This is a genomic window from Trichococcus palustris (assembly GCF_900114465.1).
Taxonomy (GTDB): Bacteria; Bacillota; Bacilli; order Lactobacillales; family Aerococcaceae; genus Trichococcus; species Trichococcus palustris.
The window spans coordinates 173014-230684 of record NZ_FOTD01000001.1; the positions used below are offsets into that span (position 1 = coordinate 173014).

Here is a 57671-nt window from a genome sequence, read left to right on the forward strand (position 1 = left end):
CAAATTCCTTCCATTCGTTTTGAAGGTTTTATTGACGCTTGGGAACAGCGTCAGTTAGGTGAGGCATTGGTGGAAATGAAGAGTGGACTATCACGATTGCTTTCAAATGAAGATATAGGTCTTCCTGTTATTAGAGCAAATAACATAAATAATGGGAACCTTGATTTAGTTAATGATATAAAGTACTGGTATGTTAATGATCCTCAAGGAGCAAATACTAGAAATTATTTAGTTCATAAAAGTGACATATTAGTTAATTTTATTAATAGTGAAGCAAAGATGGGAACAGCGACAATTGTTACTATAGAGCCTATTAGAGATACTATTTATACTACTAATGTTTTAAAACTTAAAACTAATGAAAACAATAATCCATATTTTATTTTCTCTTTAACCATGACAGGTAGTTATGATAAATATGTAAAAATCATTACAAAACCAGCGGTAAATCAAGCAAGCTTTACCACGGTAGATTTTAAAAAATATGAATTTTTTGCTCCTAAATTAGAGGAACAAACCAGAATCGGGAATTTATTTAAGCAACTGGATGATACTATCGCTCTTCATCAGCGTCAACTGGATAACTACAAACAACTAAAGAAATCCATGATACAAAAGATCTTCGACCAAGAGCTTAGGTTCAAAGACGTAGATGGAAATGATTATCCCAAATGGAAAAGAGGTACCCTTGGAGAAATTTCAGAAATAATCATGGGACAATCTCCAGATAGTGCTAACTATACATCCAATGAGCAAGATACAGTTTTAATTCAGGGAAATGCAGATTTAAATGGAGGCAAAATCACTCCTAGGATTTACACTACTCAAATAACCAAAACATGTGAAGCAGGAGACATTATATTAACCGTTCGTGCTCCAGTGGGGGATCTGGCCATTGCTAATACAAGGGCATGCATTGGGCGTGGCGTGTGTGCTATAAAAGGAGACCCGTATATTTTTCACTATTTAGAAATGATACGTGATACTGATGGATGGCGTAAAATAATACAAGGGAGTACCTTTGAGTCAATTAATTCTAATGATGTTAAAGATCTACTCATAGATGTTCCAAGTAGCGAAGAGCGAAAAAAAATTGCTATCTTTCTTTCTGCGTTAAACAAGAAAGTCGAAAATCAAGAAAATATGATTACCTTACTGAAAGAACAAAAAAAAGGATTTATGCATCAACTGTTTATATAGATATGAATACATATTCACATAAAAATTATTGGCGTTTCCAATGATAAATTAATATAGGAATTATTCTATTTGACTAAATGCTTAGTGGGTCAGATAATACTGGATAAATACAGTGGAAGGTGATTTCATATGAATGGACATAAAACTATAAACGAGCTATATTACCCAACTGTTGAAGTATATGATAATGATGAGTGGATTAATCTATCATTACTTTATAAGGATAGCATAACCTTTATCTTGCCCGAGGGCACTAGGAATCATTTATCCGATATTGCATTGAAGATACAGAGTTCTGGAATAATAGATTATTATGAACCAAAAAAAAGTGATATTAACAGGATTTCGACTGACTTTAAAGAGACTGTTGATAATATTTTAGAGTATTGTGAAAACAGTTGGTTGAAGAATGAAATATTATGTGGAGAAAAGAATAATTTAATTTTAAAAGGTAAAATTAATGGTGATATATATGAGTATTTGTGCAGTAAGAATCTTGTAATCCCAACCCATTCAGGTTTAATGACCTCTAAATGTTTAGGAGCAATTTTCATGGAATTTTTAGCTGAAAATATTGCGGAAAGGTCATATGTAGGCAAAGAAAGTGAGCAAAAAAAATATATTTTAACAACAGATGATACAAATTTTAAATATATTAATAGTATTTTTGAGGAGTTAGAATCCTATTCCAAAACTACAAGAGATTGTGCGATGGAAAATGCGAACTTTGAATATGTTAAAACGTTCCTATTAAAGCGTTGGCTGCCTGATAGAGAAGTAGATTTAGATAAATTGATAGATTTGAGAAGAAATAACAGGACTTTTGAATTATCTAGAAAAGCGTTTAATGATGGTATAACCAATTTGCCAGAAGAGTTAATAAATGGAAATGAATTAAAAGCACGAACTATTACGAGCGAATTAATAGATATTCAAAGTGAAATAAAAAGTTTAATTGAAGGACTAGGAGCAGGATCAAGACAAGAATTTGTGAGCTATTGTTTGGATGCAGTAGCAGAAAGCGTTATACCGGGGTACCCTTTGATTAGAAATATTAGTAATGTTGTTTGTGGGAAATATGAGAACAGAAATGAGGGCGCTAAAAAAATATATTATGCTACAGAGAATTATAAAAATAAAAGAAAAATCAAGAAATATATCGAATTTGTCAAGCGGGTGTAAAAGTTTCAAAAAATATCATTAACAAATGATACGCACATGCATATCTCTTATGCGGTCATTTTTCGTAATTGTATTAAAAAAGCAAAAATCCTAATTTTGAGGATTTTCGCTTTTTTATTTACCCTTAAACCCAATGTTTCACCATCCCCTTATGGTAAAATGGTCTTATTGATTCAAAGGAACAGGAGGGGATCCGATGGGGTTACAGTTTACATTAGGCAAGGAATCAGCGGATAAGAAGCAGGCGATCTACCAGAAGATTTCACGGATAATGGCGGAGGAGCCGGATGCAAATATATTTGTGCTGGTGCCGGAGCATGCGAAGTTTGAGGCGGAGATGTCCATCCTGGACAAGCTTTGGGAACTGAATGGTTTCAAAGGCCAGGACATGATGGGTTCGATGAATCTGCAGACGTTCAGTTTCAGCCGGTTGGCATGGTATCTACTGAAGAAATCGCCGATTTTCCAGCAGCAGCAATTGACCGAAGCAGGTTTGAGCATGCTGGTCCGGAAGATCCTTTTGGAGAAGGAGAACGACCTGGTCTTATTCCGGCGCGAGGCCAACAAGGAAGGCTTCATCCAACAGCTGACGGACTTGTTCCTTGAGCTGAGGAGCGGCCGGATCGAAGAGGAGGACCTGAAGGGCATCCTGGCGAAACAGGACGACTCTTCCAACGGAACGGATTTCCAGCTCAAGCTGGAGGAATTGACGGCCCTTTACCATGCCTTCAACGCGGCGCTCTTGGACAAGTATCTGGAGAAGGAATCGATCCTCGAGGCGCTGGCCGGCGTCATCGCAACGATGGATATGCAGGACACCTATATCTTCATCGACGGCTATTACCGCTTCACGGCCCGCGAACTGCAGATCGTCACGACCCTTCTGCGTGCAGCGAAGCAGGTGACGATCACATTGGCGCTGGATAAGGCGTACGTCAGCGAACCGCCGGCCATGCACCAGCTGTTCTACACGGCCGGCTCGACCTACCATATGCTGTACCATCTGGCGCGCGGCATGGGTGTGCACGTCATGAAGGACGAATGGATCGCGAAGGATACGGACGGCTACGGCGCCGGCATCCTCCGCTTGGAGGAATATTGGATTGCATCTTCCGACGTGAACGGCAACAAGCTTCAGGATTCGTTTGCATTGACGGAGGAGCAGCAAGAAAACATCCAGATCTGGGGATGCGAAACGAAGCAGGCGGAAGTCTTCCATGTGGCGAACCACATCAAGAAACTGGTCGCCGAGGAAGGATACCGCTACAAAGACATCCTGATTCTGGCACGGACGGTCGAGGAATACGAGACAATCGTGAAGCCGATCTTCGACCAGTCCGGGATGGACGTCTTCTACGACAAAGCCGACGCCATGAAGCACCACCCGTTCATGGATTTCATCGATGCATTGTTCCGCATCCGCCAAAATTATTGGCGCTATCCGGACATCATGCGCTTGCTGCGGACGGAATTGCTGACGCCGGCAGCGCACGGCAATCCGGAAGCGCTGGAGGCGACGCTGAAGGAAATCCTGCAGTTCCGCGAAAAGGTCGATGTGACGGAGAATGTGCTGCTCGCTTACGGTTATGAAGGCAACAGCTGGATGTCGAAACAGGACTGGTACTTCGCGACCTTCGCCGACGAAAACGGCAACGCCAACCAAAGTGCGGAGGACAAGAAGATGCAGGAGACCGCAAACGAGGTCCGCAACTTCCTGAAAGATCTGCTGATCCCGTTCTACCAGAAGATGGTGAAGGCCAAGACCGGCCGCGAAGCCGCGACGGTGCTGTACCATTTCCTCATTGCGGCCAAAGTCGACAAGCAGATGATTTTCTGGCGTGATGAGGCGCTGGCGCAGGAGGATTTGACGCTGGCGCGCCAGCAGGAGCAGATCTGGAAAGTGTTCCTGAATCTGCTGGACGAATACGTCGAACTGCTGGGGGACAGCCCCTTCAACGCGGCGGCCTTCCATGAAATCCTGTTGACGGGATTCCAGAACGCGACGTTCAGCCTAGTGCCGCCGAGCATCGACCAAGTCGTCTTCTCGAGCATCGAGGGGGCGCGTTTCGAGCCGTCGAAGGTGGTCTTTTTGATGGGGATGACCCAGGACCACCTGCCGGCCCAGAAGGAGACCAAATCCCTCCTGACGCAAGAGGACCGGGAGCAGCTCAGCGGCTCCTTGAGCGAGGAGAAGTATCTGCATCCGACGACCGCCGAATCGATGGCAGCCGAACCCTACGTCGCCTATCAGGCGTTCCTGTCGGGCACGGAGAAGGTCATCTTCAGCTATCCGATGAGTTCGGAGGACAGCAAAAAGTCGCCGAAGCTATCGCCCTATGTTTCGCGCATCGCCAACGCCCTGAACATCCCGGTCGTGGTGAAGCCGCAGGACATCGCAGACGCGGGCGACACGACCGCATTCCTGGGCACGAAGGAACAGAACGTCAGCCAGCTTGTCCATCTGCTGCGCAAACAGCGTTCCACGAACGAAACAATCCCGACGCTGTGGAAATACATTCTGGCGTACATTGCCAAGGATCCGGAAACGAAGGCAATCATGCAGCAGGTCTTCGCCAGCCTCTGGCACAAGAATGTGCCGAGCAAGCTAACGGCGCCGGTCGCCGAACAGCTATACGGGAAAGACCTCTATCTGTCGGTCTCGCAGCTGGAACGCTATTTCGAAGATCCGTACAGCCACTTCCTACAATACGGATTGAAGCTGAAGGAACGGGCCAAATACGAACTGTCCGCGGCCGGTACGGGCGAATTCTTCCATGAAGCCTTGGAACAAATCGTCAACCAGCTGAAGAGCAAACTGATAGATACCGATAACCTGACCGAGGAGACGGTGCAGCACATCGCCGATGAAGTCCTGAAGATCCTCTACGGGAAGGAGAAATACACAATCCTGTCCACCTCGAACCGGATGGCCTTCATCCGCGACCAACTAGGGGAAACAATCCAGAAGATGGCGTGGGTCATCAACCAGCACGGCAAACGGACGGCCCTGAAGAATGTCAGGACCGAAGCGGTATTCGGCCAGATGGGCGGCGAAGCGATGCTGGAAGGCCTGCATATGCCGCTCAAAAACGGCGGCACGCTGCACATCCGCGGCAAAATCGACCGGATCGACTTGGTCAATGCCGGCAACGAGAACTACCTGACCATCCTCGACTACAAATCGAGTGCGCACAGCTTCAATTTCTCCGATGCCTACTACGGCTTGGCGATGCAGATGATCACCTATCTGGATGTGGCGCTGTCGAACGCGGACAAGCTGCTGGCCGGGAAAACTTTGCCGGCGGGGGCGTTCTATCTGCACGTCAAGAATCCGTTCATCAAGCAAAATTCCTTCCTGACGCTCGAGGAATACCAGCAGACGATCATTTCCGACTACAAGCTGAAAGGTCTGCTGTTGAGCGACCCGGCCGTCTTGGATACGATCGACCCGGCCGTGGAAAGCGGCCAGTCGTCGGAAGTGTTCCCGTTCAACAAATTGAAGGGCGGCAACCTGGGCAAGAAGAACGAATTGATCACGCTGGATGAATTCAATCGCCTGATCGGCAAAAACCGGGCGAATATGGTGGAAGCCGGCGAGAAGATCCTGTCCGGCGACCTGAAGCTCGATCCGATCAAGGACCGGCCGTATACGCCGTCCGTCAGCGGGCCGTACCGTGCCATTTCGCAGTTCGACAACACCCTGCCGGAGAACCGCTACCGCAAGTACATCAAGCTGTCGAAGGAAGAAGTGCTGGCGAAGATCAAAGAAGAGCAGGATAAAGAGCAGGATAAAAATCAAGATGAACAACACGAACCGAACGGCGCGAATCATTTGAACGAAGAAACCAAGCAGGAAGGGGATGAGCGATGATGACGGGCATTCCGGCACGCACACCGAACGAAAAATTTACGGAAACGCAATGGCAATCGATCTACCAGACCGGCGACAACATCCTCGTTTCCGCATCGGCGGGGTCAGGCAAGACGACCGTGCTGATACAGCGGATCATCGAAAAAGTGAAGGGCGGGACGAACGTCGACGAGTTGTTGGTCGTGACCTTCACCGAATCGGCCGCGAAGGAAATGAAGGAGCGGATGACGAGCGCCATCCAGTCCGCCATCAACCAGGCGGAGACGCAGGAACAGTATCTGCACCTGATCAAGCAGCTGTCGTTGATGCCGCAGGCGAACATCTCGACGATCCACGCCTTCTGCCTGAAGGTCATCCAGCGCTATTTCTACCTGATCGATCTGGACCCGGTCTTCCGCTTGCTGGCGGACACGATCGAAGTGGAGTTGCTGAAGGAGGACGTCTGGGAAGAGGTGAAGGAGGAACTTTACGGCGAACCGGACACCTTCTTCAAGAAATTGGCGAAGGCCTATTCGAAGGACCGCAGCGACGAAGACCTGATGAAGCTGGTCTTCTCGCTCTACGAGTTCTCCCGGGCGAATCCGAACCCTTACCGTTGGCTGGATTCCTTGCCTATGCTGTACAACACAGACGAAGGACTGGTGAACAGCCTGCTCTACAGGGAGCTGCTGAAGCCGCAGATGCTGAGCCTGATCGAAGGCATCCGATACGATGCCGAACAGGCCCTGCACCTGGCCGGTGAAGACAGCGAAACGGCACCGCAGCGGGAACTGTTGGAAACGGAGTGCGGCTATGCCGTCCAACTGCTGGAAGCGATCCAACAGGACGACTACGAAAAGGGCTACCGCATCGTGACGGAGCAGCTGAACTTCGCGCGCTGGACCGGCAGCAAGAAGGCCGACGACGATGAACTGAAGGAGCGCAAAGGCCAGCTGAAGGACCTGCGCGACAAGTACAAGGAAGATTTCGGCGCTTTGACGAAGCAATACTTCAACCGTCCGCTGGCGGAACAGGAGCAGGTACTGCAGGGCATCCGCCCTTACGCCGAAGAAATGGCACGCGTCACGAAGCGCTTCTCCGAAGCCTATTGGGAACGCAAACTGGCGGACAATGTGCTAGACTTCAACGACCTGGAGCATCTGACGCTGCAGATTTTGGCGCCCTTTGCCCCCAACGGCGAACGCCAGATGAGCGATGCCAGCGCTTATTACCGCAACAAATTCCAGGAAGTGCTGATCGACGAATACCAGGACGTGAACCAGCTGCAAGAAAGCATCCTCTATTGGGTCACGCGGCACCAGCCCGAAACCGAGAACTTGTTCATGGTGGGTGACGTCAAACAGTCCATCTATGCGTTCCGCTTGGCGGATCCGAGCTTGTTCCTACGCAAATACGCGGCCTTCGCCGACAAGAACGGCGGGGAACGGATCATCCTGGCGGAAAACTTCCGTTCGCGCACAGAGGTCATCGGCTTCACGAATTTCATCTTCGAACAGCTGATGGACGAGCGGGTGGGGCAGATGGCCTATGACGAAGCCGCGAAGCTGCAGGCCGGCAACAAGTCCTTTCCGGAAAGCGAACGCAACCAGACGGAGCTGCTGATCTACCTGTCGGAGAATGCGGACAGCGATGAAGAAGTCCTCACCGAAGAGAACGATCTGGAGGCAGACATGACGATCGACGACAAGACCGCCGGCGAAGTCACGATGGTGGCGCAGAAGATCAGGGCTTTGATCGACGAGCATTTCCCCATCTACGACAAGAAAACGAAGAGCGAACGGCCGCTGTCGTACCGCGACATCGTGCTGTTGACGCCGACGAAGAAGAACAATCTGGTCATCCTGGAGATCTTCAAGGACTTCCAGATACCGGTCATCTTGAACGACACGGAAAGCTATTTCCAGCGGACCGAAGTATCGATCATCCTGTCGCTGCTGAAGGTGATCGATAACCCGCGGCAGGACATCCCGCTTGCGGCCGTGCTGCGTTCGCCGATCGTCGGCCTGGACGAGAAGCAGCTGGCGCTGATCCGCATCCATCACAAAAACGGCGACTTCTATGACGCCGTGCAGCATTTCATGATGCTGTACAATACCGGCGCCATCGGACACACCGCTGAATTCAAGGACATCCACACGCGGCTGGAACGCTTCCTGGCGCAGTTGGCCGAATGGCGCAACCTGTCCAGACGGAGCAGCCTGGTCACACTGATCTGGACGATCTACAACGACACCCACTTCCTGGACTACGTCGGGGGGATGGTCGCCGGCAAACAGCGGACCGCCAACCTGCACGCTTTGTACGAGCGGGCCAAGAAATACGAGGAAACGAACTACAAGGGTCTGTTCCAGTTCATCCGCTTCATCGAGAAGATCCAGCAGCGCGACAAGGATTTGGCGGAGCCGACCTCCTTCAGCGATGACGAGGATGCCGTGCGGGTGATGACCATCCATGCCAGCAAAGGGCTGGAATTCCCGGTCGTCTTCCTGATGGACCTGTCGAAGCGCTTCAACCTGAGCGACACCCGCAGCAGCTACATCTTCTCCGAGAAATACGGCCTAGGGACAGACTACTTCGATGTCGACCAACGGGTGCAGTACCCTTCCTTGGCGCGCCAGGCGCTCGCCATCGAGAAGAAGAAGAATCTGTTGGCCGAAGAGATGCGGAAATTGTACGTCGCTTTGACCCGGGCGGAACAGAAGTTGTTCCTGGTCGGCTCCTACAAGACGGAAGAGAAGCTGTGGGCCGATTGGCATGTGGCGGACGGCACGCGCGGGAAGATGCTGCCGGACTATCTGCGCCTGCAGGCCAGTTCGATGATGAAATGGCTGGGCATGTGTCTCTACCGACATGAGGACGCCGAAAATGATTATTTCCACCGCGAATACAAAGGCGAATTGACGCATTATCCGGTCCATTTCGCCGTCAGCACCTTCCGCGAGGAGGATCTGCTGTCCTTCATTCCGGTCGCCTTGGAGGAGATCAACGAGTCCGAATGGAAGGATGAGATCGAAAAGATGGCGAACGGGAAAGTGGAGCCGCACGACCATTCCTTGGCGGAGGACATGCGCTTGGCCGTCGCGCTGATGGAAGCCAAATATCCCCACCAGGCTGCGACGACGACAACCAGCTACCAGTCGGTGTCGGAGATCAAGCGCTTGTTCGAGGACCCGGATGAGACGCATATGCTGAAGCTCGATCTGGCGGACACAAAACGCGTCTCGCGCTATGTCGAGCCGGACTTCCCGCACCCGAAATTCATGCAGGAGACCGTGACGCCGACAAGCGCCGAAATCGGGACCGCAACGCATTTCGTAATGCAGTCGGTGGATTTGACGCAGGACATCACGGAAACGTATGTCGCGCAACTGTTGCTTGAATTGGTGGGTGATGGCCTGCTACAGGAAGCCGTGGCGGCAAAAATCAACGTGGAACAGATCGCGTTGTTCTTCCAGACGGCATTGGGCCAGGAAATCCAGGTGAATGCCGACAAGGTGCGACGGGAAATGCCGTTTTCGCTCCTGATACCCGCCGGCAGGATCTTCGCGGAGATTTCGGAAGAGGACGGGGACAACCTGTTGATCCACGGTATCATCGATGGTTTCATCGAATACGAAGACAACATCGTCCTGTATGACTTCAAGACCGATTTCGTCAGCGATCGGCCACCGTTTTTGCCGGAGAACATCGTCGAGAAGTACAAAGGGCAGATGAACCTGTATAAAAAGGGTCTGGAGACCATCCGCCACAAACCCGTCAGCGCGGTCTATATCTGTTTGCTGTCGAACAATACAAATATTTCCATCTAAAATGGTGTGGGTGGGATAAACAGAAAGAAGGTGGGGCAGCCCTAGATTTAGATCTAGGTTTGTCCCACCTTCTTCTGTTATCTGTATATCTTGCTGATGCTTTTTGGACACAACACCATTACCTTTGGTAGCCATCTTGTTTCCGCATGTAGATACTTTGATATATAATGAAGATGAGAGAGAAGTTGAACCAAAGGAGGACATGGGCGTAACAACTGCGTTAAGCATAGCTATATCTATGGCAATCCGTTAGAACAAGCCCGCCAACTATCTAGAATTGAAAAATTTAGCTGATAAAGGTATGAGTGAGGTCCTTAAACATCACGTTGATGTATTTCACACCCAAGAATGTGATAAATGAAAGGAGAAAATCATGGCAAAAACTAATATCCGCACACCATTCTTTGTTTTTAACCCCAAATCCTATTTGTTTGGAGAAGGCTTATTGGAACTAGTCAGAGAAGCAGACACACTAGCAGAAGAATTTCCGATTTCAATTTTTGTAACCGCTCCCTTCGCCGATATTGCAGCTGTTTCATCAAATTCCAAAAATATTATTGTGACAGCTCAGCATTTAGATGGCATTTATCCGGATAAAGGAATGGGTCATGTGTTGCCCGAATCACTTTATGAAGCAGGTGCACGTGCAGTATTTCTAAATCACGCTGAAAAACCCTTGACTCTGAATGGTCTAGCTAAAGCAATTTCGCGCGCAGCTGAACTTGAAATCATAACAATTGTATGTGCAGATTCGATTGCGGAGGCAAAGGCAATAACAATGCTAAATCCCGATATTGTTCTGTGCGAACCTTCAGAGCTAATTGGTACCGGTAAAACAAGTGATGAGAGCTATGTTAAAGAAACGATCGAGGCTGTTAAGAGTCTTAATCCGAATGTATTAGTTATGCAAGCAGCTGGAATCAGCACGGCAGATGATGTCTATAGAACAATTTTGCTGCAAGCTGATGGAGTTGGATGTACCAGTGGTATAGTGAAGGCAAAAGACCCCAAAAAAATGCTAAGAGATATGGTCCAGGCGACTGTAAAAGCATCAAATAAAAATAATAAATAAGGAAAGGAGACTCTATTAATGGAAGCGTAAAAAATAAATTATTAATGGAAGAACTAATTTTACTCGATCTTGAAGCTGAAAATTCAGAAGTAGCCTTTTCAAAACGGGATTAGGGTAGGAACCCCAAGTGAATGCAGATAGGGGGTAAAACGGGAGATACCGTTCTCGCTGCTGATTTCGGCAAGTAAAATATTCACGGATATTCCCGAACATTTCGAAGAAAATCTTTTGGATCCACGGTATCATCGACGGCTTCATCGAATACGAAGAAAGCATAGTCCTGTATAAGTTCAAGACGGATTTCGTCGGCAATCGGCCACCTTTTTTGCCGGAGAACATCGTCGAGAAGTACAAAGGGCAGATGAACCTGTACAAAAAAGGGCTGGAGATCATACGGCACAAACCCGTCAGCGCGGTCTATATCTGCCTGCTGTCGAACAATACAAATATTTCCATCTAAGCAGTGGTGCGCATGAGATAAACAGAAAGAAGGTGGGGCAATCCTAGGTCTAAATCTAGGATGTCCCACCTTCTTCTACTTTTTATATATATCCTACATTCCCGAATTATTATAACGAGGTATTGAAAAAGCCCATACCTACAGTCTTATCTAATAATCCACGTTATAAAAAATTATAACGTGGATTGCTTTGGAATACTCTGCAAATGTTGATTTATTAAACTTTTAAGGCTCCACGTTATAATTTTAGCGGGAATGCAGGATATATGTTTCCGATGCTTTTCCGATACAACACCATTTACTTTGGCAGCTATTTCGGTCTCATCCTATAAAAGCACATCCTTCGCCCAATCTTCATATGAGCAAATCAAACAACTGAAAAATAAGGGCGTCTAACATACCATGCAAAAAGTGAATGAGGAGAATTGGCGTAAAAAACGGAACTGCTAAGATTCGCTTAGCAGCTCCGCTTTTCTATGACATTGGGGCGTTATTCCATACTATGTCACCAATTTTTCGGTTATTTTCCCTATCTTCATACCGTATCACTTCAAAATTGTGATTCTTATAAAAATGTTCCAACCTATCCCAATGGTCCCCATCAACATTGGATATCCACCCGGATATACGATTTATATTTCTTTTCTTTGCGATGTCAATAAGGGTAGAAAGAAGTATACCTCCATAGCCTTGGTTAACTAACTCTTTTTCCATTTCAATATCTTCTAAAGAAATGCTAGTAAAGTTTTCATTGAAGAACGCATTTAACATCGGATCTCGTCCAAGCTTCTTCCCCTTTCGGGTTATGACTCTAATTCCAAGGAAAATCCTCCTTTCTTCCTCTTTAGGAATATCGTCATAAAAGTGTCTGTATAGTATAAGACTGGACTTTTCTTTTGGGATTACAGAAACGACTTCAAAACCTTTATTTTTTAAACTTTCTGTGTGATTATTTAATATCTCTTCAATATCATTTTTTCGCCTTAATGGTGAACTGTTGAAATTACGGAACAGCTGCTTAAGTATATCCATGGGTAACCACCTTTTATTTTTTACAAAAATGAGCTCGCGTTTACTATGTATTATTATATACCTAATGTTACAAATATTTCTTCTTTAAAAAAATTCCCTATTGAGCGTGATCGAGGAGAGCGAAATAATGAAGGAGGATAGTGTTGCCAGTTTGCGGCATTACTAACTTCCTTTTCTTATTTATGGGTAAATCTTCATGACATAGTCTACTTCAAAAAACTCACTTCCATAAGTCTGCTATAGATATTCCCTTATCTCTAATTACTATAGGAAAATCAAATGGAAGTTTAGCTTTATATCACAAGCCTTCAAAAGTCGAACCTTTATTTGAAACTCCTCCACCGATAGAGAGATTGTGCTTACCATTGCCTTTTTAAGGTGTACCCAAAAATGACACGGACAAGTATTTATTTTTTTGTATTCTTAGAGTAGATTATAAGTGTCTAATAATTACTGCCATCATCTCATCAAAAGAAAGGACTTGAGGGTTCTCATGGTGTTGCTTCATGGCGGCGTGGTAGAGTTCTAAGTCAGTTTCATCTTCAAATTTTTCCAATATTGCATTCCTGATGAGAGTGGATATCGTAATATTTTTTGCCTTCGCATATTCTCTGATCAATTTTTCTTCCTCTTCATCCAGATGCAATAATATGTTACTCATTTTAACCACTCCTTTATACGTACATTGTATTGAAAATGCAACTATCGTTCAAATGTTTTGGATGCCCTTTAGGGGTTATTTGCTTTCTTAATGAATAATCCCAAATGAAACATAGGGTGCGATGATTCCATAAAGGAAAAAGCTCGGCTGGGACAAAAAAACTGACATATTCAAGTTCCTAGTGCCTATCAGAATATGCCACACCTTCTATTTTAATGAAAACGCTAAATAATTTATCTTGATTAAGTCGTTGATTATTGATAATATATACATGCGCATGCATGTATATGAACTTATTCAGTAATGATATCAGTCTTTGTGATTGTTAATTATTTGTTCCAATCATTCTAATTAGGATATACTGACTCATATACGAAAATGTTATATCGAAGAGACTTGCCTGTGAAATTTTTAGGCAGGGGATAACTATGGAGGACGTAAAATGACCAGCTTAATTGAACGATGGATAGAATTCACGCGGATGCAAAGAAGTACTGCCGAGGTTTTAGAAAACAAATTACTGGAAAGCAGTAAACTGACTTTGAATGAGTACTATGTGTTGTATTTTTTAAACAAAGCAAAGAATAAAAAAATGCGATTAAATGATCTGCAAATTGAAATAGGCTTAAGTCAAAGTGCCATGTCACGGATGATTTCGCGTATGGAGGATAAAAATTGCGGGGTAATAGAACGCCATATCTGTTCGGACGATAAGCGCGGAGTCTATATCAGTCTTACTCAAAGCGGAATAAACATGCTTGAAAAAGGACAAATAATTGTGGATGATGTTTTACAAGATCTTTTAAAATAAAACCTCCAATGAATTGACGAAAAATTTCCCCCTTTATATATGCACGCGCATGCATTCATTTAAGCAGGAGGACAAAAGGGCGTTAAGAGGCACAACGGGCAAACACCGCTATTTGAGGCAGTGAAAAAATTAAAATTAGAGGAGCGGCATAATGAATAATATTGATGATAGATTAGTGTTTCGAAGAGGATTAGCGCTAAAAAACCGCGTCGTAATGGCGCCGATGACGACTAAGATGAGCTTTTTTGATGGTGTGGTCACAACGGATGAGCTACAATACTATGCCTTACGTTCTGGCGAAGTGGGAGCTGTTATTACGGCCGCAGCAAATGTACAAGCCAATGGCAAAGGTTGGGAAGGCGAGTTAGGAGTTTACGATGACAAATTTATCCCGGGATTAAGTAAACTATCTTCCGCCATTAAAAAAAATGGGACAAAAGCGATTTTACAAATTTTCCATGGTGGCCGAATGACCAACTCAACAGTTCTTCGTGGTGAATCCACGGTCTCACCGAGTGCTATCCCCGCAGAACGTCCTGGTTCTGAAACGCCCAGAGAGCTCGCTGACTTCGAAATCGTAGAACTGATCGAAGATTTTAAGAAGGCCACGGAACGAGCGATAAAAGCCGGATTTGACGGCGTTGAACTTCATGGGGCAAATACCTATCTTATTCAACAATTCTTTTCACCTCATTCGAATCGAAGAGAAGATGAATGGGGAGGCACAATGGAAAGACGCTTCAAATTCATTAATGACTTGGTGGATGGCGTGACAGAAATTGTCGATGATTCAGAAGTTTCCAATTTTATCGTTGGTTATCGTTTTTCTCCAGAGGAATATGAAAATCCGGGGATCAGATTTGCTGACACTTTGTATCTGGTAGATAAACTCGCCGACAAACCGCTGGATTATTTACACATTTCTTTGAATGATTTTAACCGTGTTTCTGTGAGCGATGACTTTAAAGAGCATTCCATGCTGAAATACGTTCATGAAAAAATCAACGGGCGTGTGCCTCTTATTGGTGTTGGGGACGTTCGCACAAGAACGGATGCGGAAGAAGTTTTAAAGAATGCAGAAATAGTGGCTGTTGGGCGCGCGCTTATAATAGATCCGCATTGGACGAACAAAGTATTAAGCGGTCAGGAGCAACTGATCAGAAGAGAGCTGTCACAATTCGACCGCGAAGAACTGATTATTGAAAATGGTCTTTGGGCTTTCTTAGAAGGAATGATGCCTGACAGATTGATCTAATAACTAGAAGACATCAAAAATAAATATTGAAAAAAGGAGGCTGTGGAACGGCACTTTCGTAAGCTTCTTCTTTCGTTTTTTTCGGGACTATGGTACTTTTAGGGTGACGAAGGAAAAGGAGGCATCTGGATGAAACGAATTGACCGAATCTACGAGTATATCAAAATCCGCTCACAGGAGTGGACAGAATCTGCCTTTGAGCAAGAGAACGAAGGCGTGACGACTCAGGAAGTCGTGATGCAGCTCGAGATCAAACGGCCCAATGCAAGCAGCGACTTAAATGAGCTCGTGCGTCAGGGAAAACTGATCAAATCTTCTGGACGGCCGGTCAGATATGCGGATCACTCTTTGAAATGGCATAAGCGACCACAAAATAAGATGAACTCGCAGAAAGTAGACCAACCCAAGCCAACAGTAAGGCCAAACCGCGAAACACGCGTGCCTGCTTCTGAAATTTCTCGTGTTCCCGCAACCCGGGAAGGAAATAATACGGGTATCCGTGAAAAAAATAATGAGGCATTTGCGAATGTAATCGGGTCAAATGACAGTATGCGGACTCAAGTTGATCAGGCAAAGGCGGCGATCCTCTATCCTCCTAAGGGGTTAAGCTGCCTGATCACTGGACCGACAGGAAGCGGGAAAACCTTTTTTGTTCATGCGATGTATCGTTTCGCGCAAGCAAATCAAGTTTTTGCAGCTGATAAGGAGCTGGTTGTGTTCAATTGTGCCGACTATGCGCACAATCCCGAATTATTGATGGCTCATTTGTTCGGATATCGCAAGGGTGCTTTTACAGGAGCGACGGAAACGACGGACGGGTTGATCCAACGGGCAGACGGCGGCATGCTCTTTATGGACGAAGTGCACCGCCTGCCGCCTGAAGGACAAGAAATGATTTTTTATCTTCTGGATCACGGCACCTATAATCGTTTAGGCGAAACCGATAAAGCCAATAAAGTCAATGTCCGTCTTGTTTGTGCAACGACGGAAGATCCCGCTTCTAGTTTGCTGCAGACCTTTGTGCGACGCATCCCAATCGTCATTAAATTGCCGCAATTTTCGGAGCGTCCGATTGTGGAACAGGTGGATTTATTGAAGCGTATGGTCGCGATCGAAGCCAATCGAATCCAAAGAAGTATCCATGTGAAACAGGATGCAGTGAAGGCTTTGATCGGCAGCGTAACCTACGGAAATGTTGGGCAGCTGAAATCGAATGTCCAGCTTGTTTGTGCGCGGGCCTTTTTGAACTATATGAATTCCAGTGAAATATCGATTACGTTGGATGAGCTTACACCAGAGATCCAAAATGGGCTGCTCAATCTGGCGAATAATCATCGCGAGCGCTTGAATGAACTCACTCGGATACTGGAGCCCGTGCTGACGTTGGTGCCGAATGAAGGAACGGAAAGCCCGCTGATAAGCGATTCCTATGAGCTTCCTTATAATTTATATGAAATTATTGGGAATAAGGCCGCGCTGCTGCGGGAAGAGGGTCTTGATAAGGAATCCATCAACCGTTATATTACGACCGACATCAATGTCCATCTGAAGTCTTTTTATCGTGATACGGGTTTGACCTTTGACACGGAGAAAAAGCTTTCCGAAATCATTGATCAACGAATTATTCGCTTTGCAAAAAATATGTTTGAGTATGCGCAAGATCATTTGGATTATCACCTCCAACGGAATTTCGTCTATGCGATGAGTCTCCATATCAGTTCGTTTTTAAAGCGGATTCAATTAGGGGAGAGCAGCCGGACACTCCATGCAAGCATCAAAAATATGGTGGAAGATTATCCCCAAGAGTTTACGGTCGCTAAATGGATGAAACAAGAGCTGCAAAAAGAATACAGCATTAAAATCCCGGAGGTAGAGACCTATTATCTGACTTTGCTGCTGGTTTCATTAAAGCAAGACAAGGTCACAGGGCGAGTGGGTGTTGTGATTGCAGCCCATGGCAGGAGTACAGCAACGAGCATGGCGGAGGTTGTGACGACATTGTTGGGGGTCGACAATATTCGCGCTGTAGATATGCCTCTTGAGATGAAGCCCCAAGTGGCCCTCGAAAAAATTATTCATTGTGTCCAAGAAATCGATCGAGGGAGTGGAGTCATTTTGTTGGTAGATATGGGCTCGCTGGCGACCTTTTCGGAAAAAATAACAGAAAAAACAGGAATTGAGGTCAAAACGATCGACATGGTCACGACCCCGATCGTTTTGGAGACGGTACGCAAGACGGATCTTGTTGATACGACACTTGATGAAATTTATAGATCGCTCCAATCTTTTCGTGGTTATGCAGGCAGCAACGTGACCACGAGAGAAGAGAACGGGCACACTTTAAAGCGCAAAAAGGCAATCATTGCGATCTGCGCTTCGGGAGAAGGAACAGCGCAAAAGATGAAAGAGATCATCGACAAGCATTTAGAGAAATATTTTGATGTGGAAATCGAGGTACTGCCGATTTCAGTGATCGAGATGGATGAGCAGCTAGCAAACTTACAACAGGAGTATGAAATCCTGGCGACAACAGGAATCGTCAGACCAAAAATCGATGCCGTTTACATTCCAATGGAACAGTTTTTCAATGGAGATGCCGAAAAAGTATTGGACTATTTAGTAGAAGAGTCCGAATCCTATGATGATAGTGAATTGACATTGGAAAAGGCGAAGCAGATATGCGTGGAATACATGACGGAAAGCTTTACTTTCTTGAATCCGCAAAAGCTGATCGAACCTTTGTGGAAGTTTAGTCGTTCCTTATTGAAAAATGAAGAAAATTATTCCCAAATAATCAATATTTTGATGCACACCGCGGGAATGTTTGAGCGGTCCCTGCGCCAAGATACATTGATCGCACCGAAAGAAGAACTGGAAATGACTGAACAGACAGAAATATTTAAGCAGCTGGAACAGTCCTTAAATCTCCTGAGCCGCACCTTTAAAATTGAAATGCCGAAAGATGAAGTATACTATTTGCAGCAATTGTTGGCCTATCAAGATTAACGATACAGTACCCTATACACTAACGCCGAACAAGAAACAATACACTAAAACACTGCGGGTTTTAGTGTATTGTTTTTGCTTTTTTCTCCAAGGTACTGAGCCATACACTAAGTTGGCACGCTTTTTGCATATAGTTAAGTGTATGGAAAATGGCTTGCTAAGCTGTTTATCCAAACAGTCACAAAATACATTCAATAGGAGGTATACAAATGGTAGGAATTATCCTAGCAAGTCATGGGAATTTCGCTGAAGGCATTATGCAATCTGCTTCGATGATTTTCGGCGAACAAGAAAATGTCAAAGCAGTGACTTTGGCGCCTAGCGAAGGACCGGCCGATGTCAAAGCAAAAATGGAAGAGGCAATCGCATCCTTTGACAACCCAGAGGAAGTGTTGTTCTTAGTCGACTTATGGGGCGGAACACCGTTCAATCAAGCCAACAGCCTTTTTGAAGCGCATAAAGACACATGGGCAATTATCGCGGGAATGAACCTTCCAATGGTCATCGAAGCGTATGCTGCACGTCTGAGTATGGACTCAGCACAAAAAATTGCTGCACAAATTCTTCCAGCAGCGAAGGATGGCGTAAAAGCTAAGCCGGAAAGCCTTGAACCAATTAAAATGGAAGCGGCTTCTAAGGCTCAACAACCAAAAGGCAGCCTTCCTGTAGGGACAGTCGTGGGCGATGGCGAAATCAAGTTATCTTTAGTTCGTTTGGATTCACGATTGCTTCATGGTCAAGTGGCAACAACGTGGGCGAAAACAACCGGAACAAATCGAATTATTGTTGTTTCGGATGATGTCTCAAGAGATGAATTGCGGAAAAACCTCATCGTGCAAGCAGCTCCTCCAGGAGTCAAAGCCAATGTGGTTCCAATCAAAAAAATGATTGAAATTTCCAAGGATCCTCGTTTTGGGAACACCCATGCCCTCTTGCTTTTTGAAAACGTGCAAGATGTCGTTCGGGCAGTTGAAGGCGGCGTGAAGATTGAGGAATTGAATGTTGGGTCAATGGCTCACTCAATCGGCAAGGTTGTTGTGAATAAGGTCTTGTCAATGGGGCCTGAAGATGTGAAAGCATTTGAAACATTGAAAGAAAAAGGCATTAAATTTGATGTCCGGAAAGTTCCGAATGATTCATCGGAAAAAATGGATGGGTTGCTGAAAAAAGCTAAAGAAGAATTAGCAAAGGCATAACAAGAAAAGAGGAGATATATTATGTCAGTCGTTTCAATTATTCTGGTCCTCATCGTGGCATTCTTTGCTGGGATGGAAGGCATTTTGGATGAATTCCAATTCCATCAACCGCTCGTTGCATGTACACTGATCGGACTAGTCACAGGAAATCTTGAAGCTGGTATTATTCTTGGCGGATCATTACAAATGATCGCATTAGGTTGGGCAAATATCGGAGCCGCTGTAGCCCCTGACGCAGCACTTGCTTCTGTTGCATCCGCAATTATTTTGGTATTAGGTGGTCAAGGCGTAAAAGGCGTATCTTCCGCTATCGCCATTGCGATTCCTCTGGCTGTAGCCGGATTAGTCTTGACGATGTTCGTTCGTACACTCGCTGTTCCCATCGTTCATTTGATGGACGCAGCTGCAGAAGAAGGAAATTATCGCAGAATTGAATTGCTTCAAATTGGCGCAATTTGCATGCAAGGTTTGCGAATCGCAATTCCTGCTGCATTGCTTCTATTCATCCCTGCAGACGCTGTCAGAACTGGGTTGGAATCAATGCCTGCTTGGCTGACCGGCGGAATGGCAGTCGGCGGCGGTATGGTCGTAGCCGTTGGGTATGCAATGGTCATTAATATGATGGCCAGCAAAGAAGTATGGCCATTCTTCATCATTGGTTTCGTTGTTGCTGCTGTATCTCAATTGACGTTGATCGCATTAGGAGCCCTAGGCGTTGCAATGGCCTTGATCTACTTGAACCTTTCTAAAATGGGCGGTTCTGGCACTGGCGGTTCTGGCAATACTGGCGATCCACTCGATCAGATTCTCAATGATTATTAGGAAAGGAGACTGCAAACATGGTACAAAATACGATAGATAAAAAATTCGTCTTAACTAAAAAAGATCGACTAGCAGTTGCTTGGCGGTCCACCTTCATTCAAGGATCATGGAACTATGAACGGATGCAAAACGGTGGCTGGGCTTTCGCAATGATTCCAGCAATCAAGAGACTTTATCCAGAAGAGGAAGATCGCATCCTAGCGTTGAAACGTCACTTGGAATTCTTCAATACACACCCATATGTGGCCTCCCCAGTATTAGGGGTAACGCTAGCGTTGGAAGAAGAGCGGGCAAACGGTGCCCCAGTGGATGACGTTACGATTCAAGGTGTAAAGGTCGGAATGATGGGACCTCTTGCCGGTGTTGGTGACCCCGTGTTCTGGTTTACAATCCGTCCAATTCTGGGGGCTTTAGGTGCCTCCCTAGCCTTAACAGGAAACATCTTAGGACCTATTCTTTTCTTTGTTGCATGGAACATTATCCGTTGGTCATTCATGTGGTATACCCAAGAATTCGGCTATAAGGCTGGATCAAAAATCACCGAAGATTTGTCTGGCGGAATACTTCAAGATTTGACAAAAGGAGCTTCCATTCTTGGAATGTTCGTATTGGCTGCCTTGGTGCAACGTTGGGTATCCATCTCGTTTGTTCCAATCGTTTCTTCTGTTAAGCTTTCAGAAGGCGCTTATATCAATTGGGCAAACCTGCCATCAGGCTCTGACGGCATCAAGCAAGCATTGAGCCAATATACTTCAGGCATGTCACTGACTGATACAAAAGTTACGACCTTGCAAAACAACTTGGATCAATTGATCCCTGGCTTGGCGGCTTTGCTGTTGACCTTCCTGTGCATGTGGTTGTTGAGGAAGAAAGTTTCTCCAATCGTGATCATTCTTGGCCTGTTCGTTGTTGGTATCGTCGGACGCTTGATCGGATTGCTATAATTTTCAGATGCATCAAAAAAAATGACGAATATGAGGCTCAGGCAAACCTGCCTGAGCCTTTCTTTTTCTTGTAAAAAGCAAAGGGTTTATATTATACTCAAAACAGACGAAAAGAGAGAGGGGCATATACAATGGTTGAATCCCTGAATGCAAAGGTTGATATGGTAGTGGATGGTACTTCTTATATGGGGTTAACGGACTATGGCAAAATTATGATTGGAGATCAAGCGTTTGAATTTTATCATCATCGTGATCCACGAAAGTTCATTCAGATTCCTTGGGAAGAGGTCGATTATGTCATGGCATCCGTGATGTTCAAAGGAAAATGGATTCCACGTTTTGCGCTTCAAACAAAGAAAGATGGTACGTATACTTTTTCATCAAAAAATCCCAAGGACGTGTTACGTGCGATCCGCATCTATGTAAGACCAGATCATATGGTTCAATCATTGGGTTTCTTCGATGTTTTGAAGAATGCCTTCAAGCATTTGTTCAAAAAGAAAGTATCCTAAATTGCGGCGTGAAATGAAGATGCATACGGTTGGCGGTTGCTGGATGAGCGATTTAAGGAGGTTCTAAAGAGATAATGGATATTCGATTAGTACGAATCGACGATCGTTTGATTCATGGACAGGTGGCAACCGTGTGGACAAAGCTAAGCAAAGCAGAGCGGATTCTTGTCATCAGTGATGAGGTGGCGCAGGATCATCTGCGTAAGACGCTCTTGCGTCAGGCCGCTCCACCAGGTGTAAAAGTCAATGTGATTCCAGTAGAAAAGTTTGTCGAAATTTACTTTGATGATACGCATAACCAATTCCGCGCGATGCTCTTGTTTACGAATCCTACCGATGTCGCACGAATCGTGCAAAGGGGCGTTCAAATTGATTTCGTCAATATAGGCAGTATGAGCTATTCAGATGGCAAGAAGATGATCACCAACGCAGTAGCGGTTGACAAACGCGATATTCAGGCCTTTGAGTACTTGAACTATAAGGGCATCCACTTGGATATTCGGAAGGTCGTCGCTGACAATAAAGTAGACCTCATGCAAGTGCTAAAAAAAGAAGGATTAGTGTGAGCGCCAAATAATCAGGCGGATTTCCAGCAAGGATAATTCCATTGATACTTCAGTTATAAGTAAGTAGATGCAGATCGAAACTGAACGGTTTCTGTGTATCACGGTATCGAAAAATACATCCCTCTTTCGTATGTGTTGTGTGGTAACTACATTTTATCAAAGAGAGGTGTCTTTTTGCGGACATTTTTGATGGTTAAGACTTTAAAAATATTGATAGATCAAAGGGTTAAATAGATTTTGTAAGTGCGAAAGTTGAGCAATAATGATGAAAACGGTATAGTATCCATGAGGTGATAGAATGCTAAAAGAAGCATGTGTAGAAAATTTTACGAACGTCCCAGGAGTCATCGCGCGCGGGGCTAAACGGATTGAACTGTGTGACAATTTAGCAGTAGGGGGAACAACGCCAAGCGTTGGCGTCATCAAAATCGCAACGGATTATTGTTCCGACAAAGCTGTACCCGTTATTGTGATACTGCGACCACGAGGCGGGGATTTTGTTTATTCTATTATGGAAAAAGCTATCATGATGCGAGATTTAGAAGAAATCATTGCCTTGCATTCCCATGGCATAGCGGTAGGTGCTTTAACCGCGGCTAACGAATTGGATAAACCATTTTTGGAAGAAATCACCAAGTTAGCCATCGATAATGGAATCGAACTTGTTTTCCATATGGCATTTGATCACATACCAGAGGATAAGCAAAGAGATGCATTATTGTGGCTCGGAAAAATTGGTTTTACACGGATTTTGACGCACGGCGGTCCAGCAGGAAATACGATTTTCGATAACGCGGCGCACATTGCCGAACTTGCGAAAATCAGTCCAGACATGACGATCCTGCCAGGTGGCGGCATTACGAAAGACAATCTCGTAGAACTTGAAAAAGTTTTGGAATTCACCGAAGTACACGGGACACGAATTGTGTAATAACCAAGAGAATCCAAAAATGGGTTCTCTTTTTTATGTAAATACTCTAATCTGATGTGTGCTTTTTTCATTTCAATTATTTTTTACTCTTCAGGAATAAATAACTTATCGACGGTAGTATTTAAGTTTTTCGCTAAATCAAAAGCTAATTGCAGAGACGGATCATATTTTTCATTCTCAATCGCATTGATGGTTTGACGAGTAACATTGCAACGGACCGCCAGATCTTGTTGCAAGATTTTTTTGGATTTACGGAGTTCTTTGATTTTATTTTTCATCAGACTAAAAACGCTATTCCAAGTATAATGACTACAATAATCAGAGCCGCTACAATTACTTTGTTGAATGTATTATCTCCATTCGCTTTAGACAAGTAATACCGTTCCAGTAAAAGGATAAGGGAAACCGAAAGCGAAGCAATCACTAGAAGGATATTCATTCCCGTATCGTTTATATAATATTCAATACCGCCTATAATAAACAGAGCTACTACAGTAACAAACCATGTAATTCTAGCAGCTTGATCAGCCATTTTTTGCTCCATTTCATCTTTTTTCCGCATGATATGCACCCCTTTTTGTCAAATTCTTTTTACGTTATCATGGTATATAAAATAAACAAAAATGTCAAAAATATTTTACATTTTGAGCGGGGTGGGTGTTTGGCATTCCATCTTCATATAATAAGGATTAGCTGCTGAGCGCAGCATAGAAACATTTGTGGTCAGTCGCAGAGATGGTAGCCCTAAGATTGCTGAATCAAGCAGCTAAATTAAAAATGAACATAGGGTGCATAGAAAGACAGGAGATTCCATAACGAAAAACTCGGCCGGGACAAAATTCCCGGCCGAGTTTTTATTTATATCTCTTAGTAAGTATAATTGTTCGTTGCATTCCACAGCAGGAATTCGTTGACGCCGGAATCCTTCAATGCCTGTACTTGTGCGTCGACTTCAGCCTTGCCGTAGGTCATGTAGTTGCCGGAGCCCAAGTAGGATGCGGTGAAATCCTGCAGCCATGGACGGCTGATCGGCGGTGTATCCAGTGATTGCAGCAACGGCGTTTCCAGTTTCATATATTCGCTGACCACTTGGTACGGGTGCAAATCAGGCGAATCGATACCGAAGTAAGATGTACCCCAGTGGCTAGGGTAGATCATGGATGAGATGACATCGACATTTTCGGAAATTTGCGGGAAATTCTGGCCGATGCCCGGTGCTTCGATGACCGATGCAGTATAGCCGAAGATATCAACGGAAACATCAACACCGTAAGGCATCAATTTTTCCTTCGCATAAGCGGTGAAGTCGGTAATGGCTTTCACGCGTTTCTCAGTATCACTCATGTTCAGGTTAGCATATTCGCCCATATCGTAATGCAAGTCTTTGCCCCAGACCTCAAATCCTTCCGGGAAGCGGACATAGTCGAATTGGATTTCTTTGAATCCGGCTTTTGCGGCTTCGATTCCGACATTGATTGCGTAATCCCAGGTCTGTTTCATGAAGGGATTGATGAAGGATTCGCCGTTCGAAGCTTTCCATACGGAACCGTCGCTGTTCGTGAACGACAACTGCGGTTGGTCTTGCGCCAGCAGGCTGTCCTTGAAGGTAACGATGCGCGCAATCGGATAGATTTGTTTCTCTTCCATCACAGCCATCAACGCTTTGATATCCGGTATGTATCCTTCCGTATTTTTCTGGATATGCTCGTCCTTGGAATTGAAGTCAGCCGTCACGACGCCCTTGTCATCCTTGATGTCGATGACCATAGCATTCAGATCGGTTGAATCGACATAGTCGACCAATTCGTTGAATTTTTTCTCATAGCCGACGGAATAGGCCGTCACATAGATGCCTTTGACGCCGTCAACCGGGTAGGCGATATCCACGCCGCTGTCATAGAAGAATTTTTTCGGCAATTCTTTGGCTGTAGGTGTCTTCAGCAACTGTCCTTGTCGCAGCGTCAAGGCACTGACTGTGCCTCCTGTTTGACCAGTGGCTGCCGCGCTTTCGGCAGTTGCGGAACTGTTTGTTTCGGTGGCCAAAACGATCTGTGCACCGGCTAACAGGAATAATAGACTGGATACTGCTAGTGTTCGTTTCAATCCGTTCATCATAGGGAGTCCTTCCTTTCTGGCGATGCGATCAGGGTCGGATCGACGATGGTGAAGTTCTTCGCGCGCAAGCCGTCGATGATGGAACCAATCGCTTCGCTTGTCCAAGGGCGGTCATGCATCAGCAGATTGGCGCCGTCACCCAAATACTGGGAATTCACCATGACGTCAGCAAGGGCAGGGCCGTCCATATATTCTGCGACCCAGTCATAGCCATAGGTCCAGTTCATCATGGTCATGCCTTCCGCTGCGGCAATCGTAGCGGTATCGTCATTCCATTGTCCGTAGGGGGCGCGCAGGAAGCGAGGCCGTTTTCCGGTGACTGCTTCGATGGCATCGTTGGTTTTGCTGATTTCTGCCAATTGCTCATCATAGCTCATTTTAAGAAAATCCGGATGGGTATAGGAATGGTTCCCGATTTCGAAGCCCATGTCGCTGATCGTCTTCAAATCTTTCTTTGCCTGCTCGGACTCGAGGAACTGTCCCACTACAAAGAAAATGGCATTTGCGCCTTTTGCTTTCAGTGTTTCGGCGATCGCAACAGCGTGGCTGTCCGGCTGTTGCGGCGTGTCGTCGAAGGTCAGCAAGGCAACCTGCGTTTCGCCGTCTGCAGCAATCGGTTCGACGCTTGATATTTTAGGGTTGATCTGATAGGTATAGGCAACCGGCTCCGCTTTTTTGACGGCATCTTTCACGGCTGCTTTTTCTGCTGTCGCGCTTGAGGAGTCCGTTGCAGCAGAAGACTCTGCTGCATCTTTTTTGTCGTCCAGGGATGCGATGGCTGTTTCCAGGGCGGCCAGCTGGTTCTCGACAGCAGTCAGGCCTGTGACGATCGCTTGCATATTCGCTTGATTGGCATCCGCGTCCGCGTTGATTGACGCTATGCCGGCATAGAAGGTGTCAAAGGTGGCATCATCCCCACCGAAGCCGGATAAAATTTCTTCTTCCTTATCCAGGCTCGTTTTATAGGCTTCGAGGTACGTTTTCGAGCTGTCATTCAATGCGTCGACCGTTGACCCGAATGCCTTGATGTCTTCCAAAGGCAGCGTTTTTTCATCCAAGGCGATCAGTTCGCCTTTTGTCTTGACCAAATCGGCCAAAGCGCTTTCAATTTTTTTGGCCGAATCGCGGCGTTCTGCTATGTTTTCGAATACCTTTGCAGAGCCGTCCTTGAACGTTGCGAGTTTTTCGTCTGCGGATAATGATTCTTCAAAGGAAGTTTGCAGTTCCGTTTCCAATTGTTGCATGCCATTGAACTGTGCAACGATGTCTGTTTCTTCCGTTTTTATGGCGGTAAGTGTTTCTGTCGCATTTTTTACTTGATTTGAGCAAGCTGCCAATACCAGCGCACCGGTAAAAAGCAAAGCCAATTTCTTACTTTTCCACATAACAAACTCCTTTTCCAATAAGTAATTTATAAGTATACAATCAACATTATACCGAAAATCATAAATGGCGCGCAACCCCATTGGGGATATAAACCTGTTTCTCGGCAATATTCAGATGTTGGACACATTCCGGTTGTCCGTGCATTGAACTTTGTTTTCTCATAAAAAGGAAGAAGCACTATACAATTTTTGAATTTAGTTTACAATGGATAGAGGAAAATAGAATGACAAAGGTGTCTATTTCGATCTAGTGAGTGAGGTATCCGAGAATGATTGTCTATTACATATTCGCCATTTTGTTGATCATCGTCGATCAGCTGACCAAATATGGCATTGTCCAAAATTTTAAGTTGCATGAAATGCGGGAGGTTATACCCGGTGTCCTTTCCTTGTTCTATATCCAAAACCAAGGGGCGGCCTGGGGGATTTTTGAAGGAAGAATGATTTTTTTCTTCCTCATTACGGTTGTGGTCGTCGGCGGAATGATATACAGTGTTCATAAGCAGGGGTTGCAGCACAAACTTGTGGGCATCAGTTTCTCATTTATCTTGAGCGGGGCGTTGGGGAATTTCATCGACCGCATGCGCTTGGGCTACGTAGTCGACATGTTCAAGTTGGATTTCATCAACTTCCCCATTTTCAATGTGGCTGACATGTGTTTGACGGTCGGTGTGATCTTGATGGTCATTTATATCATTTTTATTGAAGAAGACGAAAAAAAAATAAGCTAAAGTAAAGTGGGATTAAGTATGATTGATGAATTAGAGTTTAAGATTGACTTACAGTCAGGCCGTATCGACAAGATATTGGCTGATTTTATGCCGAAAACAAGCCGTTCGCAGATCCAAGCATGGATCAAAGGCGGCAACTTATCCGTCAACGGTGAAGTTGTGAAGGCGAATTACAAAGTGCAGCTTGGGGATACGCTGAAACTGACGATTCCTGAAGCCGAAAAAATCAACGTGACACCGGAAAATATTCCGTTGGACATCGTCTTTGAGGACGATGACTTGTTGGTGGTCAACAAACCTACCGGTATGGTTGTCCACCCATCAAAAGGCCATCTTACCGGCACGTTGGTCAATGGTTTGCTTTACCACGTGAACACCCTGTCTGAAGGGACAGCCTATGTCCGTCCTGGTATCGTTCACCGCATCGATATGGACACTTCCGGTCTGTTGGTGGTGGCGAAGACGAATGAAGCCCATCAAAAATTGGCGGAACAATTGGAAAACCACACGATGGAAAGAGAATACTATGCTTTAGTGCATGGCGTCATTTCCCATGAGGACGGCACCATCGATGCGCCGATCGCGAGAATGCATATCGACCGCAAGAAACGCACGGTTGCGGAAGGCGGAAAACATGCCATAACCCATTTTGAAGTGGTGGAACGCTTCAAAAATTACACATTGGTGAAGTTGAACCTGGAAACAGGCCGCACCCACCAAATCCGCGTGCACATGAAATACATCGGCCATCCGGTCGTAGGCGATCCGATGTACGGACCATCAGAAACTATCACCGGCTTCGGCCAATTCCTGCATGCGGCAACGCTTGGCTTCGTTCATCCGACTACGAAAGAAACGATGCATTTCGAAGCGCCGCTGCCTGATTATTTTGCTGATAAATTAGCCGAATTGCGCAAAATCTGATTGACAGCAATGCCTGTTTTCGTTATGATTACAGTAATTTAAGCAGTGACCTTTAAAATAGTCCAGAGAGGCTAAAAGGTGCATCACATTTTGTATATTTTTTGTGACTGTACCCTTATGCCCATTGCATAAGGGTTTTTTTCATTTTATCAGCGAAGGAGAATGAACATGGCAGAAGAGATTGAAATCATGGACGCTCAGACCATGAGAAGGGCTCTGACCAGAATCACGCACGAAATACTGGAAAAGAATGACGGAACAAATAATTTGGTTCTGGTCGGCATCCGTACGCGGGGCATTTATTTGGCGAAGCGGATCGCCGCCAAGATCAAAGATTTCGAAGGGATCGACGTGCCGGTCGGCGAACTGGACATTACGCTCTATCGCGATGATGTGCACCGCGTCAGCGACACCACCAATCAAAATCCGATCCTGCACGAAACGAATATCCCTTTTTCGGTGGAAGGCAAGCATGTAGTCCTAGTCGATGACGTCCTCTTCACCGCCCGGACCATCCGCGCCGGCATGGATGCGGTCATGGATTTGGGAAGAGCAAAACGCATCACCGTCGCTGTCCTGATCGACAGAGGACACAGAGAACTGCCGATCAAAGCGGACTATGTCGGAAAAAACATTCCGACTTCCCAGCAGGAACAGATTTCCGTCAGCATCGCGGAACTCGACGGCAGTGAAAAAGTTACTTTAATTAAAGCATAAAGAAAAGCGGTGATTCTTTAAGTGCGTTCCGTGAAGCGCAGAAGAATGTGCTTTGAAGCTTGCTCCATAGCATTCTGAAGATCACCTTATTTGATAGAATTTAAGGAGGACAAATCATGAGCCAAGCAATAATGAAAGTAGTCAAGCAAGTTGAGATAGCCAAAGATATTTACGAATTACGCCTGAAGGGTGACTTAGTGAAGGAAATGGGTGCGCCTGACCAATTTCTGCATATCCGCGTCCCTGGAAATGATTTATTGTTGAGACGCCCGATCAGCATCGCAGAAATAGATGCCGAAAATGAAGAATGCGTCATCATTTACCGCACCGAAGGCGATGGCACGAAGATCATCAGCCAATTGACGGAAGGTGACACGTTGGATGTGCTGGGGCCTCTTGGCAACGGCTACCCGATCGATATGCTGAAAGCGGGCGATAACGCGCTTCTGGTCGGCGGAGGAATCGGCGTACCGCCGCTTTACGAATTGTCCAAACAGCTTCATGCAAAAGGCGTGAATGTCGTTCACTGCTTCGGTTTCAAGAATAAAGATGAAGTCTTCTATGAAAAAGAATTCAGCGCTTTCGGCAAGGTGAACATTGCGACCGACGACGGCAGTTATGCAAAAAAAGGCTTCGTGACGCAATATTTTGACGAGTTGGACGGCTTCGTTCCGGATGCGGTTTTCGCCTGCGGACCAAAAGGCTTGTTGGCCGCCGCTTCAAGGGCATTTGATCCATCCATCACCTACCTTTCCATGGAAGAACGCATGGCATGCGGCATCGGCGCCTGCTATGGCTGTGTCTGCGAGAAGAAGAACAGCACATCAGCATCGGACAACTACAGAGTCTGCGTCGACGGACCAGTCTTCAGAGCGGAGGAAATCGTACTATGAATCGTTTAGCAGTGAGTTTACCCGGATTAGAACTAAAAAACCCGATCATCCCGGCTAGCGGTTGTTTCGGCTTCGGCGAGGATTACGGCAAATATTATGATTTGAGCCTGTTGGGCGCCATCATGACGAAGGCGACAACCTTGGAACCGCGCTACGGCAACTTGACGCCGCGTCTTGCGGAAACGCCTTCCGGCATGCTGAATGCCATCGGTCTGCAAAACCCGGGGGTCGACGTCGTCGTCTCCAAGAAGCACAAAGAGCTGGAAAAGTATGATGTGCCGCTTATCTCGAACGTGGCCGGCTATACGGTGGAGGACTACTACGCAGTCTGTGAAAGAGTGTCGAAATCACCGAACGTGAAGGCGATCGAGTTGAACATCTCCTGCCCGAACGTCCATAAAGGCGGACTGCAATTCGGTACCGTTCCGGAAATGGCCGCAGAAGTGACGCGTGCCGCCAAAGCAGCCGCAACAGTGCCCGTCTATGTAAAACTTTCCCCGAACGTGACGGATATCGTCGAAATAGCGAAGGCTGTCGAAGCGGCCGGTGCGGATGGCTTATCCATGATCAACACATTGGTCGGTATGCGCATCGATTTGAAGACGCGCCAACCGATCCTTGCGAACAAAACCGGCGGACTATCCGGCCCGGCCATCAAACCGGTCGCAATCCGCATGATTTACCAAGTGGCGCGTGCCGTTGAAATACCGATCATCGGTATGGGCGGCGTCTACACGGTCGATGACGTGTTGGAAATGTTCATGGCGGGTGCCAGCGCAGTCGGCGTCGGCATGGCGAATTTCACCGACCCGTTCGTTTGCCCGAAACTGATCGAACAGTTGCCGCAACGTATGGATGAACTGGGCATCAACAGCCTGCAGGAATTAATCAACGAAGTGAAAGAAGGCATCCGTAATGAACGATAAACCGATCGTAGCATTGGACTTTTCGACGACAAAAGAAATCGAGGATTTCTTGTTATTATTCAAAGATGAGTCCTTATATGTAAAAGTGGGTATGGAACTATACTACCAACATGGAGCGGAAATCGTAAAATGGATCAAGGACTTGGGCCATGAGATTTTCCTGGACCTGAAATTACATGACATCCCGAATACGGTTCATCGCGCGATGAAGGGTTTAGCTTCTTTGGATATCGACATGGTAAACGTTCATGCCGCCGGCGGTTCCGAAATGATGAAGGCTGCTAAAGACGGCCTGATTGCAGGAACGCCTGTAGGAAGCACGGTACCGAAACTGATCGCCGTAACCCAACTGACTTCAACATCAGAAGAAGCGATGCAAAGCGAACAATTGATCAAAGTCAGCCTGCAGGAGAGCGTCTTGCATTATGCCGATTTGACTTGTAAATCAGGCCTGGACGGCGTCGTCTGTTCCGCATGGGAAGCGCGCATGATCAAAGACCATACAAATGATGACTTCATCTGCCTGACGCCGGGCATCCGGCCAGCCGGCAGTGCAGTGGGAGACCAAAAACGGGTGGCGACACCAGCACGGGCAAGAGAAATCGGCTCAACCTTCATCGTAGTCGGCAGACCGATTACGCAGGCGGCGGATCCCGTTGCGGCCTATCACGAAATCAAGAAGCAATGGAATGGAGTGGAATAGATGACAACAGCAAAAGAAGTAGCAAAATCATTATTAGACATTAAAGCGGTGAGCTTAAGCCCGCAAGATCCATTCACTTGGGCATCAGGCCTACGCAGCCCTATCTACTGCGATAATCGCATCACGATGAGCTATCCAGCTGTCCGTAAACAAATCGCGCAAGGACTTGCCGACTTGATCAAAGAAAAATACCCGGATGCAGAAGTGATTGCCGGAACGGCAACTGCAGGCATCCCGCATGCTGCATGGGTAGCGGACATCTTGGACTTACCGATGGTTTACATCCGCAGCAAAGCGAAAGACCACGGCAAAGGCCGTAAAATCGAAGGAAAGATAGAAGAAGGCCAAAAAATGGTCGTCATCGAAGACCTTATCTCCACTGGCGGCAGCGTCATTGAAGCTTCAAAAGCTGCTGAATTGGAAGGCGCTAACGTTTTAGGTTGCGTAGCGATCTTCACTTACGAATTGGCTTCTGGCATCAAAAATTTTGCCGATGCCGGCTTGGCGATTGACACCATCTCCAATTACAGCACGTTGTTGGAAGTGGCACACGAAACTTCTTACATCACAGAAGCTGAAATGGACTTGCTGAAAGACTGGAGCAAAGACCCAGAGCACTGGTTCAAAGGCTAAAAACGGCTAAAAGATGATCGCAAAACTCCGCTGACAGGCTAGTGTGTCAGCGGAGTTTTCATTGTATAAGGGATATAGAATTTTAAAGCCGTGAAACACTGTGGTAGTGAGTGTTTCACGGCTTTTTGGCTTTGGGGCGTTCCGCGGCAATAATGAAGCGAACGTCCTGAAGTTCCCGGCGAAAATCAGGTTCGGTCCCGCTTTTCCCAAAACATTCATAAGACGTTTCCTTTTTGTTAGCAAAATTTTAGAAAGAAAGCGCTCCAATGATGGTATACTACTTGTATTACTTGAATACAGGATAAAGTTTGGGGGTGAGTAGACATGGCGATGCAGGAATTTCAGCTGAAACAAACGCAGCAACAATCGATCCGGATGACGCAGCAGATGCGACAGGCATTGCACATTTTGCAGATGCCCATGTCGGAACTGTCCACCTATATAGAAGACAAGGCATTGGGGAATCCGTTGATGGAAATCAAAAAGCGGGAATCGGGAACGGGCAGCGTTGCTGTCTCCAATGTTTATACGGCGGATAATCAAACGCCCTGGTATGACCGGATGGAAAGCAAGAATCAATCGCTCTATGATTTTTTGCATGAACAGATTTATTTGAACATGAAAAACACACCGCTCAGACAGCTGGTGCTGTTCCTCAGCCGATATGTGACGGATGACGGCTATTTGGATATCAAACTGGACGAGGCTGCGGAGGCAACTGCGGCCGATGAAGCGGAAATGTTGGATGCCTTGACGCTGCTGCAACAGTTGGACCCGCCCGGTGTCGGCGCACGCAATCTGCAGGAATTTCTGATGCTGCAGACCGAAAGGGATGAACAGTCGCCGCCGCTGGCCTATTACATACTGGAAAATTATTTCAAGGAATTGTCGACCTATCGTTTGGAATCAATTACAGATACCGAGGAAATCGACCATGATGAGCTGATCGAAATCATCACCTATATGAGCAAGCTGAAGACGAAGCTGCAGTGGGAGTCCACATTCGAGGAGACGGTCTTCATTGAACCGGATATCTATGTGACCATAGCCGAGGATGACACACTGGATGTTTCATTCAATCAAAGCGGTCTACCCTCGGTGGCTTTAAACCAAGACTATTACAGCGAATTGTTGGCGTTGGCGGATAAAGATATGAAACGTTATCTGGAAGAAAAGAAGAAAGAAATTTCCTGGATCCAGCAGTGTGTTCTCCAACGGACACAGAACGTCATCAAAATAACGGAAGCCATCCTGCAGCTGCAGGCGGATTATTTCTTGGAAAAAGCCTCTTCGATGAAGCCTATGACGATGAAAAACATCGCCAAACTAACGGACCTGAGTATTTCGACGGTGAGCCGGGTCGTGAACGACAAATACATGGCGACCCCGAAAGGCATCTTTGAATTGCGCTTTTTCTTCCGGAGCGGATTTTCCAAAAAAGATGAAGAGGATTCGGTAGAAATTTCTTCGTTGGTTATCGAAACCGAAATAAAGGAAATAATCGGCCGCGAAGAAAAGGCGAAGCCGGTTTCCGATCAGGTGATTGCCAATCATTTCACCGCGCAGGGAATCGACATCTCGCGCAGGACGGTGGCGAAATACCGCATGGGTTTGGGCATACCCTCCAGTTCGAAAAGAAAAAGGACATAATTATGTCGATCGGTGTGACTGGTTAATAGGACAATCAATGGGGAAAAGTAGGGATTATGGGACCGTTGGCAAGGGTCTGCGATCCAGTTCCATCATCGGACCGCTGGTGTTCTTCCTGGGCTTCAACATCGTCGAAGTTTTTTCTTTGAAGTTTTGTACCGTTGGCCTTTTGGCGACGGCATGAAGCAGCTTAGGAACCTGCGAAACACTTGTAATGAATGCTGATCAACAAAAGAAAAAGGGGCTGCATCCAACCAGAAATACGTATCTGGTTGGATGCAGCCCCTGCGTTCATTTCTATTGCTGCGCAATCACTGATTATCCACTGGATTGCCGAAGGATGGTTTTGCTTTCGGCGCAAAACGTTTTTTCAATTCGGAAAGTTTGTCCGTCTCTTTGCCGTCGGATCGAGGATCCACCGTAACGTTCGGAAGGTTCTTTTGGGCAGTGGACAGCATCAAGCGGATACGGTTCAATTGGTTCACGGAAGAAACGCCCGGATCATAATCGATGGTTGTGATATTGGATGCGGGGTACTGGCTGCGCAATTCCTTCAGCACGCCTTTGCCGACGATGTGGTTAGGAAGGCAGCCAAACGGTTGCATGCAGATGATGTTGTTTGTGCCGCCTTTCAGCAATTCGATCATCTCGCCGGTAAGAAACCAACCTTCGCCGGTCTGGTTGCCGAGATTGAGGATTGTTGCAGCGCCATCAGCCAACTCGCGGATGCCGTTGATGCCATCGAAACGATTCGATGCGCGCAAGGCCTTGTCCATCGGCTTTTCGCACAATTCGATGGCTTTGATCATGAAGTCCCCCAACCATTTGCCGGATTTGGAGAAGCCCAGCTCCTCCGCCTTATATACCTGGTTGTAAAAGCTGTAGTTCATGAATCCGATCAGATCGGGAACGACGGCCTCTGCGCCTTCATCCTCCAGTATCTTGACAAGGTCGTTGTTGGCTGTCGCCGAGTATTTCACCAGGATCTCACCGACGATGCCGACGCGTGGCCGTACTTCATTGCGGATTGGCAGAGTGTCGAAGTCATGGATGATGGCTTTCATGTTTTTGTTGAATGCACGGAAGGAGCCGTTTTCGACGTTGCCTTTCACCCGTTTCAGCCATTGGGCATGCAGAGCGTCCGCACTGCCTTTGACGATTTCATAAGGTCTGGTGCGATACACGACCCGTTCAAACAAATCACCATACAGGACGGCGATCAGCATCCGCTGCAGCATAACCGGGGTAACCTTGAAGCCCGGACTTTGTTCGACGCCTTTGTTGCCCATCGAGAAGCTGAGCACCGGTATTTGCGGGAATCCTGCATCCACAAGCGCTTTTCTCAACAAAGGAATGTAATTGGTCGCCCGGCAGCCGCCGCCTGTCTGCGTCAGCAATACGGTCGTATTCTGCAAGTCGTATTTTCCACTTTCGAGAGCTTTCAGCATCTGCCCGATGGTGATGATGGCAGGGTAGCAGGCATCGTTATTGACGAACTTCAAGCCTTCGGAAATATCGTCCTGTCCCTCTTCTTGAAGGGGGCTGTTCAGTTGGACGATATTGTACCCCAAGCTGCTCAACGCCACTTCAATCAATCCGTTTTGATGGATGGGGCTCATCATCGGCACCAAAATCGTATGGTTCTTGCGCATTTCCTTTGTGAAGATGATTTGCGGCGGCGTGTCATACAGTTTTTTCGGTTCAAAGTGTTCTTTGTCGCGCTCCACCATGGCCGCCTTCAGGGAACGGATACGGATGCGGATGGCGCCCAGGTTCTGGCCTTCGTCGATTTTCAGGACCGTATGGATTTTACCGTATTGCTTCAGTATCTCGCTGATCTGATCCGTCGTGACGGCATCGATGCCGCAGCCGAAGGAATTCAATTGGATCATCTCGAGGTTTTTGACCTTGGTGACGACGCGGGCTGCCGCATAGAGACGGGAATGGTAGGTCCATTGGTTCACGACCCGCAGATCGTCGACATCCTCCAGATGGGAGATGCTGTCTTCCGTCAGGACGTGGAACCCGTACGCGGTGATGACTTCACTGATGCCATGATTGATTTCCGGATCGGAGTGGTATGGACGCCCAGCCAGGACGATGCCTTTCTCGTTGTTCCGGATGATCTGTTCGAGGGCTTCTTCGCCTTTCCTTTGCATATCGGCTTTGTAGGCATCCAGTTCGTTGAACCCCTTCTCGACGGCGCTTGCCATCTCTTCGCGGGAAATGCCGCGATCGGCAAATGTCTTGGTCAAGGCCGCGATGACCTGGTCCTTATCATCCAAGTTCAGGAAAGGATTCCGGTAATCCTGGGCACCGCTGCGGATGTCATCCAGGTTCATGCGGATGACGTCCGGATAGGATTGCACGATAGGACAGTTGAAATGATTTTCCGCATGCTGCGATTCGGCTCTTTCAAATACCACGCTCGGGTAGAAGAGCACATCCACCTTTTTGTTGATCAATTGCTGCACATGGCCATGCACCATTTTGGCAGGGTAGCAGATGGTGTCGCTGGGAATCGTCTCGATTCCTGTTTCATACAGTTTTTTGGAGGAGCGGCCGGATAGTTCCACCCGGAAGCCCAATTCATTGAATACCGTGAACCATAAAGGATAGTTCTCGTACAGGTTCAACACACGGGGAATGCCGATTGTCCCTCTTGCCGCATCTTTTTTCTTCAGCGGCTTGTAGTCGAAAAGGCGTTTATATTTGTAGTCGACCAAGTTGATTTTTTCATCGTGCTTTTCGATTGTGATTTGTCCGCCTTTGTCGCAGCGGTTCCCGGTGACGAAACGCCGGCCATCCTTGAAGATCGTCACGGTCATCAGGCAGTTGTTTTCGCATAGGGTGCAGTGCGTTTGTTTCTTATCGGCTGTAAATCCCTTCATGCCGCCTGCATCGATGATTGCGGACACGTCACCGGCTTCGTAGCCTTCCATGGCGATCAGGGCGCAACCATACGCACCCATCAATCCGGCGATGTTCGGGCGGATGACTTCGCGTTTGCTGATCAGTTCGAAGGCGCGCAGGACTGATTCGTTGTAGAAGGTCCCGCCTTGGCAGACGATCTTTTCGCCCAGATCTTCCGGACGCTTGATTTTGATGACTTTATAGAGCGCGTTCTTGATGACCGAGATGGACAAGCCGGCGGAAATATCCGCAACCGTGGCGCCTTCTTTTTGTGCCTGCTTCACTTTGGAATTCATGAAGACCGTGCAGCGCGACCCCAGATCGACAGGATGCTCCGCCAGCAAGGCGATCTTCGCGAAATTTTTGATGTCATATTTCAGGGTTTTCGAGAAGTTTTCCAGGAAAGAGCCGCAACCGGAAGAACAGGCTTCATTCAGCTGGATGGAGGAGAGGATGCCGTTGCCCATAGTCATGGCCTTCATATCCTGTCCGCCGATATCCAAAATGAAGTCCACGTTCGGTTGGAATCTGCTCGCCGCTTTGTAGTGGGCAATGGTTTCGACTTCGCCCAAATCGACCGAAAGTGCGTTTTTGAGCAAAGCTTCGCCGTAACCGGTCACGCAGGCTTTGCCGATGTAGGCATTCTCCGGCATTTTCGCATACAGATCCTTGAGGATATTCATGGTCACTTGCAAGGGTTCGCCTTCGTTGTTGCCGTAATAGGTGTACAGCAGCTCGCCTTCCGGATTGATCAGCGTCACTTTGGTCGTGGTCGAGCCGGCGTCTATCCCCAGAAAAGCGACGCCGTTATGTTCTTCCAAGGGTGAATGGCTGACTTCGGCTTGGGCATGGCGGGCCCGGAAGGCCGTCAACTCCGCTTCGTCTTTGAACAGGGGCGATAAGGTGATGTCAGGTGTGAGCGCTTGGTTGTTTTCGGCGTTCATCTGACGGAATAAGGCCGGGAAGTTTGTGGCTTCATTGCCTCCGGAAGCCAGCGCGGCACCGATTGCGACGAACAATTGGGGATTATCCGGGAAAACGACATCTTCAGGCGCAATTTTCAGCGTCTCGATGAACCGATTCCGTAGTTCGCTCATGAAATAGAGCGGTCCGCCCAGAAAGGCTACCTTGCCTTTTATCTTTCGGCCCGATGCCAAGCCGGCGATCGTCTGATTGACGACAGCCTGGAAGACGCTCGCTGCGATATCTTCCTTTCTGGCGCCGTCATTGATCAGCGGTTGGACATCGGTTTTGGCGAATACCCCGCAACGGGATGCAATCGGATAGATGGTTTGGTGACCTTTCGAAAGCTCGTTCAGACCGGTTGCGTCCGTTCTCAGCAGATCCGCCATCTGGTCGATGAAGGCGCCCGTTCCGCCGGCGCAGCTGCCGTTCATCCGTTGTTCCAAGGAACCTTCGAAAAAGGTGATTTTCGCATCTTCGCCGCCCAGCTCGATGGCGACATCCGTCTCGGGTATGAGCGTTTCGACTGTCTTGGTGCAGGCGATGACTTCCTGGATAAAGGGAATATCCAGCAATTCCGCTAAACCGATTCCGCCGCTTCCGGTAATGTCCAAGGTGAAGGGAATATCCCCCAATTTTTCATAGGCCTCTGTGAAAATCATTTTTGTTGCGTTTTTAATATCAGAATAATGGCGTTCGTATTTTGAAAATATCGCCTCGTTGTTTTCATTTAAAACGACAATTTTTATCGTCGTAGATCCAACGTCAATCCCAATCCGCATTGGCTTTTGCATAATAATTGTTCACTCCTGATGACAGTTTTAATGGTAATGAATAGTAATATTGAACATAATGAAAATTTGTTTATGGCTATTTTAGCTTTCTTCCCACTACACTATTATATAGGAAACAATGAAAAATAGACAATGAAAAATGTTGGCCAAGACGACACGATCCGGAACATGCCGGTCATGAAAAAAGAATACCTATTTTGATTTCTTATCGCGAAACAAATAAAATCTGCGTTGGATGCGGACAAGCAAAATGAGCGCGGAAACGGCAATGTGACAGTTTCAGGAATCGATGTCCGCCTCTAATCACACGGTCGTGTGCAACAAGAAGATAATTCAAACGCATGAAAAGGCCCGAGAAATATCCATCGGGCCTTTTCATGCGTTTATGGAGAAGCTTTCTTTGATAAAACAGTCAGGAACTACATTGCGTCATCTTACTTTCAATCAGCCTTCAGCGTTCGGACCAGTTCCTTGTCCGGTGTCACATAAAGGGTTTTCTGTCCTTCGTAGATGACAAATCCTGGTTTCGCGCCATTGGGTTTGCGGATGTGCTTAACCGCTACATAATCCACCGGCACATTCGAAGAATTTTGGAATTTCGAATAATAGGCAGCCAATGTCGCCGCCTCGAAAAGCGTCTCCTCGGAAGGGGAATTGCTTTCAATGATGACGTGCGATCCGGGTATGTTTTTCGCATGTAGCCAAATATCGGACTTCCTGGCTGTCTTCAGCGTCAACTGATCGTTCTGCACATTGTTCTTCCCGATCAGGATGGTCGTGCCATCCGAAGACAGGAATTTGTGTGGCTTGCTGCTTTTGTGCTTTTTCTGTTTACCTTTATACTTTTTCTTCAAATAACCGGATTCACGCAGCTCATCCTTGATTTCCTCCAAGTCCTGCGGATCAGAGAGTTGGATCAGCGTTTCGATGGACTCCAGATATTCGTTCTCCGCATGAGTCTGTTCGATCTGCTCATTCACATATTTGACTGCAGTGGTGAGCTTCTGGTATTTAGAAAAGTATTTTTGGGCATTTTGGGAAGGCGTCAGCGCAGGGTTCAATGCGATCGTGATCGATTTTTCGTCATCGTAGAAATTGGCAAGCGTCACTTCCGTGTCGCCTTTTTGCATCTGGTAGAGATAGGCCGTCAGTATCTCTCCTTTGACCCGATAGACATCCGCTTTTTCGGTTTCGAGCAACGTCTGATCCAATTTTTTCAGCTTCAGCTGGTTTTTCTTCCATTCGGTGTGGACGATATGGAGCAATTCGGAAGCGACTTGGTTGATGCGGTCCCGGGATGCCTTTTCATCGTAATAAGCATCCAACAATTCACTCAGGCTGGTATACGCCTTCTTCTCGCCGGGCAAGCTCCGGAACGCGAATGGAGTGAAGTGTTGCTTCTTAGCCGATTCCTCCGTCAAAGTCGGGATGCCGGATTCAAGCTGCTGTCTGAAAGCGAGAATGGCATCGGCAACCGACAGACCATCCTGCTCCACTAAGTAGCTGATTTCCATTGCGGAATCGCTGCCCAAGCCCTGGAAGGCTCCCTGCAAGGATTTGAATAACGGCAACTCAGCGCTGAAAGTGGCCGCGATGGCTTCCAGTTCAACCTTTTCCAACGCAAAAGGATTCGCTTTATCCTGGTGGGGTGGCAATTGATAAGGGACCCCTGGATGCAAAGGGCGGAAACTGTTTTGGTAAAACGGTACATGTTTCAAGCAATCGATGATCAGTCTGGTTTGCTTATCGATCAGGAAGACATTGCTGTGGCGTCCCATCAGCTCGATGATCAACTCCATTTGGCGCTGGTCACCGATTTCATCGAAATTCCGGAACGAGAAGATGATGATCCGGTCGTTACCCAGTTGTTGGATATCTTCAATGTAGGCACCTTCCAGATTCTTGCGCAGCACCATACAGAAATTGGGCGCTGAATCGGGATTGGATAGGTTATCGTTGATTACTTGTATCCGAGCGTAGGATGGGTGAGCAGATAGCAAAACCCGTTTATTTTTCCGGTTGGCTCGTATGGTAAGAATAATTTCGTGCTGGAACGGCTGATAGACTTTGCTGATTCGGCCGTTTTCCAAGTCGCGGTTCAGTTCCTTGACCATAGCACGGGTAAAAACACCATCAAAAGACATGAAAACACCTCCTAGTACATGTCAATATACGCTTATCATTATAGCATATCTTCAGGCGTGAAATCCTTCGAGCTTCATCATTTATATGAATGCGCAGCAGTTCTTTGGACGCGTGCCCAAGAAAGACACAGATGGAGAATCCGAAAAAGAACATTATGCAAGTGCACCCGGGAGATATTTTTTTGATTTCTCTTGAACGGAAAAATTAAAAGGTATTCCTGGATACAAAGGGGGGAATGTGCGCCTCTTTTGTATTGCAATGGAAGTGAATTTCAAATAAAGATGAAAACGATAAAATTATAACAAAGCAATAAAGCGATGTTGTTAAAAATAATTAGTTTGAAAGATTTGGGCAGGGACCTCTAAAAAGAGGAATATGCAAAAAAAAAAATCGGGTTATTACTTTTAGAAAACATGAACAATCAGAAAAAAACATAAACAGATGTTTAAAAAATTCGTTAATGCGAAAATGACGATACCCGTTATTCTTGTTTTAAAGAGAAATATATTATACCATTTAAAGAATACATATTGCGCATAATGTCAAAATCCTTTATAATGGACAGGTAATCGAATATAGATTCTACGTGCAGAACGTTAACTTGGTTAATAAAAGGATGTTCCATCCACACGGACTATAAAATATTTACATTATTTTTTAGAAGCATTCTCAGAGCCCGACAGGCACAGATTGGGAATGACTGAATCTGATTAACTTCAGTTTAAACACTCCATCTTAGTGATTTATAGTACAAAAATACAGGATGCTATCGTAAAGAATGAATAGCCGACATTCTATTTAAAAATCCGTTGCTGCCGATTATTCGGAGGGGACCGTCTGGATGCAGGATCCCTGTTTCGTTGCAACGGATTTAATGTCTTGGGGGGGTTGATAGCGCTTTTATGCCGTGGGTGGGATCTGTTTCCAGCCACATGGACGCATAGGGGAGTTGGATTGATTCAGAAGCAATCTAATAGGATCTATTGATTTTTTTCGGTAGCATATCTCCGAACTGGAGCAAACATCAAGCAGAAACCTTTATTGGTACTTCGATTACATCAAAAAGTTTTCGATGCAGGAGACATGTTTTCCAAAACTTTTGGATGCTCGCCCTTAACCGGTCATCGGTGGGGTGGGTTTTTTTGTCGCTCTTTTTCGGAAGCGGCAAGATATTTGGAATTTCATTAAAATATCTCATTTTTCTCTAATGCCCATCTTGACATTGTTTTTAACATTGGGTACTATTGATTTATCAGCAGATAAAGGAGCAGTTATTATGAGAAAATTTACTTGCGTTTCTAAACCAAATAGATTCGATTGGCAAAGCCGCGTAGAGTAGGTTGTTCTTTGTGACGTAATGACTGTCCATAGATACAACCTCAGATGAACCGTCTGAACGAGTATCTATGTGGATTACTAAAGATATTTTATCGCCACATAGACAATAAGGGTCTGTGTGGCGTTTTCTGTTTTAAAGCTGCCATACACAGTTCAGATGGCGGCTATTTTTTATCATTTATAAATGAAACAAAAAAATAAAAACTAGAAAATATTGGAGGAATTCGACATGAATAAATTTTTAAAAGTAGGATCAACGCTGTTAACACTTTTGGCAATAACCTTTTTGGTCGCTTGCGGAAACACGGGCTCGAACGGTGGAACTACTTCATCGGATGGGTCTGCCTCAAGCTCTTCAACGGCAGCTTCTGATAGCGATCTTCCTTATATCGGTATCATGCAATTGACGACTCACCCTGCATTGGACTTGATCACTGAAGGCATCATCGATCAACTGGCTGCTGCGGGTTATGTTGATGGCAAAACCGCCACAATCGATTTCCAGAATGCCCAAGGTGACCAATCGAACATGCAGTCCATAGCAGAACGCTTCGTTTCCAACCACGCGGACATCATGATCGGGATTGCGACGCCGGCAGCACAAGCCTTGGCGAACGCTTCTAAGGACATCCCAATCATCATGGGTGCGATAACCGATCCTGTAGCGGCCAAATTGGTGGCATCGATGGAGGCACCCGGCGGAAACATCACAGGCGTCAGCGACAAGACACCGACACGCGATCAATTTGTTTTGATTCAACAATTGATGCCTCAAGCCAAGAAAATCGGTATCCTGTACTCTTCGGCCGAAGATAACTCCATCAGTTCCGGAAAAGAAGCCGAAGAAGTGGCTAAATCTTTAGGGCTTGAAACGGTCACGAAAACGGTCACTTCCACAAACGACATTGCCCAAGTAGCCGAAAGTTTGGCAAATCAAGTGGATGCCATCTATGTTCCTACGGATAACACGATTGCAAGCGGGATGGGTACGTTGATTCCCATCACTGATTCTTACAACATCCCTGTTTTCCCGGCAGTAGATACGATGGTCAAAGAAGGCGGTTTAGCGACAATCGGGCTGAACCAATATGCTTTGGGAACCCAAACCGGTGCCGTGGCAGCCGACATCTTGGCAGGTGCGGATCCTGCAACCTATCCCGTTCAGTATGCAAGCGGGATCGAATTGGTCATCAATCAAGAAAAAGCCGATCAATTGGGGATCAAGATTCCTGATGACATCGCACAAAATGCAGTTTATGTAAAACAAGGGGAGTAATAACTATGAACATGATCATCTCTGCCGTTTCCCAAGGCTTGCTTTGGAGTATATTGGCACTGGGCTTATTTGTAAGTTTTAGGATTTTGGATTTAGCGGACATGACGACCGAGGGGGCTTTTCCCCTCGGCGCTGCCGTTGCTGTACAAGCGATAACATTAGGGGTCAATCCTTATCTTGCCATTATTTTTGCGATCATCGCCGGTTGTGCAGCAGGATTGATCACTGGCTTTTTGATTACAAAATTGCAGATCCCCAGCTTGCTGGCCGGGATTTTGACGATGACCGGTCTCTATTCCATCAATCTGCGCGTGATGGGCCGGGCCAACATCAGTCTGTTAGGGAAGAAAACGGTCTTCACCGCTCTTCAAAATATGAATTTACCGCGCCATTTTGACACCATCTTTTTCGGCCTGGTTGTAGTGCTGTTGATTATCTTCCTTTACACCATCTTTTTCAAAACAGAATTCGGTCAAGCCTTGATCGCAACCGGTGATAACGAAGCGATGGCAAGATCATTGGGTATTTCGACCAATACGATGAAAATCATCGGTTTGATGCTTTCCAACGGTATCGTGGCTTTGGCCGGTTCCATCATTGCGCAGGACAACGGCTATGCGGACATCAGCATGGGTATCGGTACAATCGTTATCGGACTTGCATCTATCATCATCGGTGAAGTGCTGTTCACAAATGTTTCCTTCAAATTGCGCCTGGTTTGTCTGATCATCGGATCGGTGCTGTACAGATTGATTATGGTATTGGTATTGGAAGCCGGCATGAATCCAAACGACTTCAAGCTGATTTCCGCCATCCTCTTGACATTCTTCCTGGCGTTGCCGAAAATCAAGGAAACTTACTACCTATATCAATTAAGAAAGAAGGTGAGACGCAATGGCTAATCAAGAAGCGATGTTGACGATGACCAACGTCTCAAAAACGTTCTACCCCGGTTCACCCAATCAGGTGAATGCTTTGCAAGACGTTAATCTGACGGTCAATAAAGGGGATTTCATCACTTTAGTCGGTGGAAACGGCGCCGGGAAGTCCACTTTGCTGAATGCCATTTCCGGCAATTTCCTTCCCGATACCGGCGACATCGTCGTAAACGGAAACAATGTGACTTACCTGAAGGAAGATAAACGCGCACCGTATATCAGCCGTGTTTTCCAGGACCCTAAGATGGGAACCGCGCCAAGAATGACCGTACAAGAAAATCTGTCCTTGGCTTATCGCCGCGGCGACAAAAGAACGCTGCGTTTCGGCACTTCAACCATCGAAAAGGCCTTCTTCAAGGAAGAATTGAAAAAATTGGGCTTGGGCCTTGAGAACAGGATGGAAGCCGAAATCGGCCTGCTATCCGGCGGACAAAGACAATCCATCGCCTTGTTGATGGCGACCTTGAAGAAACCGGATATCTTATTGCTGGATGAACATACGGCGGCACTCGATCCGAAAACGGCAAAGCTTGTCTTGGAATTGACCGATCAGCAAGTAACCGAAAATAATCTGACCAGCATCATGATCACGCACAACCTACAGGATGCCATCCAATACGGCAACCGTATGCTCGTTCTGCATCACGGCCAAATCGTGAAGGATTACGATGCCGAAGCGAAGAAAGCTTTGACGCCGGAAGCCATTTTCGCGGAACTTCAGGCTTTGTCCATCCAGGATATTTTGATATAAAACAGGAGGGTTCGCCGTGTTGCTGAAAAAAGGGGATGCCGTCGGGCTTATCAGCTGCTCAAACGGCCTGAAGAATACCGAGGCTGCTCATGCTCTCGTTTCGACGTTCACGCAATTTTTGGAGCGGGAATATGGTCTGGTTGTCGTATGCACCGCTGCCGTGTTTGTGGATGCAGAAACGGAAAGGACGCATCCTCCGGCTTTCCGCGCTGCCTGTCTGCAGGAACTCTATCTGAACGATGGCATCAAAGCGATCTTCGATCTGTCCGGCGGCGACCTTGCCAACGAAATCCTGCCTTTTCTTAATTTTGATTCCATCAAAGTGTATCCCAAACCGTATTTTGGCTATAGCGATAATACGGTGATCGTCAACGCGCTGCAGCAAAGGACGGGCATACGAAATTATCTGTATAATCCGAAGGTGTTGGTCAGCAGCGAGTCGCTGTTTCAAAAAGTCGCATTCGATGGGATGCTTGGCTCCAGTTCGGTGGACATGTCGGCATATTTGGAGCTGGATGGGCCACCAGGCTGCGAGCCACCGAATGATGCCTGCTATGTGGGCGGAAACATCCGGTGCTTGTTGAAATTGGCCGGAACCGCGCATTGGCCGGATTTCCGGAAGAAAATAGTCGTTCTGGAATCGGCCGGCGGTCAGTATGAGCAGATGTGCAGCGGATTGGCCCAATTGGAACAGATAGGCGTATTCGCGCAAGTACAAGGTGTGATACTTGGTCAGTTCATGGCACTTTCGAATAACAACCAAAGAGACGCTCTCATCCAGGTCTGCAAAAAGGTTGCCGATGCATACGCTGTCCCGCTGTGGACAACAGCTTTTATCGGCCATGATGATTTATCCAAACCGATACCCATCGGTTAAGAAAAGCGGTCCAAGCCGCTCTGCCTCGACAGAAATTTAGGAAATTTGGCCCTGAATGAGCATACTGCGCAATGGGTCAGATTTATCTAATTTCCGAGAGGCAGGCTTGGACCGCTAGACATCATGTGATGGCACGAAAAGAAACCTTTAAAAAACTGCTGTGATGCACTTCTTATATCAAAAAAATAATTTTCTTGCTGTTAACAAAAAAAGCTCCTGCTTGCGAATATCGCGAGCAGGAGCTTTTTGGTGTATAGGGACTATATTTTTCAGTAACGGATTACAGCAATTCTTTGCGGAGTTCTTCCCCTGATTTTTCGGATAGGTAAGCGACAGGGATGTCCAATACCGTGAAGGCTCCGGATTTGCCGTCTTTCACCAAACGTGCGGCTGCGCGTGCATAAGCGACCAATACGGACGAAGTGAATTCTGGATTGCTACCCAATTCCAGATTGAACTCAATCTTTTGTTTGTTTTGGCCGGAATTGCCTGTGCGGATGACGAAGCCGCCGTGCGGCATCGTTGTATGTTCCGCATCGAAGGTTGCATCATCGATGAAGGTAACCGTCGTATTGTATGGTTCGAAATAGTTGGGCATCGACTTGATTTCCTTTTCGATTTTTGCCTTATCGGCGCCTTCATGGACGACGACAAAGCATTCGCGCGTATGTTTTTCCCGAGTCTTCAATGTTGGGTTGGAACCGGAACGGACCGCCTTCAGCGCATCTTCGACAGGGACCGTATATTGAACGGCTTTCTTGACGCCTTCGATACGGCGCAATGCATCGGAATGGCCTTGGCTTAATCCTTTGCCCCAGAAAGTATAATTTTCCCCTTGCGGCAACACGCTCTCAGCCAAGACGCGGTTCAAGGAGAACAGGCCTGGATCCCAGCCGACCGATATGACGCTGACATGGTTGTTCGTTTTTGCAGCCGCATCAACTGCGGCAAAGTATTTCGGTATCTCGTTATGATTGTCGTAGCTGTCGATTGTATTGAAATGCTCGGCATAGGCCGGGCCTTGTACCGGCAGATCTGTTGCAGAACCGCCGCAAAGCAGCAACACATCTATCTTATCTTTAAAATCCAGGATAGTATCGATGGCATAAGCAGGGATGGTAGTCACCAAGGTTGCCGGATCTCTTCTGGTGAATACCGCAACAACTTCCACATCCGGGAACAACGGCAACGCGAGTTCTACGCCTTTCCCTAAATTGCCGTACCCAACCAAACCTATCTTTATTTTTTCGCTCAATTTGTCCACTCCCTACAATCAAATTTTGTACCCTCATTATAATTTAGCAAAATACTGAATGCAATTATTTTGACAGAACGATGCCAACAACCTGATCAGCCAAATGGATGACGATAATAGACGGGTATTCCAGTAGCTTTGGTTGACAAAAAACGCTCGTAGCGTTATTATTTTAACAACAACAGAATGAATTTCCTTTAACGAAAGTCCAGAGAGACTGCTAAGGAGCAAAAAAGTATATTTTATATACCGACCTTATGCCCATTGTCTCTTTGATTATGGGCTTTTATTATGCAAATTTATCTTATTTGAACAATTTCATATCGAATGTGAGACTTTAAGGGGGTCCAGTGAGGCCCGCAAGGTCACTACAAGGCAGCTTTATACCCAAAAAGTGTAAAGCTTGCTGGCCTAGAACCTGGAGAACTTACAAATTCTTTGGGTTCTTTTTGCCTCCGTTCACAAAAAAATTATCTGGAGGGCTAAAAAATGATGCAAACAACGAATCAAATCGCATTGCAAAACTTTGTCACTGTTGAGGAACTTACAAACTTGGAAGTCATGTCCCTGATTTTACGTGCTTCAGAATTCAAACATGGTGCTCTTCCTGATAAAGAACTGACAAACGGAATATATGCTTCTAATCTGTTTTTTGAAAACAGCACCCGTACACACAAGAGTTTTGAGATGGCTGAAAACAAACTGGGAATGGGCGTCATCCATTTTGATACATCAACCAGCAGCATCCGCAAAGGAGAATCCCTTTATGACACCGTCTTGACTTTATCGGCAATCGGTGTCGACGTTGTCGTCATCCGTCACAGCGCAGAGGCCTATTACAAAGAATTGATCAGCAGCCCTACCATAACGGCATCCGTCATCAACGGCGGCGATGGCGCAGGCCAGCATCCAAGCCAATGCCTGCTGGATTTGGTTACGATCTATGAAGAATTCCATTATTTCAGCGGCTTGAAAATCGCCATCTGCGGGGATTTGACCCACTCGCGTGTAGCCAAATCAAATATGCAGATGTTGCAACGTTTGGGAGCCACCCTGTATTTTTCCGGCCCATCCGAGTGGTACGATGAATCGTTCAATGCATACGGCACTTATGTCGCCATCGACGACATCGTCTCCGAAGTAGATGTGATGATGCTGTTGCGTGTGCAAAATGAGCGCCACGAAAACGATGATAAGAGCTACTCCAAAGAAGAATATCTGCAACAATTCGGGCTGACGGTTGAAAGAGAACGTATGATGAAGGACAGCGCCATCATCATGCATCCAGCTCCGGTCAACCGCGATGTGGAATTGGCTGACAGCCTGGTGGAATGCGGCCGTTCCCGCATCGTAACGCAAATGACGAACGGTGTCTTCGCAAGGATGGCAATCCTGGAAGCAGTGCTGAACGGAAGAAATGAGCAAAAGAACCGTTAATGACGGATACAAATACATACTTGGAGGTACAACATGTCAGTTTGGATCAAGAATGCAAAGATGTTAAGTCAGAAAGAGGAGTTAATCCCGGTAGAAGTATTTGTCAAAGGTAATAAAATTGCTGCCATCGGTAATAATTTGAATATCGCCGGGGATGACGTTACCGTCATCGACGCAAAAGGCGGCTTGATCACACCTGGTTTGGTGGATGTCCATGTCCATTTGAGAGAACCGGGGTTTGAATATAAAGAAACAATCGAAACCGGTTCAAAAGCGGCGGCTCGCGGCGGATTCACGACTGTCTGCGCCATGCCTAACCTTAATCCCGTACCGGATACAGTGGAAAAATTCCAAGCCATCCAGCAATTGATCAAGGATACGGCGGTTGTGCATGTTCTTCAATATGCCCCGATTACAGAAGGCTTACGCAGTGATGTTTTGAGTGACCAACCAGGTTTGTTGGCAGCCGGCGCTTTCGCTTTCACGAATGATGGTGTAGGTGTCCAAACGGCAGGGACCATGTATCTGGCGATGCAGGAAGCTGCTAAAAACAACGCGACTCTTGTTGCCCATACAGAGGATGATTCGCTATTATTCGGCGGCGTCATGCACGAAGGCACCCGTTCGAAGGAATTGAACCTGCCTGGCATTTTAAGCGTGACGGAATCTTCGCAAATCGCACGGGATATCCTTTTGGCTGAAGCGACAGGCTGCCATTATCATGTCTGCCACGTTTCCACCAAGGAAAGCGTCCGGGTCATCCGCGACGCGAAACGCGCCGGTATCCACGTGACTGCCGAAGTGGCTCCGCATCACTTGATACTGATCGACGGATCGATCCCGAGCGACACAGCCGTTTATAAAATGAATCCACCCCTTCGCGGAGCAGCAGACCGTGCTGCTTTGATCGAAGGCTTGTTGGATGGCACGATCGACTGCATCGCAACGGACCACGCACCGCACAGCGCAGAGGAAAAAAATGGCGGCATGGTCGGTGCGCCATTCGGCATCGTCGGCAGCGAAACTGCCTTTCAACTGTTGTACACGAATTTTGTTCAAGGCGGTGTATTCACCCTGAAACAATTGGTGGATTGGCTGACGATCAAGCCGGCATCCGTTTTCGGAATGGATTGCGGAACGCTTGACATCGGCGCTCCAGCGGATATCGCCATTTTTGATCTGGACGACGAGTATGAAATCCGCAGCGAAGATTTCCAATCCAAGTCCACGAATACACCATTCATCGGCTGGAAAGTCAAAGGCGAAACCCTATATACATTGGTTGATGGTAAAATCGTCTATTCTAAATAATGATCGTTTAAATCATCGATGATTTACCGGTAATAGGGATACAGACGGAATCGAAAAACTTCTGTCTTGAACGAAATAAAGCAAAAAAATAAAAATAATATTGAACATAAAGAAAGCAGCAATGGCATTGAAAAGCATTGCTGCTTTCTTTATAATGACAAGGTCATTATAAAAAGGATAATAGGTGAACAGATGTCAAAACATATCAAAAGCATGATCTTGGTTATTGTTTCAGTGATGATTACAGCAATCGGCGCCAGCATCATGGTAAAGGCAAACGTCGGAGTCGGCGCATACGATGCGCTAAGTGCCAGCATGAGTCATATCACCGGTATAAAGATAGGCACTCTAGGAATCATATTAAATATCACTTGTGTTTTCATTCAATGGTTTCTATTGAAAAAGGATTTTCCAGCCAGACAATTCTTTCAAATAGCCGTTTCGATTATTTTAGGACAAGTCGTCAATGTGATGCTCTACACGATATTCGCCGGCCTCACAATTGATCATTATTTTGTCAGAGTGTTGATGGTTCTTAGTGGCGGCATCATTTGTTCAATCGGTGTCGGGTTTGTGATGGCGCTCAACTACATCAGCATGCCTCTGGAAGGGGCCTGCATGGCGGTCAGCGAGAAATGCAACATGAATTTCGGGAAAGTCCGTCAAACGGTCGACGTACTGCTGATTGTCGCAGCCCTTTCGTTAGCCTTCTTCAGCGGCACGAACATCACGATCCGAGAGGGCACGATGCTTACGATGCTGATTTTCCCCGCAAGCATGAATTTTGTTTACGAAAAGATGAAAGCAACTTCCTTACTCCAAAAGCTTTCCACCGAAGTCGATTAGGAATCACAACATATAGTTTGTATTCAAAAGAAAACTACTGTATGATGTATTCATCAAGATTTAAAATGAAACAAGCCTGAGAAGCATCGTTGTTTCGTCATTGGAGGGTACCGTCATGTCAAATAAAAATATCGTCGTCTACACAAAGCCGAATTGTATGCAATGCAACTTCACCAAGAAATTCTTGGATGATAACAATATCAGCTACATAATAAAAGATGTCCATGCATCGGAAGAAGCATTGGCGGAAGTGAAGAATCTCGGATTCCAATCCTTGCCGGTAGTCGTTTTTGAAGGAACGGAACCCTTTTTCGGGTTCAGACCAGATTTACTGGAAGAATTGATCACAGCATAATCGTTTCAATGAGGACTTGGGCATGCCGCTCAGGTCTTTTTTTGTCGTGGTTATTTTCAGAAAAAGGCCGGTGGTTATATATTCCGCTTTCATACGATATTCTCAAGTTTGTTAAAACATGATAAGATAGAGGAAGCATAAAAAAGGAGAGGCCTATGAAAAATTTGGAAAACAGGATAGTGGAAGACGGTATTGTATTAGAAAATAACATACTGGACGTAGATTCTTTCTTAAATCACCAAATCGATCCGGTTTTGATGCAGGACATCGGAAAAGAATTCGCCAGACTGTTTCGGGATGAAGACATCACGAAGGTATTGACGGTGGAATCTTCCGGGATTGCACCGGCCGTATTCACTGGACTTTATTTGGAGGTTCCGGTCGTATTTGCAAGGAAAAACAAAAGCGTCACACTGAGAGACAACGTGTATGTGACGGACGTCTACTCCTATACGAAGGAAACCACGACTGAAATGTCGGCATCAAAATTATTTTTGTCAAACCAAGATAAAGTTTTGATCATAGATGATTTTTTGGCAAACGGCCAAGCGGTTTCCGGCTTGCTTGCGCTGTGCAGACAGGCAGGGGCTTCGGTGGCAGGCGTCGGCATTGTCATCGAAAAATCTTTTCAAAAAGGCAGGATACTGCTGGAAGGGTCCGGGATAAGACTGGAGTCCCTTGCCCGAATCGAAAAAATGGATCCTGACAGCATAACCTTTATCAATCATTAATTCAGGGGGCGGACGAAATGACAGAAAGCTTATACCATACAGAAATTATCAACGATGAAGGATTGAACGGGACGGCATACGTGAAAGATGGCATAGCCGTTGTGACTTCCGATCCTTTGGCTGACACGCCGGGGACGAATCCAGAACAGCTATTCGGGCTTTCCTGGGCGACCTGCTTGAACGCAACCGTTGCGGCTCTTTTAAAAGGCCGAGGGATGGAAGCAAAATGCAAAGTCGAAGTCCACGTTGATTATCATAGAGAAGAAAGCGGAAGAGGCTATTACTTCGATTTAAAAGCGATCATCGCAATCGAAGGACTGGAGTTGGAATTAGCAGAAAAGATTGCCCAATCAGCCCATAAAAGATGTCCCGTATCGAAGATCATCGGTCCGTACGAGCACGTCAGCATCGCCGTCGTGCCTTATGTAGCATAACGGGCTCCTTGTTGTTTGCGCTTTCTTGATGTTCTTGGGATATGTTAAAATGGAAGAAAATGAAAAGGGTGGCGTGGAATATGCTGAAAAACTTTGATTTTAATGCCGTTGATACAACCTTTGCCGACCGGAAAAGATCTGAATTGGGCGCCGAACTGGCAGCTTTGCAGAGGAAACTGCTGAACAGCGACTCTTCACTGCTGATCATTGTCGATGGCTGGGAATCCTCCGGCAAAGGGTACATGTTAAAGGAGTTTACGCGTGAACTTGATCCGCGTTATTTTGAAGTGAGTCTCTACGATGAGCCGACCGACGAGGAAAAGGCACATCCTTTCCTGTGGCGTTTTTCACGGGACTTGCCGGCGAAAGGGCGCATTGCGCTTTTTGACAGGAGCTTCTATTTTGAATTGATGAGCGAATTGAAGCTTTCCGATAAGAAGCTGAATCACCAATTGACGGACGTCAGTTTTCTGGAGCGGATGTTGACTGCGGATAATACGCTGGTCATCAAGTTTTTCCTGCATCAGAAAGAAAAAACGATGGTAAAAAGAATCGAAAATCTAAAAAAAGATCCCTACCGCGAATTACTGATTACGGCTGAAGACGAGTTGCAGATCAAGAAATACAGCAAATACCTGAACCATTTTGACGAAGTGTTGGAAAGAACGAATTTCGAAGGATCCCCATGGCATATCATCTCCACGGAAGACTTAAAAAATGCCTCCAGAGAGGCTTTAGGGATCACCATAAGGGCATTGAAAGAACATTTGGAAAAACCGTCTGGGGAAGAAGCAGATGTCCCTCGTCCTGCGTCGGCCATAAAGCCATTGGCAAAAATCGACTTATCGAAAACAATCACCGAACAGGAATATGAAGCGCAGCTGGAAAAGCTCCAAAAGGAAGCCGGCGAAATCGTCTATGAATTATGGATCAAAAAAATTCCCTGCATTCTTGTCTTCGAAGGGACGGATGCGGCAGGGAAAGGGGGAGCGATCAGCCGTTTGACCCGGATGATGGATCCCAGGAGCTTTGACGTCGCCACAACAGCGGCACCGACTGAGCAGGAAAGGCAGTACAATTACCTGTGGCGTTTCTACCAGACTTTCCCAAGCAGAGGCAAACTGACCATTTATGACAGAAGCTGGTACGGACGGGTATTGGTGGAACGCGTGGAAGGGTTCACGCCTGAATACCGCTGGGCTGCGGCTTATGATGAAATCAACGAAATGGAACACAACCTCGTCCATGATGGCAATCTCATTATCAAATTCCTGCTCGTCATCGACAAAGAAGAACAAGAAAAACGGTTTAAAGAACGCGAAGCGGACCCGGAAAAGATCTATAAGCTGACCGAAGACGACTGGCGCAATCATGAAAAATTTGACGTATATGAAGAAGCGATGAACGAAATGCTTGTTCGTACAAACACAATTGACGCACCATGGATCATTGTCGAAGGAAAACAAAAAGAATTCGCCAGAATAAAGGTGCTGAAGGAGTTCATCGGACGGGCAAAAGCATTCATCAAAAAAAATAGCTAAAATATGAGCGGGGCGTGCAAATTGTTAACAAATAAGAGAATAACCGTATATGTAACCGGAGGAATTGCTGTATATAAGGCAGCGGACCTTGTCAGAAAATTGATCAAGGCTGGAGCTGATGTGAAGGTCGCCATGACTGCATCCGCTCAGGAGTTCGTCACGCCGTTGACCTTTCAAGTATTGAGCAAGCATGATGTATCCACAGATACCTTCAACGAAAGGGAGGCGCAATTCGTCAACCATATCCATTTGGCCGATTGGACCGAGCTTGCCATCGTTGCGCCGGCAACAGCAAATGTCATCGCCAAGATGGCTAACGGAATCGCCGATGACTTTGTGTCGACGGCTTTATTGGCGACAACCGCACCAAAACTGATTGTGCCGGCGATGAATCAACATATGCTGGAAAATCCGGCTACAGTCCGCAATCTGGCCAGCCTGAAGGAATATGGTTATGAGGTCATGGAACCGGCAACTGGATTCCTTGCTGAAGGATACGAAGGGAAGGGGCGCATGCCGGAACCTGATCAGATTGTCGAGGCAGCCCAACATTTTCTGGTGCAGCAGACTAAGGATTTGCCGCTAAAAGGAAAATCCGTCATCATCACAGCTGGGGGAACAAAAGAACGGATTGACCCGGTGCGTTTCATCACAAATGATTCATCCGGAAAAATGGGCTACAGCTTAGCCAAAGCCGCCCGCAATCTCGGTGCTCAGGTGACACTGATATCTACGACCAATCAATTGCCAATTCCATTCGGAGTTGCATTCGTTCCGGTGCAATCTGCGGCAGAAATGGAAAAAGCGGTCTTCGCTAAATTTAACGATAGTGATATCGTGATCATGGCTGCAGCCGTATCGGATTACAGGCCGAAAACGGAAGCTGCCTATAAGATCAAGAAAACGAACGAGGACTTAACCTTGATTCTTGAAAAGACAACAGATATCTTAGCAAGGCTTGGAAAAGAAAAAAAACACCAATTTTTGATCGGTTTTGCAGCTGAAACAAATGATGTGGAAACGTACGCAAAAGACAAACTGGCGCGTAAGAATGCCAACATGATTGTAGCAAACGACGTATCTCAAGCAAATGCAGGCTTCAACAAGGATACGAATGAAGTGATTATTTATCAACCACAATTGGATCCGATCCATATATCGGTCCGATCCAAGGACGCAGTCGCTGAAGAAATTCTGCATGCAGCGATCAACACACTGAATCTCTGAAAAGAATGAGACTGGTTGGAATGAAAAAAGATTAAAAAGCTTTTAAAAATAAAATTTTAGTTACACTATAGCAAAATTGCGAACGTATTTAAAATAACGCAATTTTGCTATTTTAATGTATTCGAAGAGAGCTCATTTAGATAAACCGTACTATCCATTCAATCTCTATATAACTTGGTATAATATATATTATGTAAACTAGAATATATATTTTTATGGATGGCTATATAAATAGCGATCCTCCCCCTGTTCCATAAGGATTTCCAGGTCAATAATCATTTCAAAATAAATGAGCGTTCAAAAAGGATATTTTTTATTTGTTATGCGCATTTTTCTGCCTAAAGCTGAACGGATTAGCTGTCAGGAAATTATTTTTCTAAAGTTTCCATAGATAAACCAGAAAACATGCCCGTTTAAGCAGCGACAGCAAAAAGATTGAATCGGTGCGTTTGCATCGGAATGAAGTTCCCAGCAAGAAGAGTGGATTTGCGTATGATTGTCCGAAAAATGCTATCAGAGGTCGGCAGTTCTCTTTATAAGTGAATCAGCGAAGATTGCTTAAAACTGATTTTTTTTGCCTGATTACATATTGCCATCGTAAGGATTGAATAAGCTGAATGCGACAACTAGATGAATGAAGCAGCTAGACAGCTGATACACCGTTAAGATGGATTTAACCGAATGTCAAAGCATCTACTGTCAAAAAGGTTTGTTTAAAAAGTGCAACAAACCTTTGCTGAATATCAGTCGTCGTTGATAACCGTCGGATCCAAATATAATCACAAATAATCCATTGATCAATTAACTAAAATAATAAATTTCTGATCATCAGGAATTTATTATATGGAGTAAATCAGTAAATTTTTTTTGCATTCATTATTTTTCATGTCTGCATTAATTATCATGCCAGTGTATTTTAAAGGATTCGCTGCCGGCGAAGATGCTTATGGAGTGGATTTGATTACTCCTAGCAGCGAACATTACTGACTCGAATGCCCGGATAGTAATGGCGGTGTTGACCTGTGAAATAAAGTCATCTCTATACGCCCCACTCGTACATAGCCAAACAGGATAGGGCGAGCGGCTGCAGACTACATCTCCCCTTTTTTATTTGTTCTTTACCCTACGCGGGGAATGATTCCCCGACTACTTCAGCAGGCCCGTTATCACACCAAAAAGGAGCCATTATCTAGAATGACTCCCCTGTCTCGCCCTATTCTTCTCTTAAGTGCCGTCTACTCCACACGGATGATTTTGATATCCGTGTCGAAGCTGAGTGTTCCGCCGATAGGCAAAACACAATGCGGCGTCGTATGCCCAAAATCAACATTTGCCATTATTGGAACGCCCTTCAGCGCGGCTTTCCGGCTTATTATCGCCCTTAGCTCGTCCATAGATAAGTTTGATTTCTTTTGGAATCGACCAAAAAGGACCCCCTTCACTTCATACGGATCCACCGCCTGCAGCAATGATTCCAGATTTCTGTCGAATTCTTCCGCGAATGTCAGGTCATCATCTTCGAGAATCAAAATAGCATTCGCCAATTCCGGCATATAAGCAGTCCCCTGCAACAAGTTCAAAGTACATAAGTTCCCGCCTATCGCTGTACCCTTTGCTTGGCCTGCTTGGATCACCTCGTAGCCTTCGTTTGCCAGGAATATCCGATTTTCTTGGTCCAGATACCATTCGTCATCGCTCCATTGCTCAGAGGGAACGATTTCGAACGGTCCATCTGTAAGAAACATACTTTCGAATTTTTGGACGGTGTAAGATATGCCCTTCTTCATGCCGAAAGTCGAGAAATGAGGTCCGTAGTAGGTAATCAACCCTGTTTTCTTATAAATCGCATTCGTCAACGCCGTGATGTCCGAATAGCCGCAAATAATTTTTGGGTTTTGCGCAATCAGATCATAGTCGATATACGGCAGCAGTTGATTGGAATTGAAGCCGCCGATAACGGTCAGGATTGCCTTCACGTTTTTATTTGAGAAAGCATCATGCAAATCCGCGAGCCTGTTCTCTATGGAAGCCGAGTTATGCAAATCATTTTCGTGTACATGCTTGCCGAACGTAACTCTGAGTCCCCTATCCTCTAGACAAGCAATAGCTCTTTGGATGGTGTCGTCACTGAGGATGCACGTAGAGCGCGCCGGTGCAATAACCCGTATTTCGTCCCCTCTTTTTAGTTTGTCCGGTTTGATATCCAACTTTCCCTTATCCATATTCTTCATCGCATCCATTCGCATCGATTTATTTATTATCACATCCCTAGTTGCTCGCTACTTAGTTGAGCATCCCTTCCCGAACCACACACGGTTGCTGAGAAAATCATTGAACATCTCCAACCATTCCCTACGCGAAAATAATGTGACGCGCCATAACTTCAAACCCGTGCCGTTACAGTAGTCATTTTGTGATAATTCATAGTTTCATCTTATCACCCACTCCAGATGTATTCCAATCATTATCGAAGCTTTCAACTTTTTTTGATTATAGCAGACTAAACCAATCATAATTTTTGATAACCTTAAC

45 protein-coding genes (1 of these 45 running past the window's edge) are annotated in these 57671 nt (G+C 46.1%); 35 read left to right on the forward strand and 10 right to left on the reverse strand.

Going from position 1 to position 57671, the window contains the following annotated elements:
* The 5 genes from BM101_RS13965 to BM101_RS00750 all read left to right on the forward strand — a co-directional run.
* Positions 1 to 1200, forward strand: partial view of a restriction endonuclease subunit S gene (locus BM101_RS13965; protein WP_245825616.1) — the 3' portion only. It extends 24 nt beyond the left edge of the window; the window shows 1200 of its 1224 coding nt (coding positions 25-1224); its start codon lies off the left edge, out of view; the stop codon is at positions 1198 to 1200.
* A gap of 129 nt (positions 1201 to 1329) precedes the next feature.
* A complete protein-coding gene (locus BM101_RS00735) occupies positions 1330 to 2382 on the forward strand; it encodes a hypothetical protein (protein ID WP_087031391.1) in 1053 nt (350 codons plus the stop codon).
* A gap of 196 nt (positions 2383 to 2578) precedes the next feature.
* Positions 2579 to 6253: a PD-(D/E)XK nuclease family protein gene (locus tag BM101_RS00740; RefSeq protein ID WP_087031394.1), complete on the forward strand. Its 3675-nt coding sequence runs from the start codon at positions 2579 to 2581 to the stop codon at positions 6251 to 6253.
* Entirely contained in the window at positions 6253 to 10062 is a 3810-nt protein-coding gene (addA, locus tag BM101_RS00745; protein WP_087032094.1) for a helicase-exonuclease AddAB subunit AddA, read from the forward strand. Before BM101_RS00740 ends, addA begins: the two co-directional genes overlap by 1 nt.
* Positions 10063 to 10435: 373 nt before the next feature.
* A complete protein-coding gene (locus BM101_RS00750; protein WP_087031397.1) occupies positions 10436 to 11134 on the forward strand; it encodes a triose-phosphate isomerase in 699 nt (232 codons plus the stop codon).
* Positions 11135 to 12068: 934 nt separating this feature from the next.
* On the opposite strand, the gene BM101_RS00760 is transcribed toward BM101_RS00750, so the two are convergent.
* Positions 12069 to 12626 (reverse strand): GNAT family N-acetyltransferase, encoded by a 558-nt coding sequence (locus BM101_RS00760; RefSeq protein ID WP_087031403.1) that lies wholly within the window; start codon positions 12624 to 12626, stop codon positions 12069 to 12071.
* Between the two features lie 433 nt (positions 12627 to 13059).
* Positions 13060 to 13287 carry a type II toxin-antitoxin system RelB family antitoxin gene (gene relB / locus BM101_RS00765; RefSeq protein WP_087031407.1) on the reverse strand — a complete coding sequence of 76 codons (228 nt, stop codon included), beginning with the start codon at positions 13285 to 13287 and terminating at the stop codon, positions 13060 to 13062.
* Positions 13288 to 13729: 442 nt separating this feature from the next.
* Here relB and BM101_RS00770 point away from each other — a divergent pair, with 442 nt between their 5' ends.
* The 9 genes from BM101_RS00770 to BM101_RS00810 all read left to right on the forward strand — a co-directional run bounded on the left by BM101_RS00770 (position 13730) and on the right by BM101_RS00810 (position 23330).
* Positions 13730 to 14098, forward strand: coding sequence for a MarR family winged helix-turn-helix transcriptional regulator (locus tag BM101_RS00770; RefSeq protein WP_087031410.1), 369 nt, complete (start codon positions 13730 to 13732; stop codon positions 14096 to 14098).
* Between the two features lie 151 nt (positions 14099 to 14249).
* Positions 14250 to 15353: an NADH-dependent flavin oxidoreductase gene (locus tag BM101_RS00775; RefSeq protein ID WP_087031412.1), complete on the forward strand. Its 1104-nt coding sequence runs from the start codon at positions 14250 to 14252 to the stop codon at positions 15351 to 15353.
* Between the two features lie 129 nt (positions 15354 to 15482).
* A complete protein-coding gene (locus BM101_RS00780; protein ID WP_087031415.1) occupies positions 15483 to 18359 on the forward strand; it encodes a sigma 54-interacting transcriptional regulator in 2877 nt (958 codons plus the stop codon).
* Between the two features lie 209 nt (positions 18360 to 18568).
* Positions 18569 to 19555 (forward strand): mannose/fructose/sorbose PTS transporter subunit IIA, encoded by a 987-nt coding sequence (locus tag BM101_RS00785; protein WP_087031418.1) that lies wholly within the window; start codon positions 18569 to 18571, stop codon positions 19553 to 19555.
* A 21-nt stretch (positions 19556 to 19576) separates the two neighbouring features.
* Positions 19577 to 20377, forward strand: a complete 801-nt coding sequence (locus BM101_RS00790; RefSeq protein ID WP_087031421.1) for a PTS mannose/fructose/sorbose transporter subunit IIC — start codon at positions 19577 to 19579, stop codon at positions 20375 to 20377.
* 17 nt (positions 20378 to 20394) lie between these two features.
* On the forward strand, positions 20395 to 21321 hold the full coding sequence (locus BM101_RS00795; protein WP_409373485.1) for a PTS system mannose/fructose/sorbose family transporter subunit IID: 927 nt from the start codon (positions 20395 to 20397) through the stop codon (positions 21319 to 21321).
* 131 nt (positions 21322 to 21452) lie between these two features.
* The gene (locus BM101_RS00800) at positions 21453 to 21833 is read left to right on the forward strand and encodes a DUF956 family protein (RefSeq protein WP_087031424.1); all 381 of its coding nucleotides are present in this window, start codon (positions 21453 to 21455) and stop codon (positions 21831 to 21833) included.
* 74 nt (positions 21834 to 21907) lie between these two features.
* A complete protein-coding gene (locus tag BM101_RS00805; RefSeq protein WP_087031428.1) occupies positions 21908 to 22399 on the forward strand; it encodes a mannose/fructose/sorbose PTS transporter subunit IIB in 492 nt (163 codons plus the stop codon).
* Positions 22400 to 22697: 298 nt separating this feature from the next.
* Positions 22698 to 23330: a copper homeostasis protein CutC gene (locus BM101_RS00810; protein WP_087031431.1), complete on the forward strand. Its 633-nt coding sequence runs from the start codon at positions 22698 to 22700 to the stop codon at positions 23328 to 23330.
* Between the two features lie 83 nt (positions 23331 to 23413).
* Here the strand turns inward: BM101_RS00810 and BM101_RS00815 are convergent, their stop codons facing one another.
* From BM101_RS00815 to BM101_RS00830, 4 genes are all read right to left on the reverse strand, one after another.
* Positions 23414 to 23608: a helix-turn-helix transcriptional regulator gene (locus tag BM101_RS00815; protein WP_087031433.1), complete on the reverse strand. Its 195-nt coding sequence runs from the start codon at positions 23606 to 23608 to the stop codon at positions 23414 to 23416.
* Entirely contained in the window at positions 23608 to 23892 is a 285-nt protein-coding gene (locus BM101_RS00820; RefSeq protein ID WP_087031436.1) for a hypothetical protein, read from the reverse strand. Before BM101_RS00820 ends, BM101_RS00815 begins: the two co-directional genes overlap by 1 nt.
* 305 nt (positions 23893 to 24197) lie before the next feature.
* Positions 24198 to 25445 (reverse strand): putative glycoside hydrolase, encoded by a 1248-nt coding sequence (locus BM101_RS00825; protein WP_245825620.1) that lies wholly within the window; start codon positions 25443 to 25445, stop codon positions 24198 to 24200.
* On the reverse strand, positions 25442 to 26830 hold the full coding sequence (locus BM101_RS00830; protein WP_177194303.1) for a polysaccharide deacetylase family protein: 1389 nt from the start codon (positions 26828 to 26830) through the stop codon (positions 25442 to 25444). Before BM101_RS00830 ends, BM101_RS00825 begins: the two co-directional genes overlap by 4 nt.
* A 269-nt stretch (positions 26831 to 27099) precedes the next feature.
* Here BM101_RS00830 and lspA point away from each other — a divergent pair, with 269 nt between their 5' ends.
* The 9 genes from lspA (at position 27100) to BM101_RS13970 (ending at position 34191) form a co-directional block, all read left to right on the forward strand.
* On the forward strand, positions 27100 to 27561 hold the full coding sequence (gene lspA / locus BM101_RS00835) for a signal peptidase II (protein WP_087031441.1): 462 nt from the start codon (positions 27100 to 27102) through the stop codon (positions 27559 to 27561).
* A gap of 21 nt (positions 27562 to 27582) precedes the next feature.
* The gene (locus BM101_RS00840) at positions 27583 to 28485 is read left to right on the forward strand and encodes an RluA family pseudouridine synthase (RefSeq protein WP_177194316.1); all 903 of its coding nucleotides are present in this window, start codon (positions 27583 to 27585) and stop codon (positions 28483 to 28485) included.
* A 162-nt stretch (positions 28486 to 28647) separates the two neighbouring features.
* A complete protein-coding gene (gene pyrR / locus BM101_RS00845; RefSeq protein ID WP_087031447.1) occupies positions 28648 to 29202 on the forward strand; it encodes a bifunctional pyr operon transcriptional regulator/uracil phosphoribosyltransferase PyrR in 555 nt (184 codons plus the stop codon).
* A gap of 116 nt (positions 29203 to 29318) precedes the next feature.
* Complete coding sequence (locus BM101_RS00850) at positions 29319 to 30095, forward strand: dihydroorotate dehydrogenase electron transfer subunit (protein WP_087031450.1); 777 nt, start codon at positions 29319 to 29321, stop codon at positions 30093 to 30095.
* Positions 30092 to 31021: a dihydroorotate dehydrogenase gene (locus BM101_RS00855; protein WP_087031453.1), complete on the forward strand. Its 930-nt coding sequence runs from the start codon at positions 30092 to 30094 to the stop codon at positions 31019 to 31021. The genes BM101_RS00850 and BM101_RS00855 overlap by 4 nt, the downstream gene beginning before the upstream one ends.
* Positions 31011 to 31724 carry an orotidine-5'-phosphate decarboxylase gene (gene pyrF / locus BM101_RS00860; protein WP_087031455.1) on the forward strand — a complete coding sequence of 238 codons (714 nt, stop codon included), beginning with the start codon at positions 31011 to 31013 and terminating at the stop codon, positions 31722 to 31724. The genes BM101_RS00855 and pyrF overlap by 11 nt, the downstream gene beginning before the upstream one ends.
* Positions 31725 to 32357: an orotate phosphoribosyltransferase gene (pyrE, locus tag BM101_RS00865; RefSeq protein WP_087031458.1), complete on the forward strand. Its 633-nt coding sequence runs from the start codon at positions 31725 to 31727 to the stop codon at positions 32355 to 32357.
* Positions 32358 to 32681: 324 nt separating this feature from the next.
* Positions 32682 to 34007 (forward strand): RNA polymerase factor sigma-54, encoded by a 1326-nt coding sequence (rpoN, locus tag BM101_RS00875; RefSeq protein ID WP_087031465.1) that lies wholly within the window; start codon positions 32682 to 32684, stop codon positions 34005 to 34007.
* A gap of 37 nt (positions 34008 to 34044) precedes the next feature.
* Positions 34045 to 34191, forward strand: a complete 147-nt coding sequence (locus BM101_RS13970) for a hypothetical protein (RefSeq protein ID WP_177194304.1) — start codon at positions 34045 to 34047, stop codon at positions 34189 to 34191.
* Positions 34192 to 34318: 127 nt separating this feature from the next.
* Here the strand turns inward: BM101_RS13970 and BM101_RS00880 are convergent, their stop codons facing one another.
* Together BM101_RS00880 and BM101_RS00885 are read right to left on the reverse strand one after the other, a co-directional pair.
* Positions 34319 to 38677 carry a 2-hydroxyacyl-CoA dehydratase gene (locus BM101_RS00880; protein ID WP_087031468.1) on the reverse strand — a complete coding sequence of 1453 codons (4359 nt, stop codon included), beginning with the start codon at positions 38675 to 38677 and terminating at the stop codon, positions 34319 to 34321.
* A gap of 440 nt (positions 38678 to 39117) precedes the next feature.
* Complete coding sequence (locus BM101_RS00885) at positions 39118 to 40821, reverse strand: NFACT RNA binding domain-containing protein (RefSeq protein WP_087031471.1); 1704 nt, start codon at positions 40819 to 40821, stop codon at positions 39118 to 39120.
* Positions 40822 to 42389: 1568 nt separating this feature from the next.
* On the opposite strand from BM101_RS00885, the gene trpX reads away from it, so the two are divergent.
* From trpX to BM101_RS00905, 4 genes are read left to right on the forward strand one after another with little or no spacing between them, the layout of a single operon-like run.
* Complete coding sequence (gene trpX, locus BM101_RS00890) at positions 42390 to 43436, forward strand: tryptophan ABC transporter substrate-binding protein (protein WP_087031474.1); 1047 nt, start codon at positions 42390 to 42392, stop codon at positions 43434 to 43436.
* 5 nt (positions 43437 to 43441) lie between these two features.
* Positions 43442 to 44338 carry an ABC transporter permease gene (locus BM101_RS00895; RefSeq protein ID WP_087031476.1) on the forward strand — a complete coding sequence of 299 codons (897 nt, stop codon included), beginning with the start codon at positions 43442 to 43444 and terminating at the stop codon, positions 44336 to 44338.
* Positions 44331 to 45125 (forward strand): ABC transporter ATP-binding protein, encoded by a 795-nt coding sequence (locus BM101_RS00900; RefSeq protein ID WP_087031478.1) that lies wholly within the window; start codon positions 44331 to 44333, stop codon positions 45123 to 45125. Before BM101_RS00895 ends, BM101_RS00900 begins: the two co-directional genes overlap by 8 nt.
* Before the next feature lie 16 nt (positions 45126 to 45141).
* Positions 45142 to 46002, forward strand: a complete 861-nt coding sequence (locus BM101_RS00905) for an LD-carboxypeptidase (protein ID WP_087031481.1) — start codon at positions 45142 to 45144, stop codon at positions 46000 to 46002.
* A gap of 280 nt (positions 46003 to 46282) precedes the next feature.
* Here BM101_RS00905 and BM101_RS00910 read toward each other — a convergent pair whose 3' ends face one another.
* On the reverse strand, positions 46283 to 47257 hold the full coding sequence (locus BM101_RS00910; RefSeq protein ID WP_087031484.1) for a diaminopimelate dehydrogenase: 975 nt from the start codon (positions 47255 to 47257) through the stop codon (positions 46283 to 46285).
* 489 nt (positions 47258 to 47746) lie between these two features.
* Between BM101_RS00910 and BM101_RS00915 the strand changes: the two genes are divergently transcribed.
* From BM101_RS00915 to coaBC, 8 genes are all read left to right on the forward strand, one after another.
* Entirely contained in the window at positions 47747 to 48694 is a 948-nt protein-coding gene (locus BM101_RS00915; protein WP_087031486.1) for an aspartate carbamoyltransferase catalytic subunit, read from the forward strand.
* Positions 48695 to 48727: 33 nt separating this feature from the next.
* On the forward strand, positions 48728 to 50005 hold the full coding sequence (locus BM101_RS00920; protein ID WP_087031489.1) for a dihydroorotase: 1278 nt from the start codon (positions 48728 to 48730) through the stop codon (positions 50003 to 50005).
* Between the two features lie 192 nt (positions 50006 to 50197).
* Positions 50198 to 50851: a YczE/YyaS/YitT family protein gene (locus BM101_RS00925; protein ID WP_143084395.1), complete on the forward strand. Its 654-nt coding sequence runs from the start codon at positions 50198 to 50200 to the stop codon at positions 50849 to 50851.
* Positions 50852 to 50966: 115 nt separating this feature from the next.
* Entirely contained in the window at positions 50967 to 51206 is a 240-nt protein-coding gene (gene nrdH, locus BM101_RS00930) for a glutaredoxin-like protein NrdH (RefSeq protein ID WP_087031494.1), read from the forward strand.
* 155 nt (positions 51207 to 51361) lie between these two features.
* Positions 51362 to 51937, forward strand: coding sequence for a xanthine phosphoribosyltransferase (locus BM101_RS00935; protein WP_087031496.1), 576 nt, complete (start codon positions 51362 to 51364; stop codon positions 51935 to 51937).
* 17 nt (positions 51938 to 51954) lie between these two features.
* A complete protein-coding gene (locus tag BM101_RS00940; RefSeq protein ID WP_087031498.1) occupies positions 51955 to 52371 on the forward strand; it encodes an OsmC family protein in 417 nt (138 codons plus the stop codon).
* A gap of 80 nt (positions 52372 to 52451) precedes the next feature.
* Positions 52452 to 53912 carry a phosphate:AMP phosphotransferase gene (locus BM101_RS00945; RefSeq protein WP_177194305.1) on the forward strand — a complete coding sequence of 487 codons (1461 nt, stop codon included), beginning with the start codon at positions 52452 to 52454 and terminating at the stop codon, positions 53910 to 53912.
* Positions 53913 to 53933: 21 nt separating this feature from the next.
* Positions 53934 to 55139, forward strand: coding sequence for a bifunctional phosphopantothenoylcysteine decarboxylase/phosphopantothenate--cysteine ligase CoaBC (coaBC, locus tag BM101_RS00950; RefSeq protein WP_087032100.1), 1206 nt, complete (start codon positions 53934 to 53936; stop codon positions 55137 to 55139).
* Between the two features lie 1235 nt (positions 55140 to 56374).
* Here the strand turns inward: coaBC and BM101_RS00955 are convergent.
* Positions 56375 to 57361: a S66 family peptidase gene (locus BM101_RS00955; RefSeq protein ID WP_218149845.1), complete on the reverse strand. Its 987-nt coding sequence runs from the start codon at positions 57359 to 57361 to the stop codon at positions 56375 to 56377.
* Between the last annotated feature and the right edge of the window lie 310 nt (positions 57362 to 57671).

Coding starts and splice junctions, on each gene's coding strand:
- BM101_RS00820 (WP_087031436.1), bottom strand. CDS start 23,892: ATGCGGAAAAAAGATGAAATGGAGCAAAAAATGGCTGATCAAGCTGCT.
- BM101_RS00825 (WP_245825620.1), bottom strand. CDS start 25,445: ATGATGAACGGATTGAAACGAACACTAGCAGTATCCAGTCTATTATTC.
- BM101_RS00760 (WP_087031403.1), bottom strand. CDS start 12,626: ATGGATATACTTAAGCAGCTGTTCCGTAATTTCAACAGTTCACCATTA.
- addA (WP_087032094.1), top strand. CDS start 6,253: ATGACGGGCATTCCGGCACGCACACCGAACGAAAAATTTACGGAAACG.
- pyrF (WP_087031455.1), top strand. CDS start 31,011: ATGAACGATAAACCGATCGTAGCATTGGACTTTTCGACGACAAAAGAA.
- BM101_RS00940 (WP_087031498.1), top strand. CDS start 51,955: ATGACAGAAAGCTTATACCATACAGAAATTATCAACGATGAAGGATTG.
- BM101_RS00790 (WP_087031421.1), top strand. CDS start 19,577: ATGTCAGTCGTTTCAATTATTCTGGTCCTCATCGTGGCATTCTTTGCT.
- BM101_RS00935 (WP_087031496.1), top strand. CDS start 51,362: ATGAAAAATTTGGAAAACAGGATAGTGGAAGACGGTATTGTATTAGAA.
- BM101_RS00750 (WP_087031397.1), top strand. CDS start 10,436: ATGGCAAAAACTAATATCCGCACACCATTCTTTGTTTTTAACCCCAAA.
- BM101_RS00945 (WP_177194305.1), top strand. CDS start 52,452: ATGCTGAAAAACTTTGATTTTAATGCCGTTGATACAACCTTTGCCGAC.
- pyrR (WP_087031447.1), top strand. CDS start 28,648: ATGAACATGGCAGAAGAGATTGAAATCATGGACGCTCAGACCATGAGA.
- BM101_RS00900 (WP_087031478.1), top strand. CDS start 44,331: ATGGCTAATCAAGAAGCGATGTTGACGATGACCAACGTCTCAAAAACG.
- BM101_RS00885 (WP_087031471.1), bottom strand. CDS start 40,821: ATGTCTTTTGATGGTGTTTTTACCCGTGCTATGGTCAAGGAACTGAAC.
- BM101_RS00770 (WP_087031410.1), top strand. CDS start 13,730: ATGACCAGCTTAATTGAACGATGGATAGAATTCACGCGGATGCAAAGA.
- BM101_RS00915 (WP_087031486.1), top strand. CDS start 47,747: ATGATGCAAACAACGAATCAAATCGCATTGCAAAACTTTGTCACTGTT.
- BM101_RS00815 (WP_087031433.1), bottom strand. CDS start 23,608: ATGAAAAATAAAATCAAAGAACTCCGTAAATCCAAAAAAATCTTGCAA.
- BM101_RS00805 (WP_087031428.1), top strand. CDS start 21,908: ATGGATATTCGATTAGTACGAATCGACGATCGTTTGATTCATGGACAG.
- BM101_RS13970 (WP_177194304.1), top strand. CDS start 34,045: ATGGGGAAAAGTAGGGATTATGGGACCGTTGGCAAGGGTCTGCGATCC.
- lspA (WP_087031441.1), top strand. CDS start 27,100: ATGATTGTCTATTACATATTCGCCATTTTGTTGATCATCGTCGATCAG.
- BM101_RS00955 (WP_218149845.1), bottom strand. CDS start 57,361: ATGGATAAGGGAAAGTTGGATATCAAACCGGACAAACTAAAAAGAGGG.
- BM101_RS00780 (WP_087031415.1), top strand. CDS start 15,483: ATGAAACGAATTGACCGAATCTACGAGTATATCAAAATCCGCTCACAG.
- BM101_RS00925 (WP_143084395.1), top strand. CDS start 50,198: ATGTCAAAACATATCAAAAGCATGATCTTGGTTATTGTTTCAGTGATG.
- BM101_RS00810 (WP_087031431.1), top strand. CDS start 22,698: ATGCTAAAAGAAGCATGTGTAGAAAATTTTACGAACGTCCCAGGAGTC.
- trpX (WP_087031474.1), top strand. CDS start 42,390: ATGAATAAATTTTTAAAAGTAGGATCAACGCTGTTAACACTTTTGGCA.
- BM101_RS00735 (WP_087031391.1), top strand. CDS start 1,330: ATGAATGGACATAAAACTATAAACGAGCTATATTACCCAACTGTTGAA.
- BM101_RS00850 (WP_087031450.1), top strand. CDS start 29,319: ATGAGCCAAGCAATAATGAAAGTAGTCAAGCAAGTTGAGATAGCCAAA.
- BM101_RS00740 (WP_087031394.1), top strand. CDS start 2,579: ATGGGGTTACAGTTTACATTAGGCAAGGAATCAGCGGATAAGAAGCAG.
- relB (WP_087031407.1), bottom strand. CDS start 13,287: ATGAGTAACATATTATTGCATCTGGATGAAGAGGAAGAAAAATTGATC.
- BM101_RS00775 (WP_087031412.1), top strand. CDS start 14,250: ATGAATAATATTGATGATAGATTAGTGTTTCGAAGAGGATTAGCGCTA.
- nrdH (WP_087031494.1), top strand. CDS start 50,967: ATGTCAAATAAAAATATCGTCGTCTACACAAAGCCGAATTGTATGCAA.
- BM101_RS00895 (WP_087031476.1), top strand. CDS start 43,442: ATGAACATGATCATCTCTGCCGTTTCCCAAGGCTTGCTTTGGAGTATA.
- BM101_RS00800 (WP_087031424.1), top strand. CDS start 21,453: ATGGTTGAATCCCTGAATGCAAAGGTTGATATGGTAGTGGATGGTACT.
- BM101_RS00830 (WP_177194303.1), bottom strand. CDS start 26,830: ATGTGGAAAAGTAAGAAATTGGCTTTGCTTTTTACCGGTGCGCTGGTA.
- BM101_RS00920 (WP_087031489.1), top strand. CDS start 48,728: ATGTCAGTTTGGATCAAGAATGCAAAGATGTTAAGTCAGAAAGAGGAG.
- BM101_RS00795 (WP_409373485.1), top strand. CDS start 20,395: ATGGTACAAAATACGATAGATAAAAAATTCGTCTTAACTAAAAAAGAT.
- BM101_RS00785 (WP_087031418.1), top strand. CDS start 18,569: ATGGTAGGAATTATCCTAGCAAGTCATGGGAATTTCGCTGAAGGCATT.
- BM101_RS00880 (WP_087031468.1), bottom strand. CDS start 38,677: ATGCAAAAGCCAATGCGGATTGGGATTGACGTTGGATCTACGACGATA.
- BM101_RS00855 (WP_087031453.1), top strand. CDS start 30,092: ATGAATCGTTTAGCAGTGAGTTTACCCGGATTAGAACTAAAAAACCCG.
- rpoN (WP_087031465.1), top strand. CDS start 32,682: ATGGCGATGCAGGAATTTCAGCTGAAACAAACGCAGCAACAATCGATC.
- pyrE (WP_087031458.1), top strand. CDS start 31,725: ATGACAACAGCAAAAGAAGTAGCAAAATCATTATTAGACATTAAAGCG.